Here is a 56,052-nt window from a genome sequence, read left to right on the forward strand (position 1 = left end):
CCAGGCTCAGATGACCGTTGGCGTCGAGCTGGATATCGCCACCGCTGGCGATCAATTTACCGTCCAGCTTCACCCCGACACCGGCCTCGGTGCCCACCAGTTTGATCGCCCCGGCATACATGCCGCCCAGCGCCGAGGAATCGATGGCCAGCTGCGGTTTGGCGCTGCCGTCGTCGGCACGGGCGGTGGCGTTGAGGGTGGCGGCGTCGACGTCGTTGCGGCCGGCGACGATAGTCAGGTTTTTCGCCTGGATCTCGGCGTTGATCTTGGCGCTGCGGGTGATGATTTCGAAGCGGTCGACGTTGGTGGCGTTGAGACCCGCACCTTCGACGGTGACGCTGCCCTGGTCAACCTGGTAGCTCCGGAGTTGGCCGTTTTCAATGACTGGTTTGCCGGTGGTCAGGGTCGCCTTCGGGGTGTTGATGAAACCGCAGCCGTTGCAGGTAATGCCGTAGGGGTTGGCCACGATGACGTGGGCCGACTGCCCCGCCACTTCGGTGTAGCCGCGCAACTGGCTGGGGCTGCCACCGTTGACTTCGTTGAGAATGACCCGGGCCGCCGTCCCCTTCAGATTAGGGTTGCCGAGGATGATCCCGCCCAGTTGCGTGGATTGAGCCGGGTTGGTGGCGTTATTGAGGATGACGCCGTTGCTGCCGACGTTGTAGTCCTTGAACTGGTTGTGGGACAGACCGCTGCCGTTGGGCGTGGCGATGTTGACGATGGGCACGCCGTTGCCTGCCTGACCGAGGCTGGTGCCCGGGGCACTGACGACGATGCCGTCGGCCTGAGCCCACATCGGCTGCCAGAACATGACGTTAGCCAGCAAAAACGCCAGGCCGCGCTTGGGCATGCCCCAGAACAGGTCACGGGTTTTCAGGGCCGCAGAAGGTTGGCGGGCCAGCAAGGCGTATTGGCGGTCGTCCATGATCAGGTCTCGTTGCTACAGCATTTAAAAGGGCAGAATTTAAAAAAGAGCTTCCACGCGGAAATAGATCGGCGCTTCGCGCTCGGTCAGGGCAACCGGACGTTCCAGGGAGTGGGCAAAGGTCACGCTGGCGCTCAGGTGCTCGCCGCGGGCGAACAGCTCCACCGAGTTGCTCGACATGCGCCCGTGCTGATCGCCGTTGTAGTGGGTCCCGCTGATCACGCCCTGGTCATACCCCAGGCTGGTGCCGTACTCGGCAAATACCGGACGCAGCCATTCCAGGGTCACCGGGCGGCTCCAGCGCAGGTCGTTGCGCCAATAGCCACCGCTGTCGCCGGCCAAGGATTGGTCCTTGTAACCCCGTATCGAAGACTCCCCGCCCAGGCTTATGCGTTGCGGCGCGAACAGCGCATCCTCGCTGCGCTGGCCGGTCATCAGGCTGCTGAAGCTGAAGGACTCGCCCCATAGCTGGAAGGGTTGCAGGTAGCTGACGGTGGCGGTGTATTTGCGGTAGCGCGCATTCGGCACTCCGCGGCCCGGGCCATGGTCGCCCTGGGCATCGAAGGCGCCGATGCCCTGTTGCATACCCAGGTCCAGGTTGACGAAGGCACTGCCGACCCGACGGCCGTGGTTGATGCCGAACTGCGCCTCGCTGATGCGATTGCTGCTGTCGCTGAGTTTGCTGTCTTCAATGAAGTTGTTGCTGCGCAGGTACGCCAGGCCGGTGTTGAGGGAGGTCTTGCTCAGGGCGTCGCGATGGATGACGCGCTCGACCCGCAACTGATGGTTCTGGCTGTCGCCGCTCTGCTTGAAGTTGAAACCGTTGGCCGCGATCTGCGAGCGATACTCGCTCTGGCTGTAGGTGTAGCTGACGTTCCACCAGCCAAACGGCAGATTGTAATAGAGCATGGCGTTGCGCGAGGTGTGCTGGTGATCGCTCATCGCGTCATGACCGCCGCGCAGCATCAACTGATCGGCCAAACCCAGCGGGCTGTCCCACTCGAAACTGGTGCCCCACTGCTGCTCACCGGTGCTGCGCTGGCCGTCGTTGCTCCGGGACAGCCCGGCGCGCCAGGGCTTTTGCGGGGTATTCTTGACCAGCACTTCACTGCCGCCGACGTTCTGGCCGGGGGTCAGCTCCATCTGCGCCTGGTTCGATGGCAGGCGGTTGAGTTGGTCCACCATCTGCTCGATTTCCCGCAGGTTGACCAGCTCGCCGGTCTTGCCAGGAAACGCCATGGCCAATTCACGCTTCGACAGTTGGCTGTTTTCGGCGCCTTTCAAACCTTCGAGCCGACCCTCGACCACCAGCACCTGCAGGTGACCGCTGGACAGGTCCTGCTGCGGCAAGTAGGCACGGCTGGTGACCAGGCCCTTCTCGATGTAGTGGTCGGTGATGACCTTGAGCAGCTCGTTGAGCTGGGGCACGCCCAGGCATTGGCCGATGTAGGGCTTGAGCAGCCGCTCGCGCTCACGGGCCGAAAGGCTGTCGGCGCCCTTGAGTTCGATGGTCTGGATGGGGAAGCAACGGGTATCGGCTGGCGCGGTCGGCTGGGTCGGTTTCGCCTCCTGGCCGGGCAAATCCTTGAGTTCTTCCAGACGGCGGCGCTGCTCTTCGAGCAAACGGTTCTGGCGTTCGCGGATCAGGTCGGTTTCACCGGGGGTGGGAGCGGCGTGAGCCAGGGTAAGCGGAGACAGGCACAGCAAAGCCAGGCACAACCTCGCCCAATGGGCGGGTGAGAACATGTTCGATCCCTCGATACGGAAGTCACAGCACGCTCGCGAGCTGACCGAAGACAGGTCTCCAGTGCTGTTTTCGAAGGGGCCAGACCTTCCTGGCTGCTTCGAAAATCACTCGCGCTGCTGATGCGCAAAACCACGCGCACACCAGACCCTGCATATCGATTTCGGTTCAAGGGGGAGGGAATTTTCTGTTAAAAAAAGAGACGCGTCTCACAAGACGCGTCGTAAACCTCGACTTTAGAGGAGCCCACAAAGAAGGGCTGCTGCGCAGCCCAGCGGGAGCAAGCTCCCTCGCCACGGAGTTGTCGAGAGATCAAACACCACCGAACCTGTGGGAGCTAAGCTTGCTCGCGATGACGTGTGTACATTCAATAAAGATGTTGACTGACACTCCGTCATCGCGAGCAAGCTCGGCTCCCACAAGGGATCCAGGGCGACACACGGATTTTCGTTCACAACAGTTCCCTGTGGGAGCGAGCCTGCTCGCGATGACGGGGTGTCAGTCAACATCAGTGCTGAATGTCAGTCCCCCTTCGCGAGCAGGCTCGCTCCCACAGGGGATTTCGACAGGCCTGTACCAAGGAAAGGTCATGGCGAGAGATCGCATGAACTTTTCTTCACCCTACGCATTCGCGTGATTCGGTAAAGTCCCCTTGCTCATTCAAGAAACTAAGGTTTTAGCCCGCTCTCCCGCGGGCTTTTTTTTGCCTGCGATTCAGGCGCAGGACTGTGCGTCACCCAGCTCGGGCATGTCTTTCGTACCCTGCAATGAAGCCTTGGTCGCTACCGGTTGTTCCAAGGCCGCGCGCCCATAGAACGCCAACGCCATCAGCCAGCAACTCAACCAGACGAAGATTCCCGCCCAAAATGTGTGGGACATGTAGTGCCATCCCTGTAGGACTCGCGTTGTGCCATAGACAAACCCCAAAGTCAGCGCGCCATACATCAGCGCTTTCGAGTATCGCCAGCGGTAACGACGTGCAACGAAATACAGCGCCAGCATCGTGAAGCCACCCGAAGCATGACCGCCGGGCCAGCAGCGACCGTCCCCGGCGACTTTCAACAGATTGAAGTTCTGATACCACTCCTTGTGTTCGATTTTGCCGGCGTACTGGGTGGTTTCCACCGGGCAATACACGCTGGTATGACCCTTGAGGTAATGAATGACCCCGGTACTGAGGGAAAATGCGAAGACGACATAGAGGAAATCACGACGGTGCTTGTGGGCAAAACGCAGCGGCTTGCTCAGCCTGAGCTTATCCAACAGGCGAAGTAACCCAGGGCGTTTTTCCGGCTTGAATATAGGCCAGAAAAACGACAACAGCGCGCCGATAATGGCCACTTCGCCGGTCCAATTCGGAATGACCCTGGCCCACTTATGGGTGATTTTCTCGAACAAGTGCACATGCTCCAAAGGAAACACCTGGTGCACGGGATCGTAGAAGAAATCGCTGATGGCGATGTCGATGCGGGTCATGTCGAACAGCAGGAACACCACTGCGGCACAGAGAAGGGGAATTCCGAGATTGAGCCCGTAGAAACGGGAGCGAGCAGACGTCAGCATGGGCTGTCCTAACCGTGGGAAAGTTACTTGAATGTCACCGAGCGCCAGTCAGACGCTTCGATAAAGCCGAGCAACCGAGGCGCTTGCGGCTCGGCCGTGGAAACAAACAACGATGCACCATAGCCAAACGTCGAGGTCGATTGCTTGAGCGAGGTTTCCATTGCCTGCATGCATTCGCTATGGGTCACCAGGATCAGGTTGTGCCCGGCCACCTTGTGGGCCAAGGCATTGCGCAACAGGTCTCGCCGACAATTGATCAACCAATCGTCGCCAGCGCTCACCTTGTTGAACATGTAACTCGCCGTCTGGGCCGTGCGGGTGGCCGGACTGTTGTAGATGTCGGTGTTGTCCAGACCCAGGTGCTCGAACCGGGCACCAAGACCTACCGCGACGGCACGGGCCCGGTCGGTGATGCCAGCAGGATCATTCAGGCACGCAGCCTTGGAGTGATCGCACCGCTCGACATGGCGTACCAGCACGATCACTTCCCCCTTGGCCCAGCCTTCGGCCAACGTCCGGGCGCCGGCGACATTGCCATGGGCCAGGTCCGGCACCGCCGCCGGGCTCAGCAACCAGAGGGTCAATGGAATGACCAGCAGCGCAGCGGCCAGGACGACTGCGGCGTTTCGGTAGCGGGCAAACCGGCTTGTCTCGATCGAGCGCGTCAAGCCGAAAAAACTCAGTCTCAGTTCCACATCAAGCCGCCCCGACGGCACCCGTCAGTCATTTAATGGCGTGACAGTAGAGATGGCTGCGTAGGAAGGCAGTGAAATGGATGTGAAAAAAAGCTTGATATACGCGCCTGAAAATTCGGTGAATAGCTGAGTACCGGGAAAAAATCTTTCAGATATCAAGCCGATGGCCGATACAGGCCTGCTCCCTATTTTGCTGGCTTAACAACAACAAACTTCCAGCCAACCGACGATCAAGCAGCACAACGTTCCTGGAGGAATTTGATGAATAGCTGGTTTGGCAACATTAGCGTCAACATGAAACTGGGCCTGGGCTTCGGCCTGGTGCTGCTCCTGACCGGCATCCTGGCCGTGACCGGTTGGAACAGCCTGGGTGGGCTGATCGACCGCAGCAACTGGATGAGCGACATCACCCAGCTCAACGCCGGGCTGACCAAACTTCGGGTCACTCGCTTGCAGTACATGCTGACCAACGGCGACGAGACGGTCGCACAGAATGTGCAGACCACTCTCGATGATTTCGTGGCGCAACAGAACGCGCTGCTGAGCAGCTTCAAGAGCCCGGAGAACGTCAAGCTGCTCAAGGAGCAGAGCGCGACCATCGGCGCCTATCAGACCTCCCTGAACAAAATGCGCAGCGCCTACCGCACCGGCAACACCGCCCGGGACGCCATGGGCGCCAACGCCGAAACTGCCTACAAACTGATCGAAGCGATCGGTACCGATGTGGCGCAAATGGCCTCGGGCGACGAACGTTTCGAACAGTTCCAGGCGATCACCCAGGCGAAGCAGGCGTTCATGCTGGCTCGCTATGAAGTTCGTGGCTATACCGCCAACAGCAACGCCGATACGGAGCAGAAAGCCGTCGGCCAGTTGGACGCCGCCATCGCTTCGCTCAAACCGCTGAACCTGCATTTTGCTAGCACTCGTCAAGATGAACTGCGCCAGCTGGAAAACGCCCTGAGTCAATACCGCAGTGCCTTGCAGGCCTTCAAGTCAGCCACTGCCGACGCCGTGCAGGCGCGCAAGGAAATGACCGAGCAGGGCGCGACCATCGTCAACCTGAGCGACCAGCTGTATCAGATCCAGCTCGACCGCCGCGACGCCGAAAGCGCCCAGGCCCGCACGCTGCAACTGATCAGTACGTTGCTCGCCTTGCTGGTGGGCATCATTGCCGCCGTGATCATCACGCGACAGATTACCCGGCCGCTGAGCGAAACCCTGGTCGTGGTCGAACGCATTGCCAACGGCGATCTGTCCCATAACATTATCGTCACCCGCCGCGATGAACTGGGCGTGCTGCAGCAGGGCATCGCCCGCATGGGCGTGACGTTGCGCGATCTCATCAGCGGCATCCGCGATGGCGTGACCCAGATCGCCAGCGCTGCCGAAGAACTGTCCGCCGTCACCGAGCAGACCAGCGCCGGGGTCAATAGCCAGAAAGTCGAAACCGATCAGGTCGCGACCGCCATGCACGAAATGACTGCCACCGTGCAGGAAGTGGCCCGCAACGCCGAAGAAGCCTCCCATGCGGCGTCCGCGGCGGACGGCGAAGCCCGCGCCGGCGATCAGGTGGTCAGCGAAGCCATCGCCCAGATCGAACGCCTCGCCAGCGAAGTGGTACGTTCCACCGACGCCATGACCGTGTTGCAACAGGAAAGCGACAAGATCGGCAGCGTCATGGACGTGATCAAGGCCGTGGCCGAACAGACCAACCTGCTGGCCCTCAACGCAGCGATCGAAGCAGCGCGCGCGGGTGAAGCCGGTCGCGGTTTTGCGGTCGTGGCCGACGAAGTCCGTGGCCTGGCCCAACGCACGCAGAAATCCACCGAGGAAATCGAAGGCCTGGTGGCCGGCCTGCAGAACGGCACCCAGCAAGTGGCGGCCGTGATGAACAACAGCCGCAGCCTCACCGACAGCAGCGTGGCTTTGACCCGCAAGGCCGGGGCATCGCTGGAGAACATCACCCGCACGGTGTCGAACATCCAGTCGATGAACCAGCAGATCGCCGCCGCGGCCGAACAGCAAAGCGCCGTGGCCGAGGAAATCAGCCGCAGCATCATCAACGTGCGCGACGTGTCCGAACAGACCGCCGCCGCCAGCGAAGAAACCGCTGCCTCCAGCGTTGAACTGGCGCGACTGGGCAATCAATTGCAGATGATGGTCAGCCACTTCCGGGTTTGATCATGAAAAACGCCCGTTTCCGGTGGGAAACGGGCGCTCTGTGTGAGGGGGATGATTCAATGGTTCCGGGTTGAGATTCCCCTGGACTTTTAATTACGCGCGGGCAGATCCAACTCAACGCCGCCCAACACCCTGAACCTGTTTCGAATTCGACTTCCTAATCTTCGCACCGGATTAGCCGGATTAGTTCTGGACAATGAACGCCCCAAAATCAACAGTGCTTCCTTTTCCATGGAATGGCCGTTGTGAGCCGCTGCGATACGCAGTTGTTCCTCTATTTGATCATCCAGATTTGAAATCGTAATGCTGGTCATAGCGTCCTCAATCAACGCAGTTACTGATTTCAAACTAGGTCGGTCCGCCTCACTCTGTCCAGCCATCGTTACACAATAATCCCTATCCACCGTATCAAGCTCCTACCCCCGTCACGCATTGCCCTTTCGTACAAACCCTCCGCCCTCGTCCTACCGATTTTTTTTTACCGCTCCTGTACGGTTTTCCCTTGGATAAGCACCTTCAGTGCGAACAGGAGATGAACCACACATGGACGCAAGCAACGACTCGCTGTTGCACAGGCTCGTCGCCTTCCCCGATGACGAGAACACCGTAAAAGCCAGCTTCAGAACAGCCATGGAGCGCATGGGGTTGAAGTCGGTCTTCGACATCGTGCGCATGGGCAAGGCGCCGTTCGCCGTTGAGTTAGCCAAGCACTGCGACGTGGATGCCGGACAGGCCTACGACCGCGCTGCGAGTTATGCCCAACAGATCGGCCGCCTGTATCAGGAGCAGCAGATATCGGCCAGCGCTGCCCCGCGTCGCGTTCGGCGCGGCCTTGGGACGGAAGCGACGTCGCATTCCGTCAGCTATCAGTCGCTGTTCAAGGAGAATTGGGATCAGTTCTGTAAGGACGGCGACATCGCGGCCATCGATTCACCCGTGGCTTATCTGCGGGCGCTGTATCTGTTTGCCGGGCAACTGGAAAACGCATCGTCATCACCCCACAAGATCCCTCTGGCGCAACGGCGCCCGGACCTCAAGACGCTGATGCTCGATCACCAGAGTGCCTTCGTCGCGCAGCCGATGCTTAGCATCGTCAATGACACCCTGCGCAGCGCCATCGAGACGCATTTTGCCAGCTCCGGCAAGTCCGTCCATCAGGTCTTGTCGAGCGAACACTATCCTTTCTGCCTGCCCTACGACCTGCATCATCACCAATGCCTGTTAGGGCTGGGCGCAGGCAAACCGGCGCTGGGTGAATTGAATTACCGGATAAGTCTGAGAGTGCCGTTTTCACCCGGCGACTCGGCTTATGGACGCGTTTCGCAATCCCGTGTCGAGGCACAAAAACTGCTGTCCGGGCTCAGTCCCGAGCAACAGAAACTGCTGCTCGCTCCAGCCAGTTCGGATGGAGAACTCAGCGTCCTGAAAAAAAACTACGGTACTGAAGAGATCGCTCGCCTGCATGAGCTCACGTTCTTCAAGGAACGCACCGGATTGACCACCGAGCAGGTCGAGCAGTTGCTGGCGCAAGGCAGTCACCGCCCACGTACCTCGAACAACAGCCCACCTTCCACTCATTCCAATTATGGGGCTGGTTATATCAACGGCCCCGAGACGACGCCGGCCCTGGCGATTGTCCAGCCTGCAAATACCCTTGGCGGTACGTCACGTGAACGTTTCGCCCGCATGCAGCGAATGATCCGGCTGCACCGTTGGACTGGTATTCCAGTGGCAGAACTGGACACGCTGCTGGTCAGCGCCTTGCGTTCGGAAGACAACGACACGATGACACTCAATGCCAATACCCTACGCACGCTGGGCGTCTATCGGCATCTGAACCGACGCCATGGCATCGCGCCGGAGGAGTTCGCTTCGCTGCTGTACGAACTGCCGGTTTCCGCTTGCGGTCAGCACGTTCCGTTGTTCGACCAGGTGTTCAATCGCACCCGATTGCTCGACCAACCTCAGACAAAACAACTGGACTTAACGGACCCCAAGACGTTCAGTTACCTCGGTGCAGGCCTTGGGCTGGCCATTACCGAGGATTCGCTGCTGTTGCTGGCAAGGCAGATCAAGAAGCACGGTTATTCGTTAGGATACAATCTGCCCACTGTCTCTTCACTCTATCGCCAGGCCCGCATCGCGCGGATGTTCGGGTTGTCTCCGCTTGAGTGCACGATGCTGGCCCGGGTAATGGGCACAAAGCGCTTCTGCGAAACCTTGGTGACCGGGGAACTGAACGCCACGCCGTTGACGTCCCCCGACATTCTCGACGTTCTGATGGATTTGGACTGGGCTGTCGACTGGCTCAAGCAGAACAACCGTGACGTGATGCAGTGGTGTCGCCTGTTCGATACAGCCGAAGATGACCTGCCGCTGAATCAACACCTGGAAAAGCGCCTGGCGGTGCTGCTGGCGGAGGCTGCCAAACCTGGTGATGAGCAGCGTCTGGTGGAAATCCTGCTGCACGACCTCGTCGACTTGTCCGCAGAATACGTCCCTTGCGCGATGCAAATGGCCGGCACCAACGCTGCGTCGATTGTCGACGCCATCAAGGCGTCGCCGGGGAAAATGCCCCCGTCCCTGGCCTCGCTGTTGCGCGCAGCCCAAGCATGCCAGGGATCGCACTTGAGCAGCGGCACACTCCAACGATTGATCAGCACCCCTACGTGGCTGGCTTCAGACAACCAGGGAACGCTGACGCCTCACACGCTGTACCTGCTCGAACGCTTCAGTCATTGCGCCCGCCATCTATCGCAGTCGGAAACACCGCTTCTGCATTACCTGCAGCTAGCCAACCAGCAGGACTCGGAAGCGGGCGCCAATCGCCTGTTGGCCAACCTGCTGAGTTGGGACAGTACAGAAGTGAGCTGCCTGACCGCACAACTGCCAGAACGCCGCGCCAAGTCAATGGAAACCGTGGACTGGGTCATGCGCTGTCAGGCCTGCTGCCAGCAGACCGGGCTGTCGGCAAGCCTCCTGCTCAAGGCCGCGGCACTGAACGCCGACAGCGAAGCCGTGGACTGGCGCACCGTCGGCGAGGCGCTGATCGCGGCCTGTCACTGACCCGCTCCTTCTCAACATTCAAGGATTGAATATGACCGTTGCGATTAAAAAGCAGCTGGACGAAAGCCTGCGCGATGCGCTGCTGGCGCTGTACCTGAACAAGGTCGCGCCCAACGACTCCATGACCCAAAACCTGAAGCTCAGGACCGCCGAGGACTTCTACGAATACTGGCTGCTCGATGTGCTGGTCAGCCAGGACGTGCCCACCACCCCCGTGGCATGTGCCATTGCCAGCCTGCAGCAATACATCAACCGCATCCTGATGAACCTGGAGCCCGGCTACCAACCGACCAGCATCAGCGCCGAGCTCAGACAAACATGGCGCGATGAGATGCATCAGTACCCTATCTGGGCCTCCCATCAGAAGCTGCTTTACTTCCCTGCGACTTATCTCGACCCCGCCCTGAGAGCCAATAAAAGCGCCAACTTCGAGCAATTGGAAAATGCCCTCAGTCAGAACCAGATTCAACCCGGTACCGTTCAATCGGCGATCATGGCTTACCTCGCGCGATTCGAAGAAGTCGCCAATCTGAATATCCTCAATGGCTACATCGATGGCGAGGATTTCGCCAACAGCACCTACTATTTCATTGCCAAGTCCCGCACCGAAAACAGCTACTTCTGGCGCTCGCTGAACATGGCGCAGCGCCCGCTCGATGGTGTGCCGCCACAGCCGCCGGCCACCGCGCCCAAACGAGACCAGCCGGATCCGTACGCCTGGTCGGACTGGGAAAAGGCCGATGTGCCCATTCCTGAACATGCGGCCGAACACTCGGTGCGGCCGGTCTGGTTCAACAATCGCCTGTTCGTGACCTGGGCAGAATGTATCCATCAGGATCCCTCGGCCTCAAGTAGCGCTCCTTTGGATGCCAGCACCCCTCCAGCGAGCCGGAGTCACCCGCTCTTGCGTTTGAGTTACTGCTTCAGGAAACAGGACGGCAGTTGGAGCACGCCGCGGGTGGGGTTGCAAGGTTATTGCGAGGACAAGACGCTTGGCAGCAAGGGCCCGGATGCGATCAAGGCATTGATCGGGACCGTTGCGGTACAGCACAGCAAACTTTCGCGAGACTCACTCTATCTTGCCTTATGTGTACACAACGCCAGAGCCGACTCGGAGCTTGCACCGGCCAAGACGTACAGTTTAATTAAAACGGTTTCAATCGACAGGCACCTGACTCATAACCCTGACAGCTCTGAACTTCTCGAGCCCAGCGATCAGCGCATCCAGACAAAAACACTGTTTCTGGACATCATGGGGGCTGAAACCAAGCCACCCAAGAACATAGCCAACACCCTTTCGAACTTCGACAGGCACTTGAGCGGGATAGTTATCAAGCCCATTGACTCGACCTACTATTTATCCCTTAACGGGGACGATGCTCTTCTTCCGCCAGCGCTAAGCAAGATCAGGTTCTACTCTGGCTCACTCAAATTCAGCCTGACGCCCCCTGACAAGGAATTGCCGTCATCATCCTATATAGCACTGGGTGACGACTCGGAAATCAGGTACATGTACTATGAAAATATCGATGTTGAATATGAAATATCGATCGACCATCTGAACAACGTAATTATCGACAGCGAGGGCGTTACCAGCTTTACGATCCCACATGACTATAACCTCAGAGGAAAACTCATTTCCGTCGAGGCGGTACGTTATTTGATGGCGATGCATAATTCACACAGACAAAGCGCAAAAGCTGAAATAACGTTATATACATCAGGCCAGTCTAAAAAATTCCCGTTCCAATTCTTCTATGAAAAAGAGTTCCTGCATAGAAAATATATTCTTCTCCGCCCCCCAACCCCATCAGACACCGACTCGGTAACCTATGAAAGACTGAGCCCTGTAGCAGAATCACCCTTGGCAGAGAAGCTACCGGCCCTTCACCATTTTCCATTGCAAATCGAAGACCTCGGTGATGACGGAGAGACTTTATTTTACGGCGTTGCGCTGGCCAATCCGCGCGAGCCGAATAAGCTGGTTTCTTTCGCCCTTAAATCCATAAAACTTAACCTGGCTCCTACACTCCGCCAACCGCCAGATATTACATCCGTATCGACACCCGGTCTCGGAACCAGCCAATACATCGATTTCGTCAACTCCGAGATCAGGAACAGCGACGCCAAAAATCAACCGCGCCCGCCGATCCGCTTGAACACCGTATTCGCCGCCGAACTGATCCGTCGCAGCGAAAACAGCCTGGATGAACTGTTCGACTGGACCACACAACACCTGCCGGAGCCCCCGATACCCGGCGACTCGGCTAACGTCATGGATTTCCATGGTGCCTATGGCCGTTATTTCACCGAGCTGTTCCTCTATGTGCCATGGCTGGTAGCCCATCGATTGAATATCGAATATCGGTACGAGGAAGCAGAACGCTGGCTCCGCTATACCTTCGAGCCGGGTCGCAACGCGGATGAATGCTGGAAGAGCGTGCCGCTGACCGATAGCAGCATGCCATCGTACGCCAGTCAGGCACCCCATGATCCGCACCAGATTGCTCTGAGTCATCCCGTGCACTTCTGCAAGGCGCTGTACTTCCTGTACCTGGACATCCTGATCAACCGAGGCGATGCCGCGTACCGCGCAATGACGCCTGACGGTCTCAGCGAGGCGAAGCTCTGGTACGTGCGGGTGCTCGACCTGCTGGGCCCGCGTCCGGTCGTTCGGCGGGCCGCCCCCTGGACGACCGTCAGCCTGCTGACCCTGATCGACACTCCCGATGACGGCCTGCGCGCCTTTGAACACTCAGCGACCCGCCGGACCGATAATCGTGCATTGCTCATTCGCGAAGGCAGTTCGCGATCAACCTTCCCGGCTATCGACAGTCCGCATTTACATTTACCGTTCAATCCGCAACTGCTCAAGTGCTGGGACCTGGCCGAAAGCCGCCTGTACAACTTGCGGCACAACCTCGATATCACCGGCAAGCCGCTGCATTTACCGGTCCTTGCCGCCCCTCCGGACTCGCCCGCGTTGGTTGGCGCCAGTAGCCTGAACATTGCGGAGAACACAGCCCCAGGCCTGCCGAGCGCGAGCATCCCGCACTATCGCTTCACCGTCATGCACAACCAGGCCCAAGCAGCGGCGGAAAGTCTCAGCCAATTCGGCGCCGTCCTGCTATCGCTGATCGAACGCAAAGAGCAGGCCCAGCTGCAGGAACGCCAACAACAGCAAGCCTGGGACCTGGCGAAACTGTCCGTCGATCTGCAACGCCAGGCGCAGCATATCGACCGGCATAACCGTCAGGCGCTGCTGGCCAGTCGGGCGATCGTCCAAGGCCGACTCCGCCACTATCAACAACTGCTGGAGAACGGCCTCAGTGAAATCGAGACCGAGGCCAGCAAGTTGTACTTGAGCAGCGGCGCCTCGGAATTCGATGGATCGAAATCACAGGTCATGGCGGGCGGACTGATGCTGGCGCCGAACATTTTTGGTTTCAGCGCGGGCGGTAGTCGTTGGGAGGGTGCGCTGCACGCGGCCACTGCCATGGCCCAAGGCAACGCTATCAAGAATCGCACCGCCGCCCAGAACCTCGACCGCATGGCACAGTTTACCCGTCGTCGGGAAGACTGGACCCTGGCCAGTGACCAAGCGCGGCTCGAACTGGCCCAGATTGACGCCCAACTGGCAGCTTCCGCCGAACAGGAAACCGCCACGCGCCTGCAACTGCGCCTGTCTGAATCGAGTCTGAGCCAAGCCAAAGCCAACTACGATTTCCTCAGCAAACGCTTCAGCAAGACGCAGCTCTACCAATGGCTGAACAGCCAGTTCGCCACACTCTACCGTCAGGCCTACGACGCAACATCGGCGCTGTGCCTGGCGGCTGAAGCGTGCTGGCAATATGAGCTAGCGGATTTCAACACGCGTTTCGTCCAACCCGGGGCCTGGAATACCTCCTATCGGGGGCTCGGCGCGGGCGAGCAGTTGAAGCTGAGCCTGTTGAACATGCAGGCGCACTACCTACGACGTCACGAGCGAGCGCTGGAAATCCGCAAAACGGTGTCGTTGCGGCAACTGAAAAACCAGACTCCGAACAGTCCTATCAACCAGGATTGGGCGCAAGTTCATGCAGCGTTGAAGAAAGGCCAGTGCGAATTCGAATTGACCCGGGAATTGTTCGAAGACGACTACAAAGACCAGCAACATTACCTGCGACGCATCAAGACCATCAGCGTCTCCCTGCCGGCGGTTGTCGGCCCTTATGAAAACATTCGAGCCACGCTGACTCAGACCGCAAGCAGCGTGTCCATGTCCCCCGGCAAGCATGCAGGCGTCATGGAGAGCCGACGCGCCAATCAACAGATCGCCCTTTCGACGGGTGTCGATGACAACGGTCTGTTCACCTTGAATTTCAACGATGAACGCTACCTGCCCTTTGAATACACCGGCGCGGTTTCCAAATGGCAGTTGACGTTTCCAAACCCCGAGAAACAAAGGAATCTGCTTGAGTCGCTGACCGACGTCATCGTGCATGTGAGCTACACGGCACGGGTAGGGGGAGGCGCCCATGAGTGAACAGAACGCTCTGCCGGTATCCACACCATCATTGCCCAAGGGCGGCGGCGCCATTCAGAGCATCGGCAAGGGTGTGGGCGCCATCGGCGCGCATGGCTCGGCGACCTACGAGATTGCCCTGCCGATTTCGCCGGGCCGAGGCTTTGCCCCGCCATTGTCCCTGAGCTACGCCAGTTCGGCCGGCAACGGCGTGTTCGGCATCGGCTGGGCGCTGTCATTGCCCAGTGTCGCGCGAAGCACCCGCCATGGCGTCCCGGCCTATACCGAGGACGACGAGATCATCGGCCCCGAGGCTGTGGAATGGTTGCCCGAAAGAGATGCCGAGGGGGTCGTCCGCGCTACGCACATCCACCGCTACAAGCATCTGGAGCTGGGCAAGCGTTACGCGGTAACCCGCCACTTTCCGAGAATCGAAAGCCGCTTCGACCGGATCGAGCATTGGTCATCAGTGGATGACAAAGCCGGCTTCTGGCTCGTACACAGCGCCGATGGCAGCCTGCATGTCTTCGGAAAAACCCTCTCGGCGCGTCGAGTCGATCCACGGGATACGAACCGTGTCGGCGAATGGCTGCTGGAAGAAAGCCTGAACGCCCACGGCGAGCACATCCTTTACCACTACAAAACCGATACCAACGCCCAGCGTTACCTGAGTCGAGTGAGCTACGGCAACTTCCAGGCCGATGCAGACCTTTACCTATGGCATCCCAGCCGGCTGGAGGCTGTGCAATGGCATTTCGAACTGGTGTTCGACTATGGCGAGCGAAGCACCGAGTACGAACACACGCCGCGCTATGAAGGCGGGCAATGGCTGGCCCGTGGCGACGGATTTTCCAGCTTTGCCTACGGCTTCGCACTCCGCACCGAACGCCTATGCCGTCAGGTGCTGATGTTTCACCGTTTTACGGATGAATGGGGCCCGGATCCGGTTCTGGTGCGCCGCTTGCTGCTCGATTACCGCCAGACGCCCCTGGGTTATCACCAGTTGATCAGGGCGCATGACCAGGGATTCGGCGAGTCGCAAACCACTGATAACCATCCGCCGGTTGAATTCAGCTACAGCACGTTCACCCTCCCGCAGGATCCCTCTGCCTGGCAGCAGTGGCAAAACATGCCGGGGCTCGACGAAGCCCCGGCTTATCAATGGGTGGATCTGTACGGTGAAGGCACCCCTGGCCTGCTCTATCGGGACGAGGCCTGCTGGTACTACCGCGAGCCCATGCGAGCCAAGGCTGACAGCGATGACATTACCTACGGCCAATGGCGAGCATTGCCGCGACTGCCCGTGACAGACCCGGCCAAACCCGTGCAGCAATCACTGATGGACTTCACGGGCGATGGTCGACTGGACTGGGTCATCGCCCAACCCGGGGTGAGCGGTTTCTTCTCCCTGGGACCCGATCGAAACTGGACGGATTTCGCCACGTTGAAGGCGTTCCCCCCCGAATTTTTCAACCCGCAAGGGCAACTGGCCGACTTGATGGGGGCAAGCCTCTGCGACTTGGCGTTGATCGGCCCTCGCAGCGTTCGACTGTACGCCAACCAGCGGGAGAACGGTTTTGCCACCGCCCGTGAAGTAGCCCGCGACGTCGAGGACGACACTCTCCCGCTCATCAGCGCCTCCCCCAGGGAGTTGGTGGCGTTCAGCGATGTCCTGGGCAGCGGTCAGCAGCACTTGGTGCGCATCCGCCATAACGAAGTGAAATGCTGGCCAAATCTGGGCCGTGGGCGTTTCGGCCAAGGCATCGTGCTGGGTTCGCCTGACCTGGCGTACGACCGCTTCGATGCCTCGCGGATCCGTCTGGCGGACCTCGACGGCTCCGGCGCCACCGACCTGATCTATCTGCAAGCACACCAGGCACTGATCTTCATGAACCGTGGCGGAAATGGCTTTTGCCCGCCCATTGCCCTGCCCTGGCCCGGAGACATGCGCTACGACCACTTATGCCAGGTCAGCATCGCCGACCTGCAAGGGCTCGGCTGCGCCAGCTTGATCCTGAGCGCTCCACACAGGGGGACTCAACACTGGCGTTGCGATTTCGTCAGCGCAAAACCCTATCTGCTCACGGGCACGAACAACAACACTGGTGCAGCCAACCACATCCGCTATCGCAGCTCGGCGCAGGAATGGCTGGATGAAAAAGCCGAAAGAATCGAAGCCGGCCTGCCTCTCACTTGTCATGTGCCCCAGGTCTTGCACTTGGTCTCGAATCACACCCAGGTGGACGAAATAACCGGCAATCGACTGTCCCGCCAATACGTTTATCGCCAGGGCTACTACGACAGCCAGGAACGGGAGTTCCGTGGCTTCGGCCTGTTGCTGCAAACCGACCATGAAACCCCTCGCGACGACGCCGACTCGCAAGGCTTCACTGCGCCCTGCCTGAAAAAGAGTTGGTTCCACACCGGGCAGACCCCGGACCTACCCAGGACCTCGTATAGTCAGGCAGACCCGCTCGCCGTCGCGCTGGGCCGCACAGTGCTCTGCGAACATCAGCCGGACACCGGCAGCGACACGCCCTTGACCTCGCCCACCGCTGCAACCCTTGTGGAAATGTCCCGGGCCCTGGGTGGCCGACTGGTGCGAAGCGAGGTCTTCGGCGTCGATACGCACCTGAACCGCACGACGTTGTATTCGGTCCAGGAAAACCGCTACGGGGTACGGTTGCTCCATGCGCCCGAGGGCAAACGGCGCCACGCCCGAATGCTGCCGCTGCTGCTGGAGAGCATCGGTTACCAGTACGAAGGTCTGACCGACGACCCGCAATGCCAGCACACCGTCAACCTGCAGTACGACGCTTATGGCGGGTTGACCCACAGTCTGGACGTCCATTACGCCCGACGTAAAACCGACGGCGATCCTCCGCCGTTCAGCGACCCCGATCAGCAACGATGGTGGCGCGATGCGCATGACCCGGCGCAACAGTTTCATTACCTGACCGAAACCCGCGCCGAATACATTCACCTGACGGCTCCCCAGGCCTGGCGCCTTGGTCTGCCTTATCGTCGGCGCAGCCATGCCTTGAGGAAGGCAAAGGTTCCCGCAACCGATGGAATGAGCACACGGGACATGACCTATGAAAAGCTCAGCGAACTCATACGGGAACCGAACTGGATGTCCGGGAGTGTCCTGACCGGCCTATCTATCCAACGCTACCGACACGCCGCCAGCGCAGAAACCCTGCCAGACGGCACCGCTCATTTCGAGGCGCTGAGCGATCACCTGGAAACCGCCGAGCTGGATGAGATCGCTTTGCGAGCCTTCCATCTGTTACCGCAGGCCCAGCGCCCCAAAGGAAAGCTGCTGGAAAGAAGCGGCTACCACCGCATGGAGCTGTTTCTACCCGAAACCCCGCCAGACAAAAATATCTGGTCAATCAAAAGCAACTTTGCGACCTACGCGCCACTGGAGGGCTTCCACAGGATCCAGACCTTCCAGGCGAGCAAAAGCCACGGCGTGACCGAGTACAGCTACGACCGCTATCACTGCTTCATCACGGCACTCAAGCTGCCTGACGGCTGTGTCACCCGGGCGCAATACGACTACCGCTCACTTCTGCCGTGGCGCATCACCGATCCCAACGGCAACACCCAGGAAAGTCTCGCCAATGCCTTTGGCCAAGTGTTGGCCAGCACTTTCCATGGCAGCGAGAACAACAGCGCCGCGGGTTTCAAACCGATCGCGCAGTTTCAACGACCGCGCTTCAGCGACCCTACGCGGGTGATCGAACACAGCAGAGAAGCCTTGCAGGGCGCTGCCACCGCACTCTACTACGCGCCCTTCAGTTGGATGGGGCACGTATCCAGCGCTGCGCTGGCTGACACAGACTGGCTGGCGCGCTGCGTCTTGAACGGCGACCTGCTACCCAGCGGGCACATCTGTGCATCGGCCCGGGTGCGAATGGCGCAACTACCTGCTCCTTTTGCCGACGACCTGAAGCTGAAAAACGAAATAGCAGCCTCGGCGCGTGAACCCGTGCACGTCGTCGTCCTGGTGGCCGACCGTTATCCCGGCGACCCGCAGCAACAGATCCGCGTCAGCCTGACTTGCTTCGATGGCTTCGAGCGCACCCTGCAAAGCAAGCAACAGGTCGAGGCAGGCATGGCCTATGTCGTCGACGCCCAAGGTGCATTGACACTCAATGGCGAAAGACCACTGGAGCAGACCGCCGCGAGGCGCTGGCGCGTCAGCGAGCGGGTGGAATACAACAACCTGGGTTTGCCGATCCGCCTCTACCGACCCTACTTCGCCGACGGGCATCGCTATATCAACGACGTGTCCTTGCGTCAGTTCGGTCATTGCGACCAACAGTTCTACGATCCGCTGGGCCGCCCCTCCCACACGCGGCTTGCCAGTCGTGGAGGAGTCTCCCTCTTGCGCCGACATACTCGCCACCCCTGGTACACCCTCGACGAAGACGAGAACGACACCCAGGAAGAGATCATGGCCGAACAGAACCCGACCACCGGAGATGTGGCATGAACCCGCGCCTGCACCGAAAAACACCGACAATCAATGCCGTCGACAACCGAGGATTGTCCGTGCGACAGGTCGCCTACTGCCGGCGTCACACAGACGAACTCGCCCAGGCGCGCATCACCCGCCAAACCTTCGACGTCGCCGGACGCCTGGTTGCCCAATGGGATCCGCGCTTCTCCACCGACGCACCGCAAGCCAACCTGGCCACCGTCTACAGCCTTTCCGGCAGGCCCTTGCGGGTAGACAGCGCCGATGCTGGCTGGCGCCTGAACCTGCCGGGCGATGCCGGCCAGACCCTGCGCTGCTGGGACCAGCGTGGGCACCGCTGGCGCACCCTCTACGACAATCAGCTCAGGCCGACAGAGGTTCATGAACAAGGGGCGCTGGAAGGACAGCGCAGGCTCGAGTGCCTGCGCTACGGCGACAGTTCTCCAGCCGCTGCGGCACACAATCTCTGTGGTGCCCTGACCCGCCACGACGACAGCGCGGGCAGCCTGTTCATCAGCGGCTATGGTTTATGCGGCAAACCGCTAGGCCAGGTCAGGCGTTTCCTGGTCGATGACGCCTCACCCCATTGGCCAGCCGATGAGAAGGATCGCGATGGACTGCTGGAGCCGGGTAACGGCTACGCGACGAACTGGCGCTACGACGCACTGGCTACCCTCATCCAGCAGTCGGATGCGGCCGGGCACCAACAGCGCTACGCATTTGATATCGCCGGTCAACTGAAGTCCGTGAGCCTGCAGATAAAAGGCACTGGACCTGAGAAGACCGTCGTGAGTGATCTGGTCTACAACGCCTCCGGCCAGGTCGAATCCCAGACGGCCGGCAATGGCGTCATCAGCCGTGCGGTGTACGACCCGGCCAATGGCCGACTGATCTCGCTCAATGCTTCAGTGTCCGGCAGCACCCTGCAGGATCTGCGCTACCGCTACGACGCCGTGGGTAACGTGACGCAAATGGAAGACAAGGCCCAACCCGTACAATTCGGCAGCAACCAGCGGGTCGACGCCACCAGTACGTTCAACTACGACAGCCTCTACCAATTGATCACCGCGACCGGCCGTGAAGCAGCGGGGCAGACCGGCAACCCCAGCCTTCCTGCGCTCGGCCGAGTGCCATTCGATGCCCGGCAACTGTTCAAGTTTACCGAGCACTACGAGTACGACGCCGGCGGCAACCTGATCGAACTGCGCCATGTCCGCGACCGCAACCACTACACACGGCGCTACAACCTGTCCGCCACGAGCAATCGTCTCCTGTCCTGGAACACTGGCGACTCAACGCCCGCCGTGGCCGTTGCTTTCGATGACAACGGCAACCAGCAAGGGCTTGGTCCGGGCCAGGAGTTAGAGTGGAATTCCCGCAATCAACTCGCCAAGGTAACGTTGGTCCGCCGCGAAGGCGGACCCGACGATAACGAACGTTACTGCTACGACAGCAATGGGCTACGGGTACGCAAGATACAAACCACCCGGGCCGCGGCGGTGACGCACACTCGGGACGTCCGCTACCTGCCCGGCCTGGAAGTGCATAGCCGTCACAACGAGCGCTTGGAGGTCATCACCGTGCAAGCCGGCCGTTGCAGTGTGCGCTATCTACACTGGACCGAAGGACGCCCGGCCGGTATTGCGACCAACCCGTTTCGCTACAGCCTCGACGACCACCTGGGGTCCAGCACAATGGAACTCGATAATGAGGGCCGGCTGATCAGCCAGGAAAACTACTTGCCATACGGTGGAACCGCGTGGGCGGCTTCCCGCTCAGCCGTGGAAGCCGATTACCGGACCATTCGCTACTCCGGCAAAGAGCGCGACGCGAGCGGACTGTACTACTACGGACACCGTTACTACGCACCCTGGCTGCAACGCTGGATAAGTCCCGACCCGGCGGGAGCGATCGACGGGTTGAATCTGTATTGCATGGTGGGCAACAACCCATTGCGCTACACCGATCCGAATGGCCACGACAAAGAAGACGTCAACCTCAAGCAGGAGATAGCGGTTTACCCCAATATCCTGTCTGCGATAAACAACCGGGTCAGCACGTTGAACTATCAGCTGTACAACAGCATGAGAACGAAAGACATCACCAAGCGCGTTTTCCAGGCCTACGCCTACAACGCCTTCAAGAACCTGGCCTCGCTGGGCGCCGGCGCCCTGGCTGCACCGGCCGGGTTGGTCGGTTCATGGACAGCCATGAGCGGCACCGCGGTGGGAATCGATACCCTGGCCGGCAAAGTAGATGCAACGCGACACCTGCCTGCTTCGGTTTATCCACAAGTCAGTCGACTGGACCCCGAAGAGATCGAGCATGAGGGCAGGACGGCCTTCTACGACCTGAACGCAAAGTCCCGCAAAGCCATAAAGGACCTGGACCCGCGTAATACGACCGGACAAAAAAAACTGTCATTGATGATGACCAGTTTCATCCTGACCAAGGTACTTCGGATTCCCGGCGCATGGATCGCCAACTTCGAAGCATCCACCCAGGCAACCAAGACTTCCAACGGTATCCCGGGACAAAAGATCCAGCGTTTGGACAATGCGCTGCTTGAGCTCGATAAGCATCTGGAACATGACGCCAAGGCCATTGATACCGCATTCGATACGCTTGGGGTGGAGGAGTTTTATACCCATGGCGCGAAGGGACTGCTGGATCGAACCCTGGACCGAATGAGCAATGCGACGGGCACCGCAAGCGCTCGAACAGTGCGCCGTACCGAAATACAGCAACAGATCCGCGTCACTCGGGCAAACATACAACACGGACGGGAACTGCTGTTCAGGCTCAACCAATACAACCAATCACGGGGCCGATATGCGATCGTCTAGCGTGCCGGAGACAAACCCCGGGTCAATCGACCCAGCAACATCCGCTGCGCGGCAGCGCTTCAGGCACTGATCGCATCGATGAGCACCCACCGTTTCCCAAACGGATCGCCCACCACCATGTCCTGGCTGCCCCAGGGCATGGCGTGGGTTCGTGGGCGAGCGAAGGTGTATGGCTTGACGGGCCATTGCGCCTGATTCATGCACCTGCCTGCCCTGCTCTCGCCAGGAACCGCCCCTCCCTGCGTCCGTTCGCCTGCCCATCGCTGTAGCTCAGAACGCCGTTGACCCACACCCCATCAATGCCTTCGGCAGCCCGTTGCGGCTCGATGAAGTCTGCGACATCGCGAATGGTGTGCGGATTGAACAGCACCAGGTCCGCCCAATGCCCTTCACGAATTTCACCGCGCGCCTTCAAGCCGAAGCGTGCCGCGGAAAGACCGGTCATTTTGTGCACGGCGGTATGCAGCGGAAAAAGCCCGACGTCACGACTGAAATGTCCCAGCACCCGGGGGAAAGCGCCCCACAAGCGTGGATGGGGGAATGGGTCTTCGGGCAAACCGTCGGAGCCGATCATGGACAGCGGGTGCGCGAGGATTCGCCTGACATCGGCTTCATCCATGCCGTAGTACACCGCGCCAGCCGGCTGCAAGCGGCGCGCCGCTTCCAACAACGGCACACCCCACTCGCCGGCAATGTCGACAAGGTCACGACCGCCCATCGCTGGATGAGGCGTCGACCAGGTGATGGTGATGGGATGGGCATCGGTCACTTGCTTGAGATCCAGCGTCGAAGAGCTTGCCGCATAGGGGTAGCAGTCACAGCCGACCGGATGTTTCCTTGCAGCGTTTTCCAGCGCGGCGAGCACTTGCGGACTACGCCCCCAATTACCGACGCCGGCACATTTGAGGTGGGAAATAATCACCGGGCTCTGTGCATGACGGCCGATCTGGAAAGCCTCGTCCATGGCTTCGAGCACCGGTTCGAATTCGCTGCGCAGGTGAGTGGTATAGACCGCGTCGTATGCACTCAGCTCTTCGGTCAGTTGCATGACTTCATCAGTAGACGCTGAAAACGCGTTGGCGTAGGCCAGGCCGGTGGACAAGCCCAACGCACCGCCCTCCAGGCTTTCGCGCAGTTGCTGACGCATGGCGGCGATTTCTCCCACGCTGGCCGTGCGCAACAAATCATCCATGTGGTTACTGCGCAATGCCGTGTGGCCCACCAGCGCGGCGACGTTGATCGCCGGAGCAGCGCCTTCTACCGCGTCACGATAATCGCTGAAACGTGGATAAACGAACGCCTGGGCGGTGCCGAGCAGGTTCATCGGGTCCGGCGGATCGCCCCGTAGACGCACCGGGGAAGCACTGATCCCGCAGTTGCCGACGATCACCGTAGTCACCCCCTGGCTGAGCTTGGGCAGCATCTGCGGTTGGCGGATGACCATCGTGTCGTCGTGGGTGTGCACGTCGATGAACCCCGGTGCCAGCACGCGACCAGCGGCGTCGAGCTCGTTAATCCCCTGGGCTGCGCCGAGGTCGCCGATGCGCTCGATGCGCCCGGCACGAATCGCCACATCAGCGGTGTAGCCAGGCACGTCGCGGCCATCGATGACCAGCGCATTACGGATAAGGGTGTCGTACAGCATGTCAGTCTCCCAGCGGCAAGTCGTCGTCGCCGCCACGGTAGTCGTCCAGGGCGAGTTTGACTCGGCGCAGGCGCTCTTGATTGTCTTCGGGATTTGCCAACGCAAGTTCGGTGGCGAGCACATCGATAGCCAGCAGCATGCCGTAGCGCGCCGCCGTAGGTTTGTAGATGAAGGAGGTTTCGGCGCCTTGCAAAGGCAACACGACATCGGCCAATCGGGCCAGCGGGGAGTCGGCCCGGGTGATCGCCAGGATCGCGGCGCCGTAACTCCGCGCCAATTCAACTGCACCGAGCAGTTCCGGGGTGATGCCAGTGAGCGAGCAGGCGATGAGCACATTCGCCTCGCTCAACGAGGTGGCGGTGATGCGCATCATCACCGGGTCGCGGCACACGGCAATCGGATAACCGAAACGTACCAGACGCACCTGCAACTCCTCACTGCACAACGCCGACCAGCCACCGAGCCCGAACGCATGAATCATCCGTGCCTTGCCGAGCATCCGCACGGCATCGGCGAACCGCGTCTCTTCGAACGCCGACAGATGCTGACGCAACGTGGCTTCGATATCGCCGACAATCTGCCCATAAAACGCCGATTGCTCGGGCGCGCCTGCGGGGTCGAGAAAACGACTGCCGACCCCGCTGGCCTGGGCCAGTTGCAGGCGCAGGTCCCGCAGGTCACGACAACCGACGGTACGGGCGAAGCGCGACAGCGTGGCGCTGCTGACTTCGGCGCGCCGGGCCAGGTCGTCCAGGCTGGCGGAGGCGGCAAATCCTACGTCGTCGAGCATCAGCCTGGCGATTCGTCCTTCGCCGGCACTAAAGGAATCCTGACGAGCGCGGATCTGGTAGAGGATGTCCATGACGGCTCCTGTGTGGTTGCGTTGCGCTCAGAGCAAACGCGCGAGCCCAAGGGTCAAGCCGAAGGCGACCAGGGAGATCAGCGTTTCCAGCACGGTCCAGGTCTTGAAGGTTTGGGCAACGGTCATGTTGAAATATTCCTTGATCAGCCAGAAACCGCCGTCGTTGACGTGGGAAAAGATAACCGACCCGGCCCCGGTTGCCAGTACCAGCAACTCGGGATGGGGATAGCCCAGGCCGATCGCCACGGGCGCGACGATGCCCGAGGCGGTCGTCATCGCCACCGTGGCCGAACCGGTGGCGACGCGCATCAACGCGGCGAACAGCCAGCCCATGACCAGTGGCGACAATTGGAATTCCTGGGCCAGCCCGACGATTTGTTGCGTGACCCCGGCGTCCACCAGAATCCGGTTCAAGCCGCCACCGGCCCCTACCAGCAAGGTGATGCTGGCCGTGGGTGCCAGGCATTCGTTGGTGAACTTGAGGATCGACTCGCGGTTGAAGCCCTGAGCCAGGCCGAGGGACCAGAAGCTGAGGACGGTCGCCAGCAACAACGCAATCACCGAGTTGCCGATGAACAGCAGGAACTGGTTGAAACCGCTGCCCGGCGTAGAGATCAGGTTGGCCCAGCCACCGATCAGCATCAGGATCACGGGCAGCAGGATGGTCCCCAGGGTGATGCCGAAACCCGGCAGCCTGGCGCGAGGCTCGCGGTCGAGAAACTGTCGTTCCAACGGGTTCTCTGCCGGCAACTGGATGCGCGGCACGATGAATTTTGCATACAGCGGACCCGCGATGATCGCGGTGGGGATGCCGATCAGGATCGCGTACAGCAAGGTCTGCCCCACCGAGGCCTGGAACGCCTGCACCGCCAGCATTGCTGCCGGATGCGGCGGCACCAGGGCATGGACCACCGAGAGCCCGGCGACCATCGGCAGTCCCACCATCAGGATCGACACGCCCACGCGCCGGGCGACGGTGAACGCGATGGGTACCAGCAGCACAAAACCGACTTCGAAGAACAGCGGCAGCCCGACCAGGAAGGCGATACACACCATCGCCCAATGGGCGTTTCGCTCGCCGAAGCGTTCGATCAGGGTCTGCGCCATCCGCTCCGCACCGCCGGACTCGGCCATCATCTTGCCGAGCATCGTACCCAGGGCCACCACCAGCGCAATGTGCCCCAGCGTCTTGCCCACACCGGCCTCATACGCGCCCACCACGCCCGACGGCGGCATCCCCACCAATAGCGCGAGGCCGATGGAGACCAGGGTGATCACGATGAACGGATTGAGCCGGTAGCGGGCGATCAGGACGATCAGCGCAATGATGGCGATGGCCGCGTAGACCAAGAGCCAATAACCGAAAGCAGGTGCCATGCGGTACTCCTTGAACAGGGTCACGTCTATGAGTTGTGAAACTCATAAATCATTTCAAGGAACAATCTTCAAATGCTTTGAAAATAACTTTCGCGCCTGGGTAAGACGTGTCGCTGACGGACATTGCGAAGCAGCCGCCATGAAAATCCACCGCAAGATTTTCATGCCTGTGGGAGCAAAGCTTGCTCACGACAGCGGCAGACCCGCCAATGCCGTTGCTGACCGACTTGTCTGGATCGCGAGCAAGCTTTGCCCCCACAGGTCCACTGTTCCTACGCCCGGCAATTGCGTACCATCCTTCTGCTTTTTGCACCACGTCCCCCCGGCAGCCGACTCCCAACCGGCGCCCAGTCAGGTAAACCATGAAACCAGCACGCCTTCGCGCCGACGTCCTCGCCGGCCTTACCACGTCTTTCGCCTTGCTCCCCGAATGCATCGCCTTCGCCCTGGTGGCCCACCTCAACCCGTTGATGGGGCTGTACGGCGCTTTCGTCATCTGCACCCTGACCGCACTGTTTGGCGGACGGCCGGGCATGGTGTCAGGTGCGGCTGGATCGATGGCGGTGGTGATCGTCGCGCTGGTGGTGCAGCACGGCGTGCAGTACCTGCTGGCCACGGTATTGCTGGGTGGGTTGCTCATGATGGCATTCGGGTTGTTGCGGCTGGGCAAGCTGGTGCGCATGGTGCCGCACCCGGTGATGCTCGGCTTCGTCAATGGCCTGGCGATTGTCATTGCGGTGGCCCAACTGGAGCATTTCAAGCGCGGCGAAACCTGGCTCAGTGGCGCACCGCTGTACTGGATGGTGGGCCTGGTGGCGCTGACCATGGCCATTGTCTACCTGTTGCCACGCCTGACCCGCAGCGTGCCACCGGCCCTGGTGGCGATTCTCGGCGTCGGCCTGACGGTCTACCTGTTCGGCCTGCCGACCCGCACGCTGGGCGACATGGCGCACATTGCCGGCGGCTTACCCGACTTTGCCTTGCCGGACATTCCCTGGAACCTGGAAACCCTGCAGATCGTGTTGCCCTATGCGGTGATCATGGCGCTGGTCGGTTTGCTGGAAACCCTGCTGACCCTGAACCTGACCGATGAAATCACCGAAAGCCGCGGTTATCCGGACCGCGAGTGCGTGGCGCTCGGCGCGGCGAATATCGCCTCCGGCCTGTTCGGCGGCATGGGCGGTTGCGCCATGATCGGCCAGACGGTGATCAACCTCAGTTCCGGTGGACGCGGTCGGTTGTCCGGTGCGGTGGCCGGGGTGATGGTGCTGCTGTTCGTCTTGTTCCTATCGCCACTGATCGAGCGCATCCCGCTTGCTGCCCTGGTGGGCGTGATGTTCGTCGTGGCGCAGCAGACCTTTGCCTGGGCCTCGCTGCGGGTGATCAACAAGGTGCCGGCGAATGATGTGCTGGTCATCATTGCCGTGACCGTCATCACCGTGTTCACCGACCTGGCCGTGGCAGTGCTGTGCGGCATCATCGTCGCGGCGCTCAACTTCGCCTGGCAACAGGCCCGGGAACTCTACGCCGACACCCATCTGGAGGCCGACGGCAGCAAACTCTATCGCCTGCACGGCACACTGTTCTTCGCCTCGACCACGCCGTTTCTCAACCAATTCGACCCGGCCAATGATCCAATTCAGGTGACCCTGGATTGCCGTCATCTGAGCTTCGTCGACTACTCGGCCATCGCCGCGTTGAAGACCCTGCGTGACCGTTACAGCAAGGCTGGCAAACACCTCCGAGTGTTCCACCTCTCGGAACGCTGCAAGCAGATGCTCAAGCGCGCCGGCGTGCATCACGACTGATACAACCGTGGGAGCAGGCTCGCTCCACAGGGGACCGGGCAGGATCGGGATTTTGTGGTCGTCGCTAAACAACTGTGGGAGCGAGCCTGCTCGCGATAGCGGTGCATCAGCCAATCCAGGATTGACCGGCCTGACGCCTTCGCGAGCAAGCTCGCTCCCACAGGGCTAAGTGCTACGTCTTACACCATCTCATTGAGAATCCACTCCACCACCGACGTCCGCTTCGGCGCCCAGCCCAGCAGTTCGCGGGCATGCTGGCCTCGCACGCGGCTGTTGGAGCCCAGGCCGTAGTTGGCCATTTCATAGCCCCACTCGGCCTCGGCATCGGCCAGCGGCCAGTCCTGGGGTTCGCCAAGGTTCAGCGCCCGGGCCATGGCCGTGGTCATGTCGAGGAACGAGGCCTCGCCGCTTTCAACGAAGTAGAACATGCCAGGCCGGTTGCGGGTCAGGGCGAGCAGGTACAGCTCGACCACATCTTCGATGTGCACGTTGGACCAGATATTCCGTCCCGGCCCGACATGCCGCACCACTCCGCTTTTACGCGCCTGCTTGAGCAGGCGCGGCAGTTGCACGCTGTCACGGTTGACGCCCAGGCTGTGACCGTAGATCAAGGTGTTGCAGATCACCGCCGAGTTCACGCCGTCCTTCGCCGCGTCAAGGACGAGGTTGTCGATCGCGACACGGTCAGCCTTGTCGACGGTGGGCTCCGGCAGGTTGTTCTCCTGATAGATATCAGCGCTGGCAAGCCCCCCAGAAGCATCGCCGACGATGCTCGAACCGCTGGTGTGCAGCAGGACCTTGTTCGAGCCCCTGAGGCCCTTGAGCAGCGCTTCGACCGCGCCACGATGATCGCTGCTGGCGGCATTGATCACCGCATCGGCAGCGCTGGCCTGTCCAGTCAGCAGCGCGCTGTCTTCCAGAGTGCCGATCACCGGCTGGATACCCAGGGCAGTGAGCTCTCTCGCCTGCTCGGCGTTGCGCACCAGACCGATGACTTGATGCCCGGCCCGAACCAGACCAGTGGCAATGGAGCCGCCGATAAAACCGGCAGCGCCAGTGACGAATACGTTCATGGAAAAACTCCTTGGCAGGATCAGTGATGGAACGAGTATCGAGGACCGATCCTTGGCGAAACAGTCCACATTGCCCAAATCACTCTTGCCTTGAAGTCACGAATCCCGCGAGGCGTATTCAGCGAGCTTGTCCTGGATGAAATCCAGGAAACACTGGATGCGCAATGCCAGTTGAGAGTTGCGGTAGTAGACCGCGTTGATCGGCTGGCGGTATCCGCTATTGGCTTCGGCCAGCAGCACCTTCAATCGGCCGGCACGGATATCGTCGCGGGTCATGAAGTCCGACAGGCAGGCGATGCCCTGCCCTTGCAGCGCCAGGTGGCGCACCGTTTCGCCACTGGACGCGCTGATGGCCGCCTGGATGGGCCAGCGGTCGCCGTGAAGATGGCGCAGGGGCCATTGGTTGAGCCCGTCATTCTGGGCAAACCCCAGCAATGCATGCTCTGCCAGTTCGGCGACGGTTGAAGGCGTACCGCGCTGCTCCAGATAGGTCGGGCTGGCCAGGATATGCAACGGACTGCAACCCAGGGGACGGGCATGCAACGTCGAATCGGTGAGGACGCCGATGCGGATGGCAACGTCGGTGCTCTGCTCCAGCAAATCAATGATCAGGTCATTGGTGTTGAGCTCGAGCTGGATGTCCGGGTAGAGCCTGCGGAACTCATCGATGTGCGGCACGATGGCATGCAGCATGAACGGCGACGCAGCGTTGATCCGCAACCGCCCTGAAGGTTTTTGCTGGCGAGAGGACAAGCGCTCCTCCAACGCTTCCAACTGGTCGAGAATGCCTTTGGCCTGTTCGAAGAAATACCGGCCCTCCTCCGTCAGGTCCATGCGTCGGGTGGTACGGTTGATCAGCGTGGTGTCGAGCTTGGCCTCCAGCCGGGATAACGTGCGGCTGACCGCCGATGGCGTCTGCCCGACCTGCTCGGCGGCGGCGGAGATCGACCCGCACTCGATCACGCAGACGAAGATCTGCAACTCGTCGGATCTGGCTTTCACAAATGTCCTCTCATGGGATGCACAGTCAATGCGGCGAGAGTAGCCGGATTACCGCGAAAGGCCGAACACCTCGATCAAATGCTGTTCATACCGCGCCACATCGGCTTCGATGTTCGGGCGCTTCATCACGTCGACGCACAGGAAGGTCGGCAAGCCGGTCATGCCCAGGAACTGGTTGGCCTTGTGGAACGGGAAGTACACCGCGTCCACACCCTTGCCTTCGAAGAAGTCGGTCGGATCATCGAAGGCCTGCTGCGGAGCGTTCCAGGTCAGCGACAACATGTATTGCTTGCCATGCACCAGGCCACCACTGCCGTACTTCTGCGAGGCGTCGGAGCGGGTGCGGCCATCGCTGGCGTAGAGGCTGCCATGACCTTCGGTGAACACTTCGTCGACGTACTTCTTCACGGTCCATGGCGCTCCCATCCACCAGCCCGGCATCTGATAGATGACGACATCGGCCCAGAGGAACTTGGCGACCTCTTCCTTGATGTCGTAGTCACCGTCAATGAACGTGCTTTTGACGTCCAGGCCACCACGGTCCAGCACACTGAGAGCCGTGTCGTGGAGGGTCGCGTTATAGCGGCCGTCGGAATGAGCGAACTGTTTACCACCGTTGAGCAGCAGGACTTTTTTCATGGGAAGCCTCATCGGGTTCCACGGCGAGCACCGTCGCAGGGCTGCCGAATGGAAAGGTTGGAAATGATTGGGGGGCAGACTACCGATGAGCCTCGCGCGGAGTAAGCGCTGCGAAGGCAAAACTGATTTGACTTATATGCACGAATCACCTGCCGATTGTTGCCGTAGGATTCAATGCATCGTCATTCAGGAGACACGCAATGAGCGAAGTGCATGGTTTTATTCTCCACGCCAAGACCCGCCCGGAAAAAGCCGAAGCCTTCGAAGCACTGTTTCGCGCCTACGTCGAACAGAGTCGCGCCGAACCGGGCTGCATCGAATATCACATGCTGCGGGACCAACAGGACCCGACGCTGTTTATCTTCTATGAAATCTGGCAATCCCAGGCCCACCTGGACGTGCATTCGAATCTGCCGCACATGAAGCAGTTCTTTGAACACCGTATGGATTACCTGGAACGCGACTTCGAGATTCGCCGCGTCGAGATGCTGAGTGCGCCGTCTAGCCGCTGATCAGCAAGTGAGCGCCGAGGCCGCCAAGGCCAATGAAGAACACCCGCCGAAACAGCACGGCGCTGATCCGTTGGCGCAACCACTGTCCCAGCCACATCCCCAGCAGTGCCGGCACCAAGGCCAGCAGCGATGCGCTCAGTTCCCCCCCGCCCAGGGCGCCGCGCCACAACAGGCCGGCCGCCAGGGCCACTGTCGACACCGTGAAAGACAGACCCAGGGCCTGCACCAACTCGTCCTTGCTCAAGCCCAGTGCTTGCAGATAAGGCACCGCAGGAATGACAAACACGCCCGTGGCGGATGTGATGACGCCGGTCAGCAGCCCGCAGAGCGGGGCGAGCCAAGGTTCAAGGTGGCTACTGATCCGAAGCGTCGGCAGCGCCAGCCCACTCAGGGCATACACCAATAACGCGCCCCCCAAGGCCCGCACCACCCAAGGCCCGCCAGCCATGCCGACCCACAACGTACCAACGCCGGTGCCGATGAAAATCGCCAGCAACAGCGGCCACAGGCGCCGGATCAAGGTACGCAAGTGACCGCCGAAGGCCAGTTGCCAGAGGTTGGTCAAAGTGGCCGGGATGATAAGCAATGCGGCAGCCTGAACCGGTGCCATAGCCAGACCGAGCAACCCCATGGAGATGGTCGGCAGGCCGAGGCCGATCACCCCCTTGATCGTGCCGGCCAGCAGGAACGTGGCGATGACCAGCAGGGATAGCGCTGGGCCCAGGTTCTGGTAGAAAGCGATGAATGTGTTCATGGGGCTATCCTGGGCCCAGGCGGGTTGTTTGGAAATCTGTCATATACTGAGGCAGCCTCTTGCTCAGCAAGAGGCTGAAGACTTTGGTGGTGTTCCTGGCCCCTTCGCGAGCAGGCTCGCTCCCACAGGGTGAACACAAGTCTTGTGCTCAAACCGATCACTGTGGGAGCGAGCCTGCTCGCGATGGCAATCCATCAGACACCACAAAACCCGGCACAGGATCCCCCATGCACTTCGACCTCACCGACCTGCGCCTCTACCTGAACATCCTCGACACCGGCAACATCACCGCCGGTGCAGCCCGCAGTCATCTGTCCCTGGCGGCGGCGAGTGCGCGGGTTCGTGCCATGGAAGCGTCCCTGGGAACCGGGTTGCTCGAACGCGGGCGGCGTGGCGTAACGCCCACAGCGGCCGGCAAGGCCCTGGCACAGCATGCCCGGGTATTGCTGCAACACGCGGAGCACTTGCAGCAGGATTTGGCGGAGTACGCCAAGGGGGTCAAAGGCCGGGTGCGGCTACTGTGCAACACCAGCGCCATGAGCGAATACCTGCCCGAGTTGCTGGCCACCTTCCTCAAGGACCACCCCAATCTCGACATCGACCTGCAGGAACTGCCCAGCTCGCGCATCACCCATGCCTTGCGCCAGGGTGCGGCAGACCTCGGCGTAGTATCCGACGCAGTCGACACCGATGACCTTCAGACCCGGCCCTTTCGTAATGATCCGTTGGTATTGATCCTACCGTCCGAACATCCATTGGCCGATGGCCGCGCCGTAAGTTTCAGCGAAACCCTCGCCCATGATTATGTCGGCCTGAACGCCTCCAACGCCCTGGCGGTGTACCTCGAAGAGCAAGCCCTGCACACCGGACTGCGCATGCGGATCCGCATTCGCGCCGACGGTTTCGATGGGATGATTCGGATGGTGGCCCACGGCGCAGGTATCGCTATCGTGCCAAGGGCCGCCATCGAACGTCGCCCCGCCGGGCGGTCGTACCGGTGCGTGCCGCTGCACGAGACCTGGGCACAACGGGCCCTGCTGTTGGCGGCACGCAATTTCGAGGCGTTGCCGGCCTACGCCAAGGCTCTCGCCCTGCATCTGTCCGAACATTGATTTGCGTTTCTGGGTAGCCCGATGTCGAGCACAGACAACTGGCGGATCGCAGACGTCTATAGGGTGCCTCTTCAGATTACGTCCAATGCCCGGAGTCCACATGACCGCACCTATCACCGTTCTGCGCGATACCCATCCGCTGCCCGTACTCGATGCCTGCAAATGGGAAAAGCTCGAAGGCGACCCGCATACCGTCAACCTCAACGCCTACACCAGCGAAGATGGCAGCAAGATCATGGGCACCTGGATCTGCACGCCGGGCAAGTGGTACGTGGAATACGTGAAGTGGGAATACTGCCATTTCCAGGAAGGCTACTGCATCATCACCCCGGAAGGCATGGAACCCATTCATTTGCGGGCCGGTGACATCTTTGTCATCGAGCCAGGGATGAAAGGTACCTGGGAAGTGGTTGAAACCGTGCGCAAATACTTCGTCTTCGCCTGACGCGGTTCGATACACCTGCGACCGATGCGCTGTGCTCGCCTGATGCGAACACAGCGCAGTGCCACAACCCGCCGCTACACCGTAACGTTGATGGCGCTGATCTTGCCGCTTCGATACGCCTCCAGTATCTGATGGATGCTGGACCGCGCTTCTCCCCTCGCCGTGAAAATCCCTCCACAGCCGCGGTTCGCGGCGGCATAGCTCTCATCGTCCATCAAGATCTGGTGCGCCTGCTTCAGGTTCCAGAACGGCACACCGGCAAACAGATGGTGGGTCAGATGATAGTTATCGCCATGCATGCCAATGAACAGTCTTTCGGGCAGGGTCGGGAAGCGATTGCGCGTCAGTTTTACCTCCTCCTTGTACACGCCGAACATGCCGAAGTGCTCGGAAATTTCGGAGAACCAGCCAATCACCTGGAAGGCCGTGAAGTAAGGAATCAGCCAGAACAGGACATAGCCCCATGGACCGGCGAAATAGCTCAACAGCAGCAGGATGACCCCATGCACCGCCAGAAGCTTCACGCCCTGTAGCGGGTTGGCGAGGATGTCACCGGCACGATTCTTCACCAGGTAGAGGAAATACTTGTAGGTGTTGACCAGCGTGACACTCCTGAACAGGTGCCGGGACAGGAAATCCAGGCGATCCTGGGCTTCATACAGGCCGGATTCGATATAGAAGCGATGGTCGGGATCCTTGTCCTGATCACCCAGATGATGGTGATGCATCTGCACATGGGAGCGACGGTACGCTTCGTAGTTCTGGAAGATGGGATAGGCCAGCACGTATTCGCCGACCCATTTGTTGAGCATCTTGCTCCGGGCCAGGGTCATGTGCGCCGCTTCGTGCAAAAGCGATGCGAGGGCGCGCTGTCGAGAGCCAATGAAGAGCAACGCCAGCGGATACAGAAAGTTATACAGATGGCTCAGGTAGATGGCCGAGGCAATGACCATCAGGTCCGCGCCAAGGGCAACCAGCCAGTGCCAGTTATCCTTGTGGTACAGGGGCCGTAAGCGCTGCCTCAGTTCAGCTGAAGGATTAAACCTGGTCATATCGTTCATCAGAATTCCCTTTCTAGATTCAACGTGATCACTACAGACGCCCACGGTTCTTGCGAGAAGTTTCGTGCCCTGCGCCGGGTTATATCTGCTCCAGCAAAGAGATGAATTCATCAGCCTCGCGAACGCTGTTCCGGGCATTGATGGAGATTCGCACGAAGCGCTCATGCCCCTGCTTCAACATGAAGTACGGGGTATGGGAGGCATACCCCGGCCAACCGTTGACTCCTCGGGCGCGCAGGTAGCCGACGACTTCCGTCGCCGCACAGCGGGCATGAGTAAAAGCAATGATTCCTTGATGATGCGTACCCGGCGCGATCAAGTGAACGTCGGGCATCCGGGCTAAACGCTGGAAAAGACTCCGGTAGAGTTCGGACTCCTCACCGTAGGCACTCGACAAGCGCTCCTTGATGGCCTGGTTCAAGCCCACCACGGCCGCGTTGTTGCGTTCGGCAAACTCAAAACCACGGGCATCGTCGATACGCCGATGGACCTTGCCGGATAGATCGACACTGGCCCGGCCCAGATCGGTGAAACGCGGTTGCGCGGAGGCCAGGAAGCGCTCGGAAAGGTAGGCGAACCCCGTGCCTCTCGGGCCACAGAGGAATTTCCTGCCGGCCGCCGTCAACACATCACAGCCAATGGCCCGCACATCCAGTGCAAGCATGCCCGCCGACTGACAGGCATCGACAAAGTACAGGCTGGGGTAATCGCGCAGAATGTTACCCACCGCCACGATGTCATTGACGATGCCGCAGCAGGAAGGCACATGGACCAGCGAGACGAGCTTGACCTCGGCGCTCATGTTCCGGACCAACCATTGCAGGTCCAGGTTGCCATCGGCCAGCAACGGCATCACTTCGACCACCACCCCGTGCAGGCGCTGCAACGTGGACAATGCAATCAGGTTGCCCGCATATTCGTAAGGCGTGACCAGGACCCGCGCCCCCTCGGTCCAGGTCAGTGATTCCAGCGCGGTTACCCAGGCCTTTGTCGCCCCATCGAACAGTGCAATGTTGCGCGCATCGGCGCCCAGCAACCGGGCAATGTTTTCATAGACCTCGGTGTCCAGTACGGGCGAATGATTCAGTTCGGTTTCATAGGCGCCCAACTCGAACTCTTCCTGCAAATAACGCTGCATCTTAACCAGCGTCTCGCTGGACATGAGCCCCGAACCGGCTGTGTTGAAATGAATCATCGACCCCCTCCGCGCCTGGAGCCCAGGAAATAGAAAACGCTGGCCGCGACCACACACAGCGACAGGACGTAGAACATGGTCTTGGGCGCATACAACGCCAACACCGCGCCACACAATACCGGCCCCAGCGCCGCCCCCAGGTTGGACAGGTTCTGCGCGCCGTAGTACACGCCCCGCATGTCCTCAGGTGCGATGTAGTCAATGAACAGGTATTCCGCCGGGATAATGATGATTTCCCCCACGGTGAAAATGATCATGGCAGCCACCCAGACCATCCAGCCCTGTGCATAAGCGAACCCCAGAAGCCCGGTGATGAAAAACAACATGCCCAGCAGCAACATGCGAAACAGGTTGTTCTGATGGATCCTGGAGCCGATCAGGTATTGCAGACCGATGACCACGCACGCGTTGGTGGTGACCAGGTAATTGATGATCCGGTAGGTGTTTTCCGGGTCGCTGGTCACGATCAGATATTGCGAGAGATAGGCGGTGAACTGTCCGAATACGATCGCACTGAGAACGCCGCCGATCGTAAAACAGACCAGCCGGTAATTACGCGCCAGATGAACCAGCACACGGGTAAAGTCGTTGTTCGGACGCTCCGCGCTCGCTCCCCGGGGAAGACGCTCGCCCAACAGGCTGTACAGTCCCACGAACACCACGCCGATCATCGCCGAAACCGCAAAGGGCAAGCCGGGACTTATCTTGGCGAACACCACGCCCAAGAACGGACCGATGGCGTAACCGACATTGGTCAGCGTGTACTTCATGGAAAATACGCTTCCCCTTTTATCGGGAATCACCAGGAAACCTATGCCTGACTTCACGGCGATATCGATCACCGCATAGGACAGGTTCACCATCACGATCGCGATGATGAACGGCACCAGGCTGGCAACCTGGTAGGCCACGGCAAATGCCAAGGCAAACAGGGTGGCCGCACCGAGCAGGATCCGATAGTTGGAAAACCTGTCCACCAGAAAACCACCGTAGACCCCCAGCAGGGAGCTGACGATCAGCGCACCGCCCACCACCAGACCGATATCCGTCACCCCCAGGCCGAACACCTGGGAGAAATAGACGACCAGATAGGGCAGCGCCAGCGCCCGGGCAACGGTCAGGATAAATGTCGCCGACAGCAGCAGAATCACGGGCCTCGTATAGACTTTGGCGCCGTCCTGCATCACCAGCTCTCCTGAAACGTCGTTCATGCCAGCATGGCCCTGTAGACGCCGGGCTCATCCTCACGCAGCAACTCGATGCTTTTCTGGATGGCCGCTCGATCATGACCGAGGATGAAAACGTGGCCCGGGCAGTTTTCCAGGGACACGGTTTCCTTGAGCATGCCCTCATCCTGGATCTTGATGCTGTGCACTCCCGGAATCGCTTTCCACCGCGCCAGTTCAGGTGCCCGCTTGATCTGGCCGGCCTGCCGAGCGATCAGAAAGACACAGCTCGAATGGAAGTAGAGCCGGGTTCTCGGCCGCAGGCGGTAGTCGAGAAAGGCCTGGGGGTTGACCAGCGAGTCGATCCACAGACTCAACTGGTTATGCCCCAGGGCCCGGGTATAAGCCGACAGATCGATACCGCCCGGCATGCGTGCCGCGGTTTCAAGCAGTACGGGCTCATCGTCGACAATCATCAGTTCGCTGTGGCCGACCCCTTGCCGGATACCGAGTGCATCGAGCACGGAAAAAATGTAATCCGACAGGCGAGCGTAGACATCGGCATTGTCCACCGGGCACATCAACTGGTTGTAGTCGTGCACCGGCGAATCGCCAATCCGCGTGCGATAGACGCGGATGATTTCACTGACATAGTGCTGGCCGTCGACACTTACGGTGTTGACGCAATACTCGATATCCACGTCGCTGGACTTGCTCGCCGACAGTTCCGACTTGAAATCCGAGTTATCCAGGTACTGCTGGACCAAGACTTCTTCGTTGCTTTCGAGAAAAAGATTCCGGCTCGACTTGATTGCCTCGAATGCCCGCTCGACCTCACTCTCGCAAGTGCAGATGTGGATATTGTCGGAGCCTGCGCTTTTGATCGGCTTCAACACCACGGGCAGGATTCTGTGTTCTTTGACCCATTCCTGAATGGCCGCCAACGATCCCGATTTGAAATGCCTGATCGACCGCACGCCGGCCTGCTGCAGCGCCTCATGCATTTCAAACTTGTCGCGCCAGCGAATGGCATGGCGCGGATCATTACGTCGCGTAACGTCGAACAATTCGGCCAGGTGAGCCGCCAGTTCCACACCGAACTCGCAGCCGGCCAGCACAAACTGGACCGAGTAGTCGGACAAGGCCTGGCGCAACTCGGCGTCCGAGCTGTAGAGAATGTCGTCGATAAAATCGGCGGGACGAAACCAGGGCTTGTAGAACTCGTTGACGTTGGCAGTCGAACGCAGATGCACGCAGTCGAATCCACGGGAGATGAAGGCGGGCGCGATCAGGCTGCCGATCGAATAGGCATCGACGATCAGGACGACATTTTTCTTGTAGATCACTTGATCGTCTCCCCGGCCTGACTGAGCGCGCGGACAGCGTCCTTGATAACACCGGCGGCTTTGTGGATATCGTCGCGGGTAATGTTGATATGCGGCATGAAGCGCATTTCCCTGGCGTTATAAGGCAACCCACCCACGCCTTGCTTGCGCAAGTAGCCCGCGAACTGCATCGGGGTAATCTCCAGCGAGGCAATATCCAGGGTCACCATATTGGTACCCTTATAGCGAGCGGGCGCCTCGTCGATGTCGTTGAGCAGTTGATGCAGCAGCGCCGCGTGCTCATGGTCTTCAGCCAGGCGCTCGACATGATTGTGCATCGCATAAAGCCCGGCAGCCGCCATCATGCCGGCCTGATGCAAGTCGCCACCGAACCATTTACGGTATTTCCTGGCTCGCTGTATCAGGTCCTGGGAACCCACCATGATCGAACCGATCGGCGCGCCCAAGCCCTTGGACAGGCACATGGACAAGAGATCGGCATTGTCGGTATACGACGTTACATCAATGCCGGATGCGATAGACGCATGGAGGATGCGAGCGCCATCCAGGTAACGATAGGCGCCGATATCCTGGGCATAGGCGAAGACATCGTTCATCTGCTGCAAAGGAAAGATCGCGCCGCCTTTGCACCCCAGCGTGTTTTCGATCACCACCACCCGTGGCAGGGCGTAGTTCTGGCTCCAACGGCATTTGGAAGCGTGGAGTTTTTCCAGGTCACTGACCGTGAACAACCCGCTGTCGTGGGTTGAAAGCGAAAAATTGACCCCGGAAAAGGCCGATGTCGAGGCGGATTCATAGAAATTGATGTGGTAGGAGGCGTCCAGGAATATTTCGTCGCCCGGGTTCGTCATGGCCTTGATAGCCAACTGGTTGCTCAACGTGCCGCCAGAGGTGAACAGCGCCGCTTCCTTCTGGAAGTATTGGGCACAGTATTCTTCCAGTGCACGCACCGTCGGGTCTTCACCGAAACAGTCATCGCCCACTTCAGCCTGATAGATCGCCTTGCGCATGCCTTCCGTTGGCTTGGTTACCGTATCGCTTCTGAGATCGATAAACATGAAAATGCTCCGTTAATAACCTGCGCCAAAGACAATGCGAGAAGGGTCGTAGAAGTCGGCCAGGCTCTCGAGGACGTTGACAGGCGACTCCGCCAGCCGATGCAGGAAATGCAGGTACCAGCTATCGCCGTAGACCGCCGCGATACGACAGGCCAGCCCCGCATCCTTGGCTTTGCGCAACGTTTCCGGTTGCACGCCATGGAGCATTTCCAGCTCTTCGATGCGGGAGTGGAAGCCCTCTTCGAAGAGGCGCTTGATCAGGTTGGGATCCTGCGTTGCGCAACTGACCGGAACCCCGGCGTCGAGGATGCTGGCCAGCAGTTTCAAATAGCGTTCATCAAGTTCAGCGCCCCGGGGAAGAGCGACTTCGGGCGCTTCGTTATAAACGCCCTTGACCAGCCTGATCTTACGGCCATAACCAATGAGGGCGGGTAGATCATTCACCGTTCTATGCAAGTGTGCCTGCACGGTGAGACCGATATTGGAATGATCGGGCGCCAACTGGGAATACACTTCCAGGATCTTATCGACCGCCGAAGAGTGCTCCATACTGATCATCACGGGAATATTATGTTCCGCTGCGGCGGACAGAATTGCAGTGGCGTTGCGATAAGCAGTTTCCTGGGATATCAGCATCCCCACCGCACTTAAATCGAAACCTAACTGGGGAGTTAATCCGGCTTTAGCGAAAGTCTGGATGGACGTCAGGTATTCATCGACAAAAACCTGTACGACGCGCGGGTCATGGTTTTCTTCACCGACATATTCGACACCGAGCCGGTAACCCTTGTCGCAGAGCAGTTGCAGCTTGGCGGGCAGGCCTTCCAGTCTCGACGAGACTATATAACGCTGAGCGGCTCGTTCGAATAACCTGAAGAACAGCGAGTCTTTGTTGAAAGCGTCTCGGCACTCTTGATTCAACGCCAACTTTTTAAGGCCGGCAGAGGTAAGTACGCATGTTTCCTGCGAGGGCATGGGTATCGCTCCTTGATATGTGTCGCTCGTCCTGAGCGCCGAGTATTGTGCAATGATTTATTTCTGTCAACACTCAATAAACACAACAAACCCGGCTTAATTCGCTAGAGTTTCATGGATATGAAACTTGGGAATAAGCAGGGCGCTTGTACATTAAACAGGCTTTATTACAGCTTCAATAAAGCAGCACAACATGTGTGGCGAAGGTTCTTCCCCCTCGCCACAATGATCCGCCTCGCGCGCTTATTGAGGCTTGCGATAGCTGTTAACGATGGCCGAAAAGTCCTTGCCGCCTTCGCCCCTCTGGCTCATCGCCTGATACAACTGCTGCGCCACTGCACCCAGCACCACCGGCTGATGAACCTGCCTTGCGGCTTCGGTGGCCAGGCCCAGATCCTTGAGCATCAGGTCGGCACCGAAGCCACCGGTGTAGCCACGGGAGGCCGGTGCCGTTTCGATCACGCCTGGCCACGGGTTGTAGGTATCCGAACTCCAGCACCGCCCCGTGGAACTGTTGATGATGCCGGCCAGCACCTGGGTGTCGATCCCCAAGGCATCGCCCAGGGCCATGGCCTCGCTGACGCCCACCATGGAGATTCCAAGTAGCAGGTTGTTACAAATCTTGGCGATCTGGCCCGTGCCCACTTCGCCGCAATGGACGATGTTGCGACCCATCTGCGCCAACACCGGTTGCAAGGTAGCGAACAACTCGGCGGTGGCACCGACCATGAAGGTCAACGTGCCAGCCGCCGCACCACCGGTGCCACCCGAGACCGGCGCATCGGCCATCGCCACGCCTTGCCTGGCGGCAGCGGCGGCGACGTCGCGAGCGGTCTGCGGATCGATCGTGCTGCAATCAACCGCTGGCGTACCGGCGGCAATGCCGGCCAGCACGCCGTCTTCACCCAGCCAGACGCTGCGTACATGAGCGGCGGCCGGCAGCATGGTGATCACCAGTGCCGCGCCTTGGGCCGCATCGCGAGGTGAGGCGCTGACCGTGCCGCCCAATGCCGCGAGTTCGGCCAGCACGGTCTGGTTCAGGTCGAACAGGTTCAGCGAATGGCCGGCCTTGAGCAGGTTGCGCGCCATGGGCGCGCCCATGTTGCCCAGGCCGATAAATGCGATGTTCATGTCCGACTCCTTAGCGCAGGTTGATGGTGGTGTTCACGCCGTCATTGACGCTGTCATCATCGAACCAGCGCGCGGTAACGGTCTTGGTCTGAGTGTAGAACTGCACCACCTGTTTGCCGTACGGACCGAGGTCACCGAGTTTCGAACCGCGGGAGCCGGTGAAGCTGAAAAACGGCACCGGCACTGGAATCGGGATGTTGATCCCCACCTGGCCGACGTCGATTTCACTCTGGAACTTGCGCGCCGCCGCGCCGCTCTGGGTGAACAGGCCTGTGCCATTGCCAAACGGGTTGGCATTGACAAGGGCAATCGCCTCATCGAGGGTGTCGACTTCCAGCACCACCAGCACTGGCCCGAAAATTTCTTCGGTGTAGATACGCATGTCAGTGGTCACGCCGGAAAACAGCGTTGGTCCGACAAAGTTGCCCTGTTCGAAGCCCGGCACGCTGACGCCCCGGCCATCGAGCTCCAGTTTCGCGCCCTGCTGCACGCCGCTCTCGATCAATTCGAGGATCCGCGCCTTGGCCCGCTTGGAGATCACCGGGCCGATGTCGGTGCCCGGCTCACTTCCGGCGTTGACCTTGAGTTTCTGCGCCAGCGTCTTCAGTTCCGGCAGCCATTGCCTGGCCGCGCCCACCATCACCACCACGGAGGTCGCCATGCAACGCTGGCCTGCTGCGCCGAAGCCGGCACCCACCAGGGCATTGAGGGTTTGTTCGCGATTGGCGTCGGGCAGCACCACCGCGTGGTTCTTCGCGCCCATCATCGACTGCACGCGCTTGCCATGACGCCCCGCCAGGTCATACACATGGGTGCCGACCGCCGTCGAGCCGACAAACGAAACGGCTTTGATGTCTTTATGAGTGCAGAGCGCATCCACCACGTCCTTGCCGCCATGCACCACGTTGAGCACGCCCGCCGGCACACCGGCTTCGACTGCCAGTTCAACCAGCAACATGGTCGACAGCGGATCCTGTTCCGATGGCTTGAGGACAAAGGTGTTGCCGCAGGCGATGGCCATCGGGAACATCCACAGCGGAATCATCGCCGGGAAGTTGAACGGTGTGATGCCCGCACAGACACCGATCGGTTGGCGCAGCGTGTAGGTGTCAACACCTCCGGCGACGTTCTCGGCAAACTCACCCATCTGCAGCGTGCCGATGGAACAGGCATGCTCGACCACTTCCAGGCCACGGAAAATATCGCCCTCGGCGTCCGCGAGGGTCTTACCCTGCTCGGCGCTGAGCACGGCGGCAATGCGTTTGGAATGTTCGCGGATCAATGCCTGGAGCTTGAGCATGATGCGCATGCGCGCACCAATGGGCGTCAACTTCCAGGTCTGGAAGGCACGTTGGGCAGCGGCAATGGCGGCATCGACTTCCGAGGCGGTGGCAAATGGGACTTTCGCCAGCACCTGCTGGGTGGCCGGGTTGACGATGTCGTGCCATTCGCTGGAACGGGACTCAACCCACTCGCCGTCGATCAACAGCTTGACGGTCTGCAGGGTGGTGTCACTGGGCGTGAGGGAAACGTTCATGCTGGCCTCCGGGATTGTTCTTATAGAGAGCGTTGATTCAGCAGAAACCAGGGTGCTAAAGACACCTTGGTGATGAGACGGTTTTTGGAGTATAGATGTGCAAACTTCTAATAAGAACGCACATAAAAACCGGTCCATCATGCAAAAAAACATCACATCCCTCGGCTCGCTGAACTGGGACGACCTCAAGTTTTTCCTCGAGGTGGCCCGCACCCGCAAGGCCAGCACGGCGGCCAAGCGCCTTGGCGTCGACTACACCACCGTGTCGCGACGCATCGGCTCGCTGGAAGCTTCATTGGGAACGCTGCTGTTCGAAAAGTCCCGGACCAACGGCTTTGTGTTGACCGCCGAAGGTCAACGCCTGCTGAGCTACGCCGAATCGATCGAAAGCACCCTGCACATGGCCTGCGAACAGGTGTCCGGATCGGGCGTCGCGCTGTCAGGCCATGTGCGCATGGGCTGCACGGAAGGCTTTGGCAGCTACTTCATCACGCCGCAACTGAGCCACTTCGTCGATGCCTATCCCGCCATCTCGGTGGACATCCTGCCGCTGCCACACTTCATCAGTCTCTCCAAGCGCGAGGCCGACATTGTCATCGCCCTGGAGCGCCCCGAACATGGCCCCTACGTGTGCTGCAAATTGTGTGACTACCGGCTGCAGCTCTACGCCACCCAGCCCTACCTGGACAGCCATCCGCCCATCCAGCGTCCGTCCGACCTGGGCAAGCATTCGTTCATCAGCTACGTGGATGACCTGGCGTTCAGTTCGGAGTTGCTCTACCTGGCAAACGTACTGCCCGACGCCAGCGCACACTTGCGCAGCACCAGCGTGATCGCGCAGTTCGTAGCGGCGCAGCAGGGACGTTCCCTGGCGATCCTACCGTGTTTCCTCGCCGCCCAGGATCCGCGGTTGCTGCCAGTACTACCGGAGGACATCACCATCACCCGGCAGTTCTGGATGTACTGCCGGGAGGATCTGCGCAAGCTCAAGCGGATTACCCTGTTGTGGGATTACATCAGGGAAGTGACTGAACGGAATCAGGCGTTGCTGATGGGCGAAAGCCGGGAGATGGAGTTTGCCGATTAGTCGGCAATGACCACGATGGCCACACGACGATTCTCCGTCCGACCTTCGACCGTGTCGTTGGATGCGACTGGCTTGCTGCTGCCCAGGCCGCGGGACTGAACATTTTCTTCGCGCATGCCAACGCCGATCAACACCTTGCTCACACTGTTGGCCCGACGTATCGACAGTTGATCGTTATAGGCCTGGGAGCCCGACGCGTCGGTATGGCCATCGACGCGTACCCGTTCGATTCCGGCACCCAGCAGCGCCTTGCCGATTCGCTCGACGATCTCGGTGCTGGGCTGATTGAGGCTTTCCACGTCGCTGCCAAACAATACCTTGCCCGACAGACCGAATGCCCAACCTTCGTCGGTCAGTTTGAACCCTTGCTCCTTGAGCACGGCAATCTGCGCAGGCGTGAGACCTTTTGGCGGGGCAGTCTGGCAACCACTCAAGGCCAGGACAGCCATGAACAGAAATGAAATGAATATCTGCAGGACAGATTGAGGGTATGAACGCACGCGTCAGCTCCTGGTTTTGAAGTTAAGCAACGGGGTGCTCCGCCCCCGTCGAATGTTGGCCGCCTCGGGCGAGACGCTTGGCCTGGTACATCGCTGCGTCGGCGGCATGCAGCAAAGCGCCCGGAGTGGCGCCATGATCGGGGTAAACCGCAATGCCGACACTGAGTGAGGTCAGTACCGAAGCATTACCAGGCAACTGAATCGGTATATCCATACTGGCGATGATCTTCTCAGCGATCCGTTCGGCGTCCTCGACTTTGTGCAACGGTGCAAGCAGCACCGCGAACTCATCCCCCCCAAGGCGCGCCACCAGGTCATCCTCACGAAGCTGGGCACGGACCCGGGTCGCCACAGCCATCAGCACGGCATCACCGGCAGCGTGACCGAAATTGTCATTGATACCCTTGAACCGATCACTGTCCAGATACAACACCGCCACCTGCTCGTCGAATTTGCTTGCATTGCGCAAGGCACGAATCAGCCGGCCTTCGAAAAATGCCCGGTTCGGCAGTCCGGTCAGGCTGTCGTGGCTGGCCTGATGGGCCAGGGTTTCGTTCTCGCTCTGCAGATGGGTCTGCCAGGACTCGAGTTCGGCGAGCAGCGCGTTGAAGTCGTTACCCAGGTTGTCCAGCTCGGCAATGGCAGCCGGCGGCACCCGCCGATCCAGGGCGCGCTCGCTACGTGCCGCGTGAGCCACGTCCGCCAGGCTGCGCAAGGGGCCGGTGATCGCCTGTAACTGGCGCCGGGCCAGGTACAGCGCCACCCAGGCACTCACCGCCGTGCACACAATGATTCCCGCCAGGCCGCTGAGCAAAAAGCGCAACAGGCTGCCGCCATGCCCGGCCAAGTGGACACTGCCAACGGCTTGTCCTTGATGAAGGATCGGCACGCTGATGGGTTTCTCCAGGAATGCCTTGGCGATGTGCATCTCCAGCTCCGACAACAGACCGGTTTCCGGTCGCTGCCAATGCGCCAACAGACGGCCATGCTCATTGAATACCCGGGCATCGGCGACCTCCTCGGTGGTGGCAATCAATGCCAGCGCCTCGGTGGCTGCCACCGAGTCATCGAATACAACGGCCGCCTCCACGGTGTAGTTGATCGACCGTGCAATCAGGTGCAGGTTGTGGTCGGCGTAAACCCGCAACGCAAGCACCCCCAGCAACGTCAGGGAGACACTGGCCATGGTCACCGCCACCAGCGCAACGATCAGATGACCACGACCGATGACCGAACCCAGGGTGGGACGCAGACGCGGGGCTGGCAGGTTCATGGCGCCGCCGACCTGCGACGTGAAAGCTGCAGGACACTCGGATGGATGCGTACACCGCTGCGCGCGACCGAATCGAGATTGACCTCGAACGCCACCTGTTCATCACCCACCCGCAAACAGAACAGGCTGCCCACCGTGCACTGGTCACCGCCTTCGCTGATGCTCAACACCGGTTTGCCGATCAAGGAAGCGAACAGTTGGGTGTGCTCATCGGCGGTCAGTCTGCCGACATAGACCGCGTTGCATTCATCGGCGATGCCAGGGTGATCCGCCAGCAAGCGCCGCACGCTCACTGTTCGGCCTGTGGCTTGGGTGGTGCCTTTGACCAGATCGTCGGTGTATTGGGTCGGCCCGACAATGCAAAGCTGCAGTTGGGTAGGTTCTATGGGCCAGCGGGCGTAGCTGAGAATGCCCAATACGACCTGGGTCACCGCCTCGGCCCGCATCTGCGCGTGACTCGTGGGCTCCTGGGTTTCGGCGACCAGGACAGGCGACAGCAAACACAAAAGACTGGCAAGCAGATAATGCCTCCAGTCCTTGGCTCGCGGTGCTTTCCAAACAGCCCCACCCATGGAAAATCTCTTGATCGGTCCAATAAACGTCGGAACGATAGCACAGTGCCAAAAAGCCAGCGAGACAACGCCTTACGGTAGTTTCCGTCAAAAAATCAACGTCATTAATTTTAATGCCGTGCACGCCTGTTCATTCAGCTCCGCGATTCCAGATCCAGCATCAGCCCGCTCAGGCGCTTGACCTTGCGTCGAACCGCTTCCTCGAATATCCCCGGCCTTGGTTCGATCAGGCTGAACCACTGCTTGGCCCGGGTAATGGCTGTGTACACCAGCTCTTTGGTCAATACGGGGTTCAGCGCATCCGGGAGTATCAGGGCCGTATGGGTGAATTCCGAGCCCTGGGATTTATGCACGGTCATGGCATACACGGTTTCCACATCATTCAAGCGGCTGGGCAGGACGAAGCGCACACCACCCTGTCCGTCGTTGCGAGGGAATGCCACGCGCAGGACCTGCCGGCCCGCATCCGGCCCATCACGTTCGGGCAATTTGAGGGCAATCCCGATGTCACCGTTCATCAACCCCAGACCATAGTCGTTGCGGGTCATCAAGACCGGACGGCCTTCGTACCACTGGTGATCGCTGCCGATAAGACGGGCCTTGAGCAACGCTGCGGTCACTCTCTGGTTCAGCCCTTCGACACCCCAGGGGCCTTTACGCACGGCGCAGAGCAGTTGAAAAGCATCGAATGCAGAGAGGACTTCCCGAGCCCAATCGACCCAGCAGGCATCCTCCAGTGGACGGGACGCCACCGGCCGTCGTTGCTGCAGCAGGCTCAGGTAATGTCGATAACCCTGGGGGCCTTCTGCCTGGCCTTCAAGCAGCAAGCGCTCCAGCGCTCCATCGTGCTCACCCTTCAATGCCAGGGAGAACAAGTCGGCATGTCGCTTGCCCACCAGCAACTGGCGTGCCTTTTCGGGCTGCTGTTGGTTGACCCATCGAGCCAGTTGGCCGATACCACTGCCCTCGCCGAAGCGACGGGAGTGCCGGAGCATGACCACTTGCTGTGCCAACGGATGAGTGCCATCGAGGTCTTGCTGCAAATCAGCGGCCGACAGGTCTTCGCCGCTGACCGACTCAAGCCAGGCTCGGGTTCGGGCGTTGTACCAACCCTCCTCGGCATCCCGACACAAATCCGCCAGCACCGCACCGGCCTCCACCGAGGCCAATTGATCCTTGTCCCCGAGCAGCACCAACCGCGCATGGGGCGGCAGCGCATCCAGTAGATTGGCCATCATCTCCAGATCGATCATGGACGCCTCGTCGATCACCAGCACATCCAATGGCAACCGATTCCCCCCATGGTGTCGAAAATGCCGGGTTCCAGGCCGACTGCCCAACAAACGATGGACTGTGGTCACGTCGCAAGGAATCCGCTCGCGCACGGCATCGGGTACATCCAGGGTCCGGACCTGCTGGCTGATGGATTCGGTCAGGCGCGCCGCCGCCTTGCCGGTAGGCGCCGCCAAGCGAATCCGCAGCGGCTTCCCGGCCTCGACGGCAGGCGCTTGAAGCAGCGCCAACAAACGCACGACGGTGGTGGTCTTGCCGGTGCCCGGACCGCCGGTCACGATACTGAAAGCCCTCCGGGTCGCCAGGGCACAGGCCAGTTTCTGCCAGTCGATCGGACCTGCAGGCGCGGCCGGACCGAACAGTCCGTCCAGGCGTTCGCCCAGATCGACGGGGGCGGTCTCCTGTTCGGCCAGCCGTTGACGCAACGCCTCATCGATCCGCCGCTCGTAGGTCCAATAGCGCCGCAGATAAAGACGTTTACCGGACAGTACCAACGGGCGTTGCCGCGCCTCCTCGCGCTCATCGGCAGCCAAGGCCACCAGACGGCTGGAGGCCAGGGTCTTGCACCAATGAGCCCCTTCCAGGGTCCGCAATATTTGCGATGGCAACAGCATCACACCGGTTTGCGAATCCCCCTCGGGGGGAAGCGACAAGGCAAAATCCGGTTCCTTGAGCGTTTCGAACAGGTCCAGGCAGACATGTCCGTGGCCCAGCTGGTGACTGGCAAGCGCCGCAGCAAGCAGCACCAATGGATCGTCGTCGGGCGCCAGCTCATGAAGGAACGCAACGAAGGCTTTGTCCAGGGCACGCAGCCAGCCGCGCTCGACCCAGCGCGTCAGCAACAGCAGCAGATCATCCGCACGGTCCAAAGGCGCCAGTTCGATCAGGCTTTCGTCATCCGATGATGTGGGCAGCAGATCGACAAACGTCCGACTCATAGCAATTCTCCCTGTACCCATGCTGGCTCAGCCTTGGGCTCGGGCGCCCCTTGGAAAAGGCGATCCAGTTGTTCGATCAGTGCTCGCGCAGGCTTGGTGAAATAGACCCCTTGACTGGCCGCACGGGTACCACGAAGAAACAGGTACAGCGCACCGCCGACATGTCGGTCGTAGTCATAGTCGGGCAAGCGCGCCTTGAGCTGACGATGCAGCGCCAACAGGTACAGCACATATTGCAGATCGTAGCGATTGTCGAGGATCGATTGCTCCATGGCTTGAGGGGTGTAGGCCGTGTCATCGCTCCCCAGCCAGTTGGATTTGTAGTCCGCCACGTAGTATCGCCCTTCATGCTCGAACGTCAGGTCGATGAATCCCTTGAACATGCCGTTGAGCATGACCGGTTCCGCGGCGACGCGGGCCACACCGCCATGGGTGAATCGGCAAACCAGCTCATCAAGTTTGAGCACATCGACCTTATGGCTGGCGAACCAGAACTCCATCTCGACCTGGAACCGGATCAAGCGCTCAAGCACCACCGGCTGATCGTTGCCGATGCGCATGGGCGTTGCTATCAGGTGCTGCAACCAATCGCTGAGCGTCGTGATCCAGCCTTTCCAGCCCCGACGATTGCAACGTCGGGCAATGGCGTCTTCGATGGCCGTTGGCGCGACGGCAAACCCTTCGCCGGCGACCCACTCCAGGAGGCCGTGGAGGAAAGTGCCGGGATTGGGTCCGCGAGGGAAGCGGTGAATGTCCCCCCCGATGGCGACGACTTCCCTGGGCGCATCAGGATCAAGCCGCTCATCGTCGAACAGTTTCTGGGCCTGGGGATCTTCCGGCGCCGTGTCGCTGCCTGCACTCAGGATCTCGCCGATGCGCAAGGCGCTATACGAGGCGATCCACCAGTTTTCACTGGCTTTGCGTACCGGCCTCAAGGGGTCGAGCAGCACGGCTTCGTTGCGCGGGGGACGGTAGCGTTCGTCGGTGGCCAGGGGCATCTCCTGGCAACTCACCGCAGCACTGCCTTGTTGCAGGTCTTCCAGCCAACGCCGCAACTGCACCGAATCGGGCAGCGGCATACCGCCGCCCAACAGATACCCCAGGGCAGACAGATGCAGGATCGAGCTGCTGTTATTACCCCGCTTGAGATCGGCAACCCCCAGCCAACAGGCATGTTGCGCGCGGGTAAGTGCCACGTAGAGCAGGCGCAGGTCCTCGGCCAGACGTTCGTCATCAGCCTTGGCGATCAGTTCGGCGGAAGGCTTCAGGCTGATCTGTGCCTTGCCGGTTTCATCGTGGTAATGCAACGGCAATCGGCTGCCATCCACCGGCTTCGTCGAACAGATGAACGGCAGGAATACCAATGGATACTCCAACCCCTTGGACTTGTGGATCGTCACCACCTTGACCAGTTGCTCATCGCTTTCCAGGCGCAGGATCTGTTCTTCTCCGGCCTGACCAGACAAGGCCAGGTGCTCCGACAGATGGCGGATCAGGGCCTGCTCACCATCCAACTCACCGGCCGCCTGTTGCAGGAGTTCGCTGAGGTGCAGCAGATTGGTCAGCACCCGCTCACCCTCATTGCGCGCCATCAAGGCCTGGGGCAGCTCGAAGTCATGCAGCAGTCGCCGCAGCATGGGCAGCACCCCCTGGGTGCGCCAGACCGTACGGTAGCCACGGAACTGCATGACCCGTGCCTCCCAGGCCAACTCATCCTGGTTGAGTCGCTCCAGCTCCGTGAGCGGCAGGTTCAACGTGATGCTCGCCAGCGCAGCCCGCAATGGCCGCTCGACATCCGGCTCGGCACAGGCCCTGAGCCAGATCAGCACGTCACGCGCTTCCTGCGAGGCAAAGACCGAATCCTTATCGGACAGATAGACACTGCGTACCCCTCGCGCGGACAACTCGTCCCGCACCGCCTGCGCCTCTTTACCGTCCCGCACCAGGATCGCGATATCTGCGGGCAACAGCCCACGCAGCGCTTTTCCATCCTCGATGAAACCGTCGCGCCCCGACTGGCCGCCGTTGAGCAGCGCCGTGATCTCACTGGCACAGGCAGCCGCCATTTGCTGCCGATAGACCGCACCGGAGAGCGGCTTGTCCGACGGCAAATGCCAGATATTCAAGGCTGCAAGGGGCTCGCCCGCGATCTGCAAGGACTCCTTGCGGCCCTGGGCATCAACGGGCAGGAACGGCACCGGGTTCTTGTCCGGTGCTTCACGAAACAGGAATGCCCCGCGCCCGCTCGGACGGGATTCGGCGTTCTGGAAAATATGGTTTACCGCGCCCACCATGGCGTGGCTGGAACGGAAGTTGGTTCCCAGGGTATGCAGCCTGCCGGCGGTCGCCTCACGGGCACGCAGGTAGGTATGGATATCGGCGCCACGAAAGGCATAGATGGCCTGTTTCGGATCACCGATCAGGAACAGCCCCGTCTCGGGGTTGTTGTCTTCAATTCGGTAGATGCTTTCGAAGATCCGGTATTGAACCGGATCGGTGTCCTGGAACTCGTCGATCAACGCGACCGGAAACTGCTCGCGTATCAGGCTCGCCAGACGTTCGCCACCCTCGGCCAGCAGCGCCGCGTCCAGCCTCAGCAGCATGTCGTCGAAGCCCATCTCCGCGCGTCGGCGTTTCTCTGCCTCGAAGCGCGCGCCCACCCATTGGGCCGCATGCTGCAACACCGCTGCATCCGGGGTGGGCAACGCCTCCAGGCTGGCCTTGAGACTGGCCATGGCCTCCAGCCCTGGATGGCTGGGCACTTCGCCTTTCCAGGCCTCCGCCATGCCTTCGGGGGTCAGCCGCGTAAACCCGGTACCGATATCCAGGAGTTCGAGGCTCTCGTCATCCACCCAGGCGAAGATTTTCTGAAACCACGGCTCGAAGTAGCGCGCCTGCATCTTGCGCCCGTCGACGCTCTTGTTGGCAACGCCTTGCTGGCAGATCTCCAGCAGCTCCACTGCCCATTGCCGCCAGGGCGCCTTGAGGTCGAGCAACGCGGTACTGCGTTCCTGAAGCGACGCCAGGATGAGCTCGGCAGGCTCAAGCCCGTCACCGTTGTCACGCTCGCTGGAAAACAACCCCCTGACCCGCGGCAACAGCGCAGCAGGCCCTCCCCAATGGGTGCGCACCCAGTTCAGCGCTTCACCCTGCATCGAGTAGCAGAACAGCCGCCAATAATCGCGCAGTACTTCGCCAAGCAATTCGCTGTGATCGGTTTCCAGGGTTTGGGTAAACAGGCTGCCGCTGTCGAAGGCGTGTTCACGCAACATCCGCTGGCACCAGCTATGAATGGTCGAAACCGCGGCTTCATCCATCCATTGCGCAGCGATGTCCAGCCGATTGGCGCAACCGGGCCATTGCGCTTCGTCGAACTCGTCACGCAACTGGGCGATCAGTGAATCGGGGGCCGGAATCTCATCCCGAAAGAAACGCGCGGCTTCGGCCAGGCGCGTGCGGATACGTTCGCGCAGCTCCTTGGTAGCGGCGTCCGTAAAAGTCACGACCAGGATTTGCGGAGGAAGCAGTTCGCGACCGAATCCGGTCGCCGAGCCGCCATGGCCCAACACCAGCCGCAGGTACAACGCGGAAATGGTAAAGGTCTTGCCAGTACCCGCACTGGCTTCGATCAATTGGCTCCCGCGCAGGGGAAACGCCAGGGCCAGAGGTGTCTGCCGACTCATGATTACGCCTCCTCGCCGATTGCGGAACGCCATGGAGCCTCGAACAGCGGCCGATAAAGCGCATCGCACCAGTCAGGAAATGTCTCGTCTGCCGTCAGGGCATCGAAGTCGGCAAACTGCCGGGCCAGGGCCGGACTCTCCCGCCGCTCGCCTTCAGAAGTCAGCCCATCGCCTTCGTAGGTTTTTCGGGCCGCCGCCTCGGCTTTATCCGGATCTGTCTGGCCAAGCCAGGCGAAGGCGGTTTTCACTGCAATCGGCAACGGCTGGCGCATGCCTGACTGCCAAGCCTGCAACAGGTCACTGAGCAGTCTTCGCGCCACAGCTTCTTCAAACGGTGCCAGCAGCAAGCTGTCATCACTCGCCACCAATGCGGTGGTCATCGACAGCCCGCTGGCGCACGCCACGAGATGATTGACCCAGGGACGTATCAGGCGGTGCCACTTCCGGGTCCTGACGGAACCGATGCTGTTGGGTATGGCAGTGATGGCAAGGACCGCGCCGTCGGAACGCTGGTGCAGGCCGCTGAGCCATCCTTCGACACTGACGTCATGCAATTGGAGACTGACAGGCACTGCGCTGGTCAACGGGGTGGGCCATAACGCCAGAAGTTGCTGATAACGCTGGAGCAGATCCGGCAGGGGCTCGATCAGTTCGCGTTGCATGCACTCACCGAAACCCGCCATGGGTAACAGGCCGCTGTTCTGCAGGCGCTTGGCATGGGCCTCCAGGGCCAGATCCGGCTGGTCCAGGCGCACCAGGGCGGCTTCCAGCAAGCTGTCGCTCAGGCTATAGCGTTGCAGGGCATCGAGCACGAAGGGCTCGTCATCGGCCAGCGGTGCTTCGATGGCTTCGAAGAACACCTTGAGTCGCTGGCTGAAAAAGTGGCGAACGGGGTTGCGCAGGAAGTCCTGCAACTGTCCGAGGCTCAAGGGCTCTTCCTGAACATAGGGCTCCAGCACCTGGGCATTGCCCGTATGGTCCTGATTGTCGTGAAGCATCCGCCATTCACTGGCATAGCTGAACAGGTCATTACCCTGGAGGAAATAACGAGCGCTGAACGGTTGCAGGGGATGCTCCTGGGTCAGTGCCCCGAGAAGGTCCTTGCTGTCGTCCACCAGCCGCCAGCCGCTGGCCAGATGATCCCGCAACTGACCGATCAACACCGATGCGGGTCGGTCGCTGTTATCGCGGATACTGCGCCCTACCCAGCTTATATAGAGTTTTTCCCGGGCCGACAGCAGCGCCTCCAATAGCAGATAACGATCGTCCTCACGCCGGGAGCGATCACCGGGCCGATAGTCACTGCCCATGAGATCGAAGTCCAACGGCGGCTGGGCTCTCGGATAATCGCCGTCGTTCATCCCCAGCAGGCACACCAGATTGAAGGGGATTGCACGCATCGGCATCAAGGTGCAGAAGTTGACCGCTCCGGCGAGAAAGCGCTGGGACAGTCGACCTTGGTCCAGCCCTGCCAGCCAAGCCTCGCGTACCACCGTCAGCGGCAATTCATCCTGCAGCCCCACCGACTCGCAGGTTTCCAGCCAGGTCTCGCGCAGGTCTTCAAGCTGAGCCAGCAGATAGTCGTCATGCTCACTGCTCGCCTGGAAAAACAATTGCATCAAGTCCCGCAGACGCGATCCCCACACCTGTGGGGATGCGGGCTCGGTGAGCGACTGATGGGCGACTTCCAGCGCATCCAGTAAAGCGGCCAGGGGGCCGATCAACGCCGCGTCGAGGCCACCGATTTCGTCATAGGGTTCGATGCCGTCATAGGCGTCCGAACTGCCGACGGCATATCCCAACAGCATGCGTCGCAGACCAAACCGCCAGCTGTTCTGCTCAAGCTCAGCGGGCAGCCCGAGCCCGGCGCGATGTTCGGCGTTCATTCCCCAACGAATACCGGCGCCCTCGATCCAACGATGCAGTGTCGGCAAGTCGGCCTCATCGAGGTCGAATCGCTTGCGCAGGGCCGGGACATCCAACAAGTCGAGGATCTCGCTGACGGGAAAGCGGCTATCGGGCAGCTTCAGCAAATGCTCGACGGCAATCAGCAATGGATCACGTCCACGCTGCCCCTGGTCGGTCAGGGTGAAGGGAATGAAGCGCGGATCCGTCCTGTCGAGCTGACCGAACACGGCACGGATATGCGGAGCATAACTGTCGATGTCCGGGACCATGACGATGATGTCCCGAGGACGTAGCGTCGGGTCTGCGCTGAAATGGGCCAATAACTGGTCATGCAGAATTTCGACTTCGCGCTGGGCGCTGTGGGCGACATGGAAGCGGATCGATCCGTCTCGCGCCGTATCGACGGCAGGCCAGCGCTCCCGGGTTTCAGCCAGGGGGCGCAGCTCAAGGATGTCATCCTGCAACTGGCTGAGCAGGGTCGTGGGATTGCTGTCACTGAACAGGTCGATTCGGCCGTCGCGAAACACCGAGCGGTAGCGATTGGGGTCGTCATAGCTGTCGAGCAGATTGATATAGTCGCGCCCTTGCTTGCCCCACGCCGCGAGTAATGGATGAGCATGTTGATGCAGGGATTGCGGATCGAGGATAACGGGCATGCCAGCCTTGCGTGCCTGGCGCTTGTACTCGTGACGCAACAGGTCCTTGTCGGCCACGATGTCCGCCCAGTGATGACGACAAGGGTTATGGACGCACAGGAGAACCTGGCTGAACCGTGACAGACCGGCCAGCGCCTCGAGGGCCTGGGCCGGTAGTGAGGAAATACCAAACACGATCACCCGTGCAGGAAGTCCTTTCGGAGCGGCTTCCAGGCTGTTGATGCGTTCGATGTACCGTTGATGGACGCCCGCACGGCTTTGGGCCATGCCTTCTTCTCCCACATCCACCAACAAGGCTCGCCACAGCTCGGCTTGCCAGCAATTAGCGGGCGCAAGCGCCTTGATTTCGCCTCGGACATTTCTCGTCTGGTGCCGGCCCTCTGCCCAGTCCTCCAGCCAGTCGGCCCGGTACACCTGATACTGGTCGAACAGATCGGCAAGGCGCTCAGACAACTGATAGCGCTTGCGCAGATCCGTGTCGTGGGTGAGGAACCGACGCAGGGGCTCGAAATGAGGCTGCTCGATCAACTGCGGCAAAAGACGCATCAGTCGCCAGGTGAGGGGGGCTTTATCCAGCAGCGACTTGGCCGGAATCTCGTCGCGCCCCAGAACCGTTCGATAGAGTTGCCACATGAAGCTGCCGGGCAGTTGTACATCAATGGCAGCCGCAATGCCGCAGCCGCCGGTATCGTCGTCTTCCGGATCCTCGGCCAGTGCCAGCTTGAGCCATTGGGCAATACCGTTGCTCTGTACGAGTGCAATTTCATTCTCCAGCGGGGCCAGCGGATAACGTCGCATCAAGCTGATTACCAGGCTGCGCAGCTCATCGAGGCGATTGCCATGAATCACCATGAAGGCTGGGCTGAGGGACGTTGCGTCCGGCATAAAGGCATCCTTGAAAATGCAAAAGCTAGGGCCGAACCTTAGCACTGTCGGGGGGTTGTGGCAGCCGGGAACGGTCCGCGCTTGTCGTCAGAACTTTCCTGCGGGCAAAACAAAACCCCTACCTGCGTCAGCAGATAGGGGTTTCGGAATTTAATCTTGACGATGACCTACTCTCACATGGGGAAACCCCACACTACCATCGGCGATGCATCGTTTCACTTCTGAGTTCGGGATGGGATCAGGTGGTTCCAACGCTCTATGGTCGTCAAGAAATTCGGTAGCCAGCGCGTGCCTTACGGTCACGTTCCAGCGAATGGGTATGCGATAGTTTGTGTGTTGCTGCTGAGCGGTTCGAACTTTCGGTTCGTTTCGTCTTCACACACCGCAATCTGGTGCCCTTGCGCTTTTCAGCTCGGAGCCAACAAATTGCTTGGGTGTTATATGGTCAAGCCTCACGGGCAATTAGTACAGGTTAGCTCAACGCCTCACAGCGCTTACACACCCTGCCTATCAACGTCGTAGTCTTCGACGGCCCTTCAGGGAGCTCAA

General features: G+C 60.2%; 36 protein-coding genes, 2 rRNA genes and 2 pseudogenes (1 of these 40 only partly in view). 11 read left to right on the forward strand and 29 right to left on the reverse strand.

The window, feature by feature from the left end:
• The 4 genes from CGA22_RS10835 to CGA22_RS10850 all read right to left on the reverse strand — a co-directional run.
• Window positions 1–925: the 5' portion of a hemagglutinin repeat-containing protein gene (locus CGA22_RS10835; RefSeq protein WP_188258579.1), read on the reverse strand. It extends 8,336 nt beyond the left edge of the window; the window shows 925 of its 9,261 coding nt (coding positions 1–925); the start codon lies at window positions 923–925; its stop codon lies beyond the left edge, outside the window.
• 39 nt (window positions 926–964) lie between these two features.
• Window positions 965–2,671, reverse strand: coding sequence for a ShlB/FhaC/HecB family hemolysin secretion/activation protein (locus tag CGA22_RS10840; RefSeq protein ID WP_188258580.1), 1,707 nt, complete (start codon window positions 2,669–2,671; stop codon window positions 965–967).
• 712 nt (window positions 2,672–3,383) lie between these two features.
• A complete protein-coding gene (locus CGA22_RS10845) occupies window positions 3,384–4,232 on the reverse strand; it encodes a phosphatase PAP2 family protein (protein WP_041024859.1) in 849 nt (282 codons plus the stop codon).
• Between the two features lie 23 nt (window positions 4,233–4,255).
• A complete protein-coding gene (locus CGA22_RS10850; protein ID WP_041024875.1) occupies window positions 4,256–4,927 on the reverse strand; it encodes a histidine phosphatase family protein in 672 nt (223 codons plus the stop codon).
• Window positions 4,928–5,221: 294 nt separating this feature from the next.
• Between CGA22_RS10850 and CGA22_RS27425 the strand changes: the two are divergent.
• Both CGA22_RS27425 and CGA22_RS27430 read left to right on the forward strand, forming a co-directional pair.
• Window positions 5,222–6,202, forward strand: a pseudogene (locus tag CGA22_RS27425) (methyl-accepting chemotaxis protein); the annotation flags it as partial.
• A 306-nt stretch (window positions 6,203–6,508) separates the two neighbouring features.
• Window positions 6,509–7,108 (forward strand): annotated as a pseudogene (locus CGA22_RS27430) (methyl-accepting chemotaxis protein); the annotation flags it as partial.
• Between the two features lie 89 nt (window positions 7,109–7,197).
• On the opposite strand, the gene CGA22_RS10860 reads toward CGA22_RS27430, so the two are convergent.
• A complete protein-coding gene (locus tag CGA22_RS10860) occupies window positions 7,198–7,422 on the reverse strand; it encodes a FitA-like ribbon-helix-helix domain-containing protein (RefSeq protein ID WP_084213832.1) in 225 nt (74 codons plus the stop codon).
• A 229-nt stretch (window positions 7,423–7,651) separates the two neighbouring features.
• Here CGA22_RS10860 and CGA22_RS10865 point away from each other — a divergent pair, with 229 nt between their 5' ends.
• Genes CGA22_RS10865 through CGA22_RS10880 form a run of 4 tightly spaced genes read left to right on the forward strand, consistent with a single transcriptional unit; the run spans window position 7,652 to window position 22,010 of the window.
• Complete coding sequence (locus tag CGA22_RS10865) at window positions 7,652–10,174, forward strand: Tc toxin subunit A (RefSeq protein ID WP_041024861.1); 2,523 nt, start codon at window positions 7,652–7,654, stop codon at window positions 10,172–10,174.
• A gap of 31 nt (window positions 10,175–10,205) precedes the next feature.
• Complete coding sequence (locus tag CGA22_RS10870) at window positions 10,206–14,699, forward strand: neuraminidase-like domain-containing protein (RefSeq protein ID WP_041024862.1); 4,494 nt, start codon at window positions 10,206–10,208, stop codon at window positions 14,697–14,699.
• On the forward strand, window positions 14,692–19,179 hold the full coding sequence (locus CGA22_RS10875) for a SpvB/TcaC N-terminal domain-containing protein (protein ID WP_041024863.1): 4,488 nt from the start codon (window positions 14,692–14,694) through the stop codon (window positions 19,177–19,179). Before CGA22_RS10870 ends, CGA22_RS10875 begins: the two co-directional genes overlap by 8 nt.
• On the forward strand, window positions 19,176–22,010 hold the full coding sequence (locus tag CGA22_RS10880) for an RHS repeat-associated core domain-containing protein (RefSeq protein ID WP_188258582.1): 2,835 nt from the start codon (window positions 19,176–19,178) through the stop codon (window positions 22,008–22,010). Before CGA22_RS10875 ends, CGA22_RS10880 begins: the two co-directional genes overlap by 4 nt.
• Before the next feature lie 59 nt (window positions 22,011–22,069).
• On the opposite strand, the gene CGA22_RS10885 is transcribed toward CGA22_RS10880, so the two are convergent.
• From CGA22_RS10885 to CGA22_RS10900, 4 genes are read right to left on the reverse strand one after another with little or no spacing between them, the layout of a single operon-like run.
• Window positions 22,070–22,210 (reverse strand): hypothetical protein, encoded by a 141-nt coding sequence (locus CGA22_RS10885; protein ID WP_156996977.1) that lies wholly within the window; start codon window positions 22,208–22,210, stop codon window positions 22,070–22,072.
• Window positions 22,207–23,655: an N-acyl-D-amino-acid deacylase family protein gene (locus CGA22_RS10890; protein WP_041024864.1), complete on the reverse strand. Its 1,449-nt coding sequence runs from the start codon at window positions 23,653–23,655 to the stop codon at window positions 22,207–22,209. Before CGA22_RS10890 ends, CGA22_RS10885 begins: the two co-directional genes overlap by 4 nt.
• A 1-nt stretch (window position 23,656) precedes the next feature.
• On the reverse strand, window positions 23,657–24,517 hold the full coding sequence (locus CGA22_RS10895) for a MurR/RpiR family transcriptional regulator (RefSeq protein WP_041024865.1): 861 nt from the start codon (window positions 24,515–24,517) through the stop codon (window positions 23,657–23,659).
• A gap of 27 nt (window positions 24,518–24,544) precedes the next feature.
• A complete protein-coding gene (locus CGA22_RS10900) occupies window positions 24,545–25,894 on the reverse strand; it encodes a gluconate:H+ symporter (protein WP_041024866.1) in 1,350 nt (449 codons plus the stop codon).
• Between the two features lie 362 nt (window positions 25,895–26,256).
• Here CGA22_RS10900 and CGA22_RS10910 point away from each other — a divergent pair, with 362 nt between their 5' ends.
• Complete coding sequence (locus tag CGA22_RS10910; RefSeq protein WP_041024867.1) at window positions 26,257–27,702, forward strand: SulP family inorganic anion transporter; 1,446 nt, start codon at window positions 26,257–26,259, stop codon at window positions 27,700–27,702.
• Between the two features lie 179 nt (window positions 27,703–27,881).
• Here CGA22_RS10910 and CGA22_RS10915 read toward each other — a convergent pair whose 3' ends face one another.
• From CGA22_RS10915 to CGA22_RS10925, 3 genes are all read right to left on the reverse strand, one after another.
• Window positions 27,882–28,775 (reverse strand): NAD-dependent epimerase/dehydratase family protein, encoded by an 894-nt coding sequence (locus CGA22_RS10915; protein ID WP_041024868.1) that lies wholly within the window; start codon window positions 28,773–28,775, stop codon window positions 27,882–27,884.
• Window positions 28,776–28,871: 96 nt separating this feature from the next.
• A complete protein-coding gene (locus CGA22_RS10920) occupies window positions 28,872–29,777 on the reverse strand; it encodes a LysR family transcriptional regulator (RefSeq protein ID WP_041024869.1) in 906 nt (301 codons plus the stop codon).
• Window positions 29,778–29,825: 48 nt separating this feature from the next.
• Window positions 29,826–30,416 (reverse strand): NAD(P)H-dependent oxidoreductase, encoded by a 591-nt coding sequence (locus CGA22_RS10925; RefSeq protein WP_041024870.1) that lies wholly within the window; start codon window positions 30,414–30,416, stop codon window positions 29,826–29,828.
• Window positions 30,417–30,616: 200 nt separating this feature from the next.
• Here CGA22_RS10925 and CGA22_RS10930 point away from each other — a divergent pair, with 200 nt between their 5' ends.
• Window positions 30,617–30,928 carry a putative quinol monooxygenase gene (locus CGA22_RS10930; RefSeq protein WP_041024871.1) on the forward strand — a complete coding sequence of 104 codons (312 nt, stop codon included), beginning with the start codon at window positions 30,617–30,619 and terminating at the stop codon, window positions 30,926–30,928.
• Here CGA22_RS10930 and CGA22_RS10935 read toward each other — a convergent pair.
• Window positions 30,918–31,682 carry a sulfite exporter TauE/SafE family protein gene (locus CGA22_RS10935; RefSeq protein WP_041024872.1) on the reverse strand — a complete coding sequence of 255 codons (765 nt, stop codon included), beginning with the start codon at window positions 31,680–31,682 and terminating at the stop codon, window positions 30,918–30,920. The two genes, CGA22_RS10930 and CGA22_RS10935, sit on opposite strands and share 11 nt — an antisense overlap.
• A 227-nt stretch (window positions 31,683–31,909) precedes the next feature.
• Between CGA22_RS10935 and CGA22_RS10940 the strand changes: the two genes are divergently transcribed.
• Complete coding sequence (locus CGA22_RS10940; RefSeq protein ID WP_041024873.1) at window positions 31,910–32,794, forward strand: LysR family transcriptional regulator; 885 nt, start codon at window positions 31,910–31,912, stop codon at window positions 32,792–32,794.
• Window positions 32,795–32,894: 100 nt separating this feature from the next.
• A complete protein-coding gene (locus CGA22_RS10945; protein WP_024781087.1) occupies window positions 32,895–33,239 on the forward strand; it encodes a cupin domain-containing protein in 345 nt (114 codons plus the stop codon).
• Between the two features lie 74 nt (window positions 33,240–33,313).
• Here the strand turns inward: CGA22_RS10945 and gntB are convergent, their stop codons facing one another.
• From gntB to CGA22_RS10985, 8 genes are all read right to left on the reverse strand, one after another.
• A complete protein-coding gene (gntB, locus tag CGA22_RS10950; RefSeq protein WP_041024874.1) occupies window positions 33,314–34,300 on the reverse strand; it encodes a guanitoxin biosynthesis L-arginine gamma (S) hydroxylase in 987 nt (328 codons plus the stop codon).
• A gap of 79 nt (window positions 34,301–34,379) precedes the next feature.
• A complete protein-coding gene (locus CGA22_RS10955; protein WP_188258583.1) occupies window positions 34,380–35,495 on the reverse strand; it encodes an aminotransferase class V-fold PLP-dependent enzyme in 1,116 nt (371 codons plus the stop codon).
• A complete protein-coding gene (locus CGA22_RS10960) occupies window positions 35,492–36,706 on the reverse strand; it encodes an MFS transporter (RefSeq protein ID WP_223194726.1) in 1,215 nt (404 codons plus the stop codon). Before CGA22_RS10960 ends, CGA22_RS10955 begins: the two co-directional genes overlap by 4 nt.
• The gene (locus tag CGA22_RS10965) at window positions 36,703–38,007 is read right to left on the reverse strand and encodes a hypothetical protein (RefSeq protein WP_041022005.1); all 1,305 of its coding nucleotides are present in this window, start codon (window positions 38,005–38,007) and stop codon (window positions 36,703–36,705) included. Before CGA22_RS10965 ends, CGA22_RS10960 begins: the two co-directional genes overlap by 4 nt.
• A complete protein-coding gene (locus CGA22_RS10970; protein ID WP_041022006.1) occupies window positions 38,004–39,065 on the reverse strand; it encodes a threonine aldolase family protein in 1,062 nt (353 codons plus the stop codon). The genes CGA22_RS10965 and CGA22_RS10970 overlap by 4 nt, the downstream gene beginning before the upstream one ends.
• A 12-nt stretch (window positions 39,066–39,077) precedes the next feature.
• Window positions 39,078–40,040, reverse strand: a complete 963-nt coding sequence (locus CGA22_RS10975; protein WP_052435108.1) for a proline dehydrogenase family protein — start codon at window positions 40,038–40,040, stop codon at window positions 39,078–39,080.
• 243 nt (window positions 40,041–40,283) lie between these two features.
• Window positions 40,284–41,171, reverse strand: coding sequence for a 3-hydroxyisobutyrate dehydrogenase (gene mmsB, locus CGA22_RS10980; protein ID WP_041022007.1), 888 nt, complete (start codon window positions 41,169–41,171; stop codon window positions 40,284–40,286).
• Window positions 41,172–41,181: 10 nt separating this feature from the next.
• Window positions 41,182–42,708 carry a CoA-acylating methylmalonate-semialdehyde dehydrogenase gene (locus tag CGA22_RS10985; protein WP_041022008.1) on the reverse strand — a complete coding sequence of 509 codons (1,527 nt, stop codon included), beginning with the start codon at window positions 42,706–42,708 and terminating at the stop codon, window positions 41,182–41,184.
• A 139-nt stretch (window positions 42,709–42,847) separates the two neighbouring features.
• On the opposite strand from CGA22_RS10985, the gene CGA22_RS10990 reads away from it, so the two are divergent.
• A complete protein-coding gene (locus CGA22_RS10990; protein ID WP_041022009.1) occupies window positions 42,848–43,795 on the forward strand; it encodes a LysR family transcriptional regulator in 948 nt (315 codons plus the stop codon).
• Here the strand turns inward: CGA22_RS10990 and CGA22_RS10995 are convergent.
• The 8 genes from CGA22_RS10995 to CGA22_RS11030 all read right to left on the reverse strand — a co-directional run.
• Window positions 43,792–44,244: an OmpA family protein gene (locus tag CGA22_RS10995; RefSeq protein WP_084213743.1), complete on the reverse strand. Its 453-nt coding sequence runs from the start codon at window positions 44,242–44,244 to the stop codon at window positions 43,792–43,794. The two genes, CGA22_RS10990 and CGA22_RS10995, sit on opposite strands and share 4 nt — an antisense overlap.
• A gap of 73 nt (window positions 44,245–44,317) precedes the next feature.
• Window positions 44,318–45,568, reverse strand: a complete 1,251-nt coding sequence (locus CGA22_RS11000) for a diguanylate cyclase domain-containing protein (RefSeq protein ID WP_188258584.1) — start codon at window positions 45,566–45,568, stop codon at window positions 44,318–44,320.
• Window positions 45,565–46,140: a YfiR family protein gene (locus tag CGA22_RS11005; protein ID WP_041020926.1), complete on the reverse strand. Its 576-nt coding sequence runs from the start codon at window positions 46,138–46,140 to the stop codon at window positions 45,565–45,567. Before CGA22_RS11005 ends, CGA22_RS11000 begins: the two co-directional genes overlap by 4 nt.
• 134 nt (window positions 46,141–46,274) lie before the next feature.
• Complete coding sequence (gene recD / locus CGA22_RS11010) at window positions 46,275–48,371, reverse strand: exodeoxyribonuclease V subunit alpha (protein WP_041020927.1); 2,097 nt, start codon at window positions 48,369–48,371, stop codon at window positions 46,275–46,277.
• Window positions 48,368–52,054, reverse strand: a complete 3,687-nt coding sequence (recB, locus tag CGA22_RS11015; RefSeq protein WP_041020928.1) for an exodeoxyribonuclease V subunit beta — start codon at window positions 52,052–52,054, stop codon at window positions 48,368–48,370. The genes recD and recB overlap by 4 nt, the downstream gene beginning before the upstream one ends.
• A 2-nt stretch (window positions 52,055–52,056) precedes the next feature.
• Window positions 52,057–55,503, reverse strand: a complete 3,447-nt coding sequence (gene recC, locus CGA22_RS11020) for an exodeoxyribonuclease V subunit gamma (RefSeq protein WP_041020929.1) — start codon at window positions 55,501–55,503, stop codon at window positions 52,057–52,059.
• Window positions 55,504–55,657: 154 nt separating this feature from the next.
• Window positions 55,658–55,773: ribosomal RNA gene (rrf, locus tag CGA22_RS11025) — 5S ribosomal RNA — on the reverse strand.
• 171 nt (window positions 55,774–55,944) lie between these two features.
• Window positions 55,945–56,052, reverse strand: a 23S ribosomal RNA gene (locus CGA22_RS11030); the annotation flags it as partial.

The sequence above is a fragment of the Pseudomonas sp. PSB18 genome, from assembly GCF_014596565.1.
Lineage (GTDB): Bacteria > Pseudomonadota > Gammaproteobacteria > Pseudomonadales > Pseudomonadaceae > Aquipseudomonas.

Excerpts from the sequence above, each read along its gene's own strand:
- CGA22_RS10840 (WP_188258580.1), bottom strand. The coding sequence starts at position 2,671 with ATGTTCTCACCCGCCCATTGGGCGAGGTTGTGCCTGGCTTTGCTGTGC.
- CGA22_RS10845 (WP_041024859.1), bottom strand. The coding sequence starts at position 4,232 with ATGCTGACGTCTGCTCGCTCCCGTTTCTACGGGCTCAATCTCGGAATT.
- CGA22_RS10860 (WP_084213832.1), bottom strand. The coding sequence starts at position 7,422 with ATGACCAGCATTACGATTTCAAATCTGGATGATCAAATAGAGGAACAA.
- CGA22_RS10865 (WP_041024861.1), top strand. The coding sequence starts at position 7,652 with ATGGACGCAAGCAACGACTCGCTGTTGCACAGGCTCGTCGCCTTCCCC.
- CGA22_RS10870 (WP_041024862.1), top strand. The coding sequence starts at position 10,206 with ATGACCGTTGCGATTAAAAAGCAGCTGGACGAAAGCCTGCGCGATGCG.
- CGA22_RS10875 (WP_041024863.1), top strand. The coding sequence starts at position 14,692 with ATGAGTGAACAGAACGCTCTGCCGGTATCCACACCATCATTGCCCAAG.
- CGA22_RS10880 (WP_188258582.1), top strand. The coding sequence starts at position 19,176 with ATGAACCCGCGCCTGCACCGAAAAACACCGACAATCAATGCCGTCGAC.
- CGA22_RS10885 (WP_156996977.1), bottom strand. The coding sequence starts at position 22,210 with ATGAATCAGGCGCAATGGCCCGTCAAGCCATACACCTTCGCTCGCCCA.
- CGA22_RS10890 (WP_041024864.1), bottom strand. The coding sequence starts at position 23,655 with ATGCTGTACGACACCCTTATCCGTAATGCGCTGGTCATCGATGGCCGC.
- CGA22_RS10895 (WP_041024865.1), bottom strand. The coding sequence starts at position 24,517 with ATGGACATCCTCTACCAGATCCGCGCTCGTCAGGATTCCTTTAGTGCC.
- CGA22_RS10900 (WP_041024866.1), bottom strand. The coding sequence starts at position 25,894 with ATGGCACCTGCTTTCGGTTATTGGCTCTTGGTCTACGCGGCCATCGCC.
- CGA22_RS10910 (WP_041024867.1), top strand. The coding sequence starts at position 26,257 with ATGAAACCAGCACGCCTTCGCGCCGACGTCCTCGCCGGCCTTACCACG.
- CGA22_RS10915 (WP_041024868.1), bottom strand. The coding sequence starts at position 28,775 with ATGAACGTATTCGTCACTGGCGCTGCCGGTTTTATCGGCGGCTCCATT.
- CGA22_RS10925 (WP_041024870.1), bottom strand. The coding sequence starts at position 30,416 with ATGAAAAAAGTCCTGCTGCTCAACGGTGGTAAACAGTTCGCTCATTCC.
- CGA22_RS10930 (WP_041024871.1), top strand. The coding sequence starts at position 30,617 with ATGAGCGAAGTGCATGGTTTTATTCTCCACGCCAAGACCCGCCCGGAA.
- CGA22_RS10935 (WP_041024872.1), bottom strand. The coding sequence starts at position 31,682 with ATGAACACATTCATCGCTTTCTACCAGAACCTGGGCCCAGCGCTATCC.
- CGA22_RS10940 (WP_041024873.1), top strand. The coding sequence starts at position 31,910 with ATGCACTTCGACCTCACCGACCTGCGCCTCTACCTGAACATCCTCGAC.
- CGA22_RS10945 (WP_024781087.1), top strand. The coding sequence starts at position 32,895 with ATGACCGCACCTATCACCGTTCTGCGCGATACCCATCCGCTGCCCGTA.
- gntB (WP_041024874.1), bottom strand. The coding sequence starts at position 34,300 with ATGAACGATATGACCAGGTTTAATCCTTCAGCTGAACTGAGGCAGCGC.
- CGA22_RS10955 (WP_188258583.1), bottom strand. The coding sequence starts at position 35,495 with ATGATTCATTTCAACACAGCCGGTTCGGGGCTCATGTCCAGCGAGACG.
- CGA22_RS10960 (WP_223194726.1), bottom strand. The coding sequence starts at position 36,706 with ATGAACGACGTTTCAGGAGAGCTGGTGATGCAGGACGGCGCCAAAGTC.
- CGA22_RS10970 (WP_041022006.1), bottom strand. The coding sequence starts at position 39,065 with ATGTTTATCGATCTCAGAAGCGATACGGTAACCAAGCCAACGGAAGGC.
- CGA22_RS10975 (WP_052435108.1), bottom strand. The coding sequence starts at position 40,040 with ATGCCCTCGCAGGAAACATGCGTACTTACCTCTGCCGGCCTTAAAAAG.
- mmsB (WP_041022007.1), bottom strand. The coding sequence starts at position 41,171 with ATGAACATCGCATTTATCGGCCTGGGCAACATGGGCGCGCCCATGGCG.
- CGA22_RS10985 (WP_041022008.1), bottom strand. The coding sequence starts at position 42,708 with ATGAACGTTTCCCTCACGCCCAGTGACACCACCCTGCAGACCGTCAAG.
- CGA22_RS10990 (WP_041022009.1), top strand. The coding sequence starts at position 42,848 with ATGCAAAAAAACATCACATCCCTCGGCTCGCTGAACTGGGACGACCTC.
- CGA22_RS10995 (WP_084213743.1), bottom strand. The coding sequence starts at position 44,244 with ATGGCTGTCCTGGCCTTGAGTGGTTGCCAGACTGCCCCGCCAAAAGGT.
- CGA22_RS11000 (WP_188258584.1), bottom strand. The coding sequence starts at position 45,568 with ATGAACCTGCCAGCCCCGCGTCTGCGTCCCACCCTGGGTTCGGTCATC.
- CGA22_RS11005 (WP_041020926.1), bottom strand. The coding sequence starts at position 46,140 with ATGGGTGGGGCTGTTTGGAAAGCACCGCGAGCCAAGGACTGGAGGCAT.
- recD (WP_041020927.1), bottom strand. The coding sequence starts at position 48,371 with ATGAGTCGGACGTTTGTCGATCTGCTGCCCACATCATCGGATGACGAA.
- recB (WP_041020928.1), bottom strand. The coding sequence starts at position 52,054 with ATGAGTCGGCAGACACCTCTGGCCCTGGCGTTTCCCCTGCGCGGGAGC.
- recC (WP_041020929.1), bottom strand. The coding sequence starts at position 55,503 with ATGCCGGACGCAACGTCCCTCAGCCCAGCCTTCATGGTGATTCATGGC.